Origin of the sequence: Microcoleus vaginatus FACHB-2002 (genome assembly GCF_040004035.1) — a bacterium.
GTDB lineage: Bacteria > Cyanobacteriota > Cyanobacteriia > Cyanobacteriales > Microcoleaceae > Microcoleus > Microcoleus vaginatus_C.
Genome location: NZ_JAMPLN010000010.1, coordinates 1 through 57,671 on the forward strand (window position 1 = coordinate 1; position 57,671 = coordinate 57,671).

The 57,671-nt window shown below is 46.3% G+C and carries 41 protein-coding genes and 4 tRNA genes; 25 read left to right on the top strand and 20 right to left on the bottom strand.

Annotated features, from left to right (window positions below; genetic code table 11):
• The first annotated feature begins 380 nt into the window (after positions 1 to 380).
• Entirely contained in the window at positions 381 to 1,652 is a 1,272-nt protein-coding gene (locus tag NDI35_RS10975) for an RNA-guided endonuclease InsQ/TnpB family protein (protein WP_445312770.1), read from the top strand.
• Positions 1,653 to 1,684: 32 nt separating this feature from the next.
• Here the strand turns inward: NDI35_RS10975 and NDI35_RS10980 are convergent, their stop codons facing one another.
• On the bottom strand, positions 1,685 to 3,847 hold the full coding sequence (locus tag NDI35_RS10980; protein WP_445312771.1) for a CBS domain-containing protein: 2,163 nt from the start codon (positions 3,845 to 3,847) through the stop codon (positions 1,685 to 1,687).
• Between the two features lie 149 nt (positions 3,848 to 3,996).
• Here NDI35_RS10980 and NDI35_RS10985 point away from each other — a divergent pair, with 149 nt between their 5' ends.
• On the top strand, positions 3,997 to 6,555 hold the full coding sequence (locus tag NDI35_RS10985; protein ID WP_445312772.1) for an alkaline phosphatase D family protein: 2,559 nt from the start codon (positions 3,997 to 3,999) through the stop codon (positions 6,553 to 6,555).
• Between the two features lie 295 nt (positions 6,556 to 6,850).
• Positions 6,851 to 7,075 carry a hypothetical protein gene (locus NDI35_RS10990; protein ID WP_445312773.1) on the top strand — a complete coding sequence of 75 codons (225 nt, stop codon included), beginning with the start codon at positions 6,851 to 6,853 and terminating at the stop codon, positions 7,073 to 7,075.
• A gap of 67 nt (positions 7,076 to 7,142) precedes the next feature.
• Here the strand turns inward: NDI35_RS10990 and NDI35_RS10995 are convergent.
• The 4 genes from NDI35_RS10995 to NDI35_RS11010 all read right to left on the bottom strand — a co-directional run bounded on the left by NDI35_RS10995 (position 7,143) and on the right by NDI35_RS11010 (position 9,811).
• Positions 7,143 to 7,214 (bottom strand) — tRNA-Thr (locus NDI35_RS10995).
• 73 nt (positions 7,215 to 7,287) lie between these two features.
• Positions 7,288 to 7,369: transfer RNA gene (locus tag NDI35_RS11000), tRNA-Tyr, on the bottom strand.
• Between the two features lie 196 nt (positions 7,370 to 7,565).
• Positions 7,566 to 9,383, bottom strand: a complete 1,818-nt coding sequence (locus NDI35_RS11005) for an ABC transporter ATP-binding protein (protein WP_445312774.1) — start codon at positions 9,381 to 9,383, stop codon at positions 7,566 to 7,568.
• 287 nt (positions 9,384 to 9,670) lie between these two features.
• The gene (locus NDI35_RS11010) at positions 9,671 to 9,811 is read right to left on the bottom strand and encodes a hypothetical protein (RefSeq protein ID WP_172188980.1); all 141 of its coding nucleotides are present in this window, start codon (positions 9,809 to 9,811) and stop codon (positions 9,671 to 9,673) included.
• 219 nt (positions 9,812 to 10,030) lie between these two features.
• On the opposite strand from NDI35_RS11010, the gene NDI35_RS11015 reads away from it, so the two are divergent.
• The 4 genes from NDI35_RS11015 to NDI35_RS11030 all read left to right on the top strand — a co-directional run bounded on the left by NDI35_RS11015 (position 10,031) and on the right by NDI35_RS11030 (position 13,502).
• A tRNA-Gly gene (locus tag NDI35_RS11015) sits at positions 10,031 to 10,102 on the top strand.
• A 253-nt stretch (positions 10,103 to 10,355) separates the two neighbouring features.
• Positions 10,356 to 10,760: a hypothetical protein gene (locus tag NDI35_RS11020; RefSeq protein WP_039888086.1), complete on the top strand. Its 405-nt coding sequence runs from the start codon at positions 10,356 to 10,358 to the stop codon at positions 10,758 to 10,760.
• A gap of 4 nt (positions 10,761 to 10,764) precedes the next feature.
• Positions 10,765 to 12,030, top strand: a complete 1,266-nt coding sequence (locus tag NDI35_RS11025; RefSeq protein ID WP_445312775.1) for a glutamate-5-semialdehyde dehydrogenase — start codon at positions 10,765 to 10,767, stop codon at positions 12,028 to 12,030.
• Positions 12,031 to 12,362: 332 nt separating this feature from the next.
• The gene (locus NDI35_RS11030) at positions 12,363 to 13,502 is read left to right on the top strand and encodes a fatty acid desaturase family protein (protein ID WP_445312776.1); all 1,140 of its coding nucleotides are present in this window, start codon (positions 12,363 to 12,365) and stop codon (positions 13,500 to 13,502) included.
• Positions 13,503 to 13,629: 127 nt separating this feature from the next.
• Here the strand turns inward: NDI35_RS11030 and NDI35_RS11035 are convergent, their stop codons facing one another.
• Positions 13,630 to 15,333, bottom strand: coding sequence for a lipoxygenase family protein (locus tag NDI35_RS11035; protein WP_445312777.1), 1,704 nt, complete (start codon positions 15,331 to 15,333; stop codon positions 13,630 to 13,632).
• 325 nt (positions 15,334 to 15,658) lie between these two features.
• On the bottom strand, positions 15,659 to 16,792 hold the full coding sequence (locus NDI35_RS11040) for an SAM-dependent methyltransferase (protein ID WP_445312778.1): 1,134 nt from the start codon (positions 16,790 to 16,792) through the stop codon (positions 15,659 to 15,661).
• Between the two features lie 564 nt (positions 16,793 to 17,356).
• Between NDI35_RS11040 and NDI35_RS11045 the strand changes: the two genes are divergently transcribed.
• The 3 genes from NDI35_RS11045 to NDI35_RS11055 all read left to right on the top strand — a co-directional run bounded on the left by NDI35_RS11045 (position 17,357) and on the right by NDI35_RS11055 (position 19,395).
• The gene (locus tag NDI35_RS11045; protein WP_445312779.1) at positions 17,357 to 18,412 is read left to right on the top strand and encodes an adenylate/guanylate cyclase domain-containing protein; all 1,056 of its coding nucleotides are present in this window, start codon (positions 17,357 to 17,359) and stop codon (positions 18,410 to 18,412) included.
• A 36-nt stretch (positions 18,413 to 18,448) separates the two neighbouring features.
• Positions 18,449 to 18,877: an NUDIX domain-containing protein gene (locus tag NDI35_RS11050; protein ID WP_445312780.1), complete on the top strand. Its 429-nt coding sequence runs from the start codon at positions 18,449 to 18,451 to the stop codon at positions 18,875 to 18,877.
• Positions 18,878 to 18,939: 62 nt separating this feature from the next.
• A complete protein-coding gene (locus NDI35_RS11055) occupies positions 18,940 to 19,395 on the top strand; it encodes an HD domain-containing protein (RefSeq protein ID WP_445312781.1) in 456 nt (151 codons plus the stop codon).
• A gap of 61 nt (positions 19,396 to 19,456) precedes the next feature.
• Here the strand turns inward: NDI35_RS11055 and fabG are convergent, their stop codons facing one another.
• Complete coding sequence (gene fabG / locus NDI35_RS11060; protein WP_006634175.1) at positions 19,457 to 20,221, bottom strand: 3-oxoacyl-[acyl-carrier-protein] reductase; 765 nt, start codon at positions 20,219 to 20,221, stop codon at positions 19,457 to 19,459.
• A 73-nt stretch (positions 20,222 to 20,294) separates the two neighbouring features.
• Between fabG and trxA the strand changes: the two genes are divergently transcribed.
• On the top strand, positions 20,295 to 20,612 hold the full coding sequence (trxA, locus tag NDI35_RS11065; protein ID WP_015178505.1) for a thioredoxin: 318 nt from the start codon (positions 20,295 to 20,297) through the stop codon (positions 20,610 to 20,612).
• 85 nt (positions 20,613 to 20,697) lie between these two features.
• A complete protein-coding gene (locus NDI35_RS11070) occupies positions 20,698 to 21,291 on the top strand; it encodes a hypothetical protein (protein WP_445312782.1) in 594 nt (197 codons plus the stop codon).
• A gap of 54 nt (positions 21,292 to 21,345) precedes the next feature.
• On the opposite strand, the gene prmA is transcribed toward NDI35_RS11070, so the two are convergent.
• Both prmA and serA read right to left on the bottom strand, forming a co-directional pair.
• Positions 21,346 to 22,236: a 50S ribosomal protein L11 methyltransferase gene (gene prmA, locus NDI35_RS11075; protein ID WP_445312783.1), complete on the bottom strand. Its 891-nt coding sequence runs from the start codon at positions 22,234 to 22,236 to the stop codon at positions 21,346 to 21,348.
• A 184-nt stretch (positions 22,237 to 22,420) separates the two neighbouring features.
• Positions 22,421 to 24,004, bottom strand: coding sequence for a phosphoglycerate dehydrogenase (serA, locus tag NDI35_RS11080; protein ID WP_445312784.1), 1,584 nt, complete (start codon positions 24,002 to 24,004; stop codon positions 22,421 to 22,423).
• Positions 24,005 to 24,293: 289 nt separating this feature from the next.
• Here serA and NDI35_RS11085 point away from each other — a divergent pair, with 289 nt between their 5' ends.
• The 5 genes from NDI35_RS11085 (at position 24,294) to NDI35_RS11105 (ending at position 30,830) form a co-directional block, all read left to right on the top strand.
• Positions 24,294 to 24,800: a hypothetical protein gene (locus tag NDI35_RS11085; protein ID WP_190738700.1), complete on the top strand. Its 507-nt coding sequence runs from the start codon at positions 24,294 to 24,296 to the stop codon at positions 24,798 to 24,800.
• Between the two features lie 77 nt (positions 24,801 to 24,877).
• A complete protein-coding gene (locus NDI35_RS11090) occupies positions 24,878 to 25,468 on the top strand; it encodes a Uma2 family endonuclease (RefSeq protein WP_445312785.1) in 591 nt (196 codons plus the stop codon).
• Positions 25,469 to 25,681: 213 nt separating this feature from the next.
• Positions 25,682 to 28,972 carry a DEAD/DEAH box helicase gene (locus tag NDI35_RS11095; protein WP_445312786.1) on the top strand — a complete coding sequence of 1,097 codons (3,291 nt, stop codon included), beginning with the start codon at positions 25,682 to 25,684 and terminating at the stop codon, positions 28,970 to 28,972.
• A gap of 15 nt (positions 28,973 to 28,987) precedes the next feature.
• A complete protein-coding gene (locus NDI35_RS11100) occupies positions 28,988 to 29,812 on the top strand; it encodes an SWIM zinc finger family protein (RefSeq protein ID WP_445312787.1) in 825 nt (274 codons plus the stop codon).
• 238 nt (positions 29,813 to 30,050) lie between these two features.
• Positions 30,051 to 30,830, top strand: a complete 780-nt coding sequence (locus NDI35_RS11105; protein ID WP_445312788.1) for a photosystem II electron transport protein, Sll1252 family — start codon at positions 30,051 to 30,053, stop codon at positions 30,828 to 30,830.
• A gap of 104 nt (positions 30,831 to 30,934) precedes the next feature.
• Here NDI35_RS11105 and NDI35_RS11110 read toward each other — a convergent pair whose 3' ends face one another.
• From NDI35_RS11110 to NDI35_RS11140, 7 genes are all read right to left on the bottom strand, one after another.
• Entirely contained in the window at positions 30,935 to 32,410 is a 1,476-nt protein-coding gene (locus NDI35_RS11110) for a lytic transglycosylase domain-containing protein (RefSeq protein ID WP_445312789.1), read from the bottom strand.
• 90 nt (positions 32,411 to 32,500) lie between these two features.
• Positions 32,501 to 35,083 (bottom strand): CHAT domain-containing protein, encoded by a 2,583-nt coding sequence (locus NDI35_RS11115; protein ID WP_445312790.1) that lies wholly within the window; start codon positions 35,081 to 35,083, stop codon positions 32,501 to 32,503.
• 809 nt (positions 35,084 to 35,892) lie between these two features.
• A complete protein-coding gene (gene fba, locus NDI35_RS11120) occupies positions 35,893 to 36,972 on the bottom strand; it encodes a class II fructose-bisphosphate aldolase (protein WP_015177149.1) in 1,080 nt (359 codons plus the stop codon).
• A 193-nt stretch (positions 36,973 to 37,165) separates the two neighbouring features.
• Positions 37,166 to 37,237: transfer RNA gene (locus NDI35_RS11125), tRNA-Lys, on the bottom strand.
• 67 nt (positions 37,238 to 37,304) lie between these two features.
• Positions 37,305 to 38,174 (bottom strand): aldose epimerase family protein, encoded by an 870-nt coding sequence (locus NDI35_RS11130; protein ID WP_445312880.1) that lies wholly within the window; start codon positions 38,172 to 38,174, stop codon positions 37,305 to 37,307.
• A gap of 137 nt (positions 38,175 to 38,311) precedes the next feature.
• On the bottom strand, positions 38,312 to 40,390 hold the full coding sequence (locus NDI35_RS11135; protein WP_445312791.1) for a CapA family protein: 2,079 nt from the start codon (positions 40,388 to 40,390) through the stop codon (positions 38,312 to 38,314).
• Between the two features lie 12 nt (positions 40,391 to 40,402).
• Positions 40,403 to 40,558 (bottom strand): hypothetical protein, encoded by a 156-nt coding sequence (locus NDI35_RS11140; RefSeq protein ID WP_158307982.1) that lies wholly within the window; start codon positions 40,556 to 40,558, stop codon positions 40,403 to 40,405.
• 602 nt (positions 40,559 to 41,160) lie between these two features.
• Between NDI35_RS11140 and NDI35_RS11145 the strand changes: the two genes are divergently transcribed.
• The gene (locus tag NDI35_RS11145) at positions 41,161 to 41,472 is read left to right on the top strand and encodes a DUF6679 family protein (RefSeq protein ID WP_006633466.1); all 312 of its coding nucleotides are present in this window, start codon (positions 41,161 to 41,163) and stop codon (positions 41,470 to 41,472) included.
• 325 nt (positions 41,473 to 41,797) lie between these two features.
• On the opposite strand, the gene NDI35_RS11150 is transcribed toward NDI35_RS11145, so the two are convergent.
• Positions 41,798 to 43,432, bottom strand: coding sequence for an MBL fold metallo-hydrolase (locus NDI35_RS11150; RefSeq protein WP_445312881.1), 1,635 nt, complete (start codon positions 43,430 to 43,432; stop codon positions 41,798 to 41,800).
• 1,766 nt (positions 43,433 to 45,198) lie between these two features.
• Here NDI35_RS11150 and NDI35_RS11155 point away from each other — a divergent pair.
• From NDI35_RS11155 to NDI35_RS11185, 7 genes are all read left to right on the top strand, one after another.
• Complete coding sequence (locus NDI35_RS11155) at positions 45,199 to 45,339, top strand: hypothetical protein (protein ID WP_445312792.1); 141 nt, start codon at positions 45,199 to 45,201, stop codon at positions 45,337 to 45,339.
• A 259-nt stretch (positions 45,340 to 45,598) separates the two neighbouring features.
• The gene (locus tag NDI35_RS11160; RefSeq protein WP_445312793.1) at positions 45,599 to 46,795 is read left to right on the top strand and encodes a glycosyltransferase family 2 protein; all 1,197 of its coding nucleotides are present in this window, start codon (positions 45,599 to 45,601) and stop codon (positions 46,793 to 46,795) included.
• Between the two features lie 275 nt (positions 46,796 to 47,070).
• Positions 47,071 to 48,405 (top strand): glycosyltransferase family 2 protein, encoded by a 1,335-nt coding sequence (locus NDI35_RS11165; RefSeq protein WP_445312794.1) that lies wholly within the window; start codon positions 47,071 to 47,073, stop codon positions 48,403 to 48,405.
• A 132-nt stretch (positions 48,406 to 48,537) separates the two neighbouring features.
• Positions 48,538 to 48,681 carry a hypothetical protein gene (locus NDI35_RS11170; protein ID WP_445312795.1) on the top strand — a complete coding sequence of 48 codons (144 nt, stop codon included), beginning with the start codon at positions 48,538 to 48,540 and terminating at the stop codon, positions 48,679 to 48,681.
• Positions 48,678 to 49,469 (top strand): ABC transporter permease, encoded by a 792-nt coding sequence (locus NDI35_RS11175; protein WP_445312796.1) that lies wholly within the window; start codon positions 48,678 to 48,680, stop codon positions 49,467 to 49,469. Before NDI35_RS11170 ends, NDI35_RS11175 begins: the two co-directional genes overlap by 4 nt.
• Positions 49,470 to 51,539 carry a Wzt carbohydrate-binding domain-containing protein gene (locus tag NDI35_RS11180; RefSeq protein WP_445312797.1) on the top strand — a complete coding sequence of 690 codons (2,070 nt, stop codon included), beginning with the start codon at positions 49,470 to 49,472 and terminating at the stop codon, positions 51,537 to 51,539. It abuts the gene before it with no gap.
• Between the two features lie 154 nt (positions 51,540 to 51,693).
• On the top strand, positions 51,694 to 54,114 hold the full coding sequence (locus tag NDI35_RS11185) for a sulfotransferase (protein ID WP_445312798.1): 2,421 nt from the start codon (positions 51,694 to 51,696) through the stop codon (positions 54,112 to 54,114).
• A gap of 188 nt (positions 54,115 to 54,302) precedes the next feature.
• Here the strand turns inward: NDI35_RS11185 and NDI35_RS11190 are convergent, their stop codons facing one another.
• Both NDI35_RS11190 and dxs read right to left on the bottom strand, forming a co-directional pair.
• On the bottom strand, positions 54,303 to 55,523 hold the full coding sequence (locus NDI35_RS11190; RefSeq protein WP_445312799.1) for an NAD(P)/FAD-dependent oxidoreductase: 1,221 nt from the start codon (positions 55,521 to 55,523) through the stop codon (positions 54,303 to 54,305).
• A gap of 230 nt (positions 55,524 to 55,753) precedes the next feature.
• Positions 55,754 to 57,661: a 1-deoxy-D-xylulose-5-phosphate synthase gene (dxs, locus tag NDI35_RS11195; RefSeq protein ID WP_445312800.1), complete on the bottom strand. Its 1,908-nt coding sequence runs from the start codon at positions 57,659 to 57,661 to the stop codon at positions 55,754 to 55,756.
• Positions 57,662 to 57,671 lie beyond the last annotated feature (10 nt).

The window sequence follows — 57,671 nt, forward strand, 5'->3', positions numbered from 1 at the left end:
GCCATCAGCCGAGCGCCCGTCATCAGTCGAGCGCCCTGGTGCGACCGAGTGTCAAAATATCTCAAATGGGTTCCATATTACCTCGTTCGTTGTAAAAAACCTACACCTGTCAGGAGGGAGAGTGGGGGATTGGGAGAGTGGGAGATTGGGAGAATATTATTTTTTCCCAATGACTACTGATACCAGTTTAAAAAAAGAATGCAAATGTAGGCCCGTGATCCAAACCACGAGCTTCATCAGTCATTTCCAATTCTTCAATCTAAAATCTAAAATCGTATTGTGAAACTTCGTTAACTTTGTAAGCAACAATAAACAATAGTAGTATCATATTATCATAGTAGTCGAGTAAAAACACATGAGTTAAAGGATGAAAACCTTAAATGCAACTAGCAGAAAGGCACATTATTAAATCTACGGAACACCGTTTCGCTAAGATTGACGAATTAGCCTTTAAATCCAAGAATCTCTACAATGCCGCTAACTACGTTATTCGTCAGAGTTTTACTTATGGATGGGGTTACATCAACTACAATGAGATGAACCGTTTGATGAAATCTCATCAAGCGTACAAGGCTTTGCCTGCTAAGGTTAGCCAGCAAATATTGATGATATTGGACAAGAATTGGAAATCATTTTTTGAAGCGATTAAAGCTTACAAATCTGATTCCTCTAAGTTTACTGGTCGCCCGAAACTACCGAAGTACAAAGATAAAGTCAAGGGTCGAAATGTTCTCGTTTATACGATTCAGGCAATTAGTAGTACGCAAGTGAAGAAAGGAATTATTAAGCTTTCGGGAACTAATCTCTCAATCAAAACCAAGATCGAACCCGAGCGTATTTGCCAAGTTAGATTGGTTCCCAAATGTGATTCGTATGTGATTGAGGTGATTTATGATGAACCGGAGTCCACCGTCAGTAACGACAATTCTGTAGCTAGTATTGATTTAGGACTGAATAATTTGGTGGCGCTAACTTCAAATCAACCGGCTTTTGTCCCTCTGTTGATTAACGGGCGTCCGTTGAAATCGATCAACCAGTTCTACAACAAACGCAAAGCACGGTTGCAGTCTCAGTTAAAAGGAAGTCACAAAACTTCACCCCGTATTCAGCGCTTAACTCGCTGTCGCCACCAAAAAGTTGATAATTATTTGCATCATACCAGTCGGCTAATAGTTGATATTTTGACCGTCGGACAAATTGGGACGTTAGTAATCGGCAAGAATGCACAATGGAAAAACGAGATTGATTTAGGAAAGCAAACCAATCAAAACTTTGTCAGCATTCCTCACACTCGATTGATTGAGATGCTGGAATATAAAGCTCGATTGGTTGGAATTAAAGTGATTGTGCAAGAAGAGTCTTATACCTCGAAGTCCAACTTCCTGAATCTAGACCCGATTCCTGTGTACGGGCATACTGGCGCTGATGATGTCGCATTTAGCGGTAAGCGAATCAAGAGAGGTTTGTACAAAACATCGGTCGGTCAATTAATCAACTCTGATGTTAATGGAGCTTACAATATCCTCAGAAAAGCAATCCCAAATGCGTTTAGCGATGGGATAGAGAGCTGCGTAGTTCAGCCGAGGCGGGTCAATCCGCTCAAAGTAAAAGTGAAGGGGGAGGGACTTAACGCCTTCCATGTCATGCAATAAATGACTATACTTTTACCAGCTATGGCTGCTGACTAATGACAACTGACGATCGGAATCTCGATCGCAAATTCAGTGCCCCGTCCCGCTTCCGAAACGCAGTTGAGCCGTCCCCCGTGCTGTTCGACAATTAAATGGTAAGAAATCGACAGTCCCAACCCAGTGCCCTTGCCGACTGGCTTGGTAGTAAAAAACGGGTCAAATAATTGGCGGCGAATCTCCTCCGGTATGCCCCGCCCGTTGTCGGAAATGCGGATCGCCACAAAATCGTCGCCAACAACTTCAGTACGAATTGTAATTGTGGGAACAGTCAATGGAGAATTAGGATTTGACGGGGCTGAATTTTTCACATTTCTCGTCGCCCATTCCCCTTTCTGGATTTCTTCATCCAAAGCATCAATAGCATTGCCGATAATATTCATGAACACCTGATTGATCTGACCGGCACAGCACTCGATGTGGGGCAAATTGCCATATTCTTTAATAATCTGGATAGGTGGATGTGCGCCGTGGGCTTTGAGCCGGTGCTGCAAAATCAACAAAGTGGTTTCGAGTCCCTCGTGAATGTCAACGAGCTTGATGTTAGATTGATCCGATCGCGAAAAATTACGCATCGACACAACTATTTGGCGGATGCGCTCGGTTCCTACTTGCATAGAAGACACTAGCTTAGATAAGTCTTCTACCAAAAAATCGATTTCCATCTCTGCTGCTGCTTCCCGAATTTCCGAGACTGGTTCGGGATAGTGCTGCTGGTAAAGTTCCAAAAGTTGCAGCAATTCTTTGATGTAGTGGCTGGCGTGGGAAAGGTTGCCGTAGATAAAATTAACAGGATTGTTAATTTCGTGAGCGATACCGGCAATCATTTGTCCCAAAGAAGACATTTTTTCGGTTTGCACTAATTGAGTTTGAGTTAGCTGCAACTTTCGCACAGTTTGCTCTAATTGCTGCGCTTGATTTTTCAAGCAAGTTTGCTTTCGCCGCAGCACTTCTTCGACTCGCTGGCGCTTGATAATATCCCGCCTCAACAATTCATTTGATTCTAAAAGTTGAGCGGTGCGTTCTTCAACTTGTTTTTTTAAGTCGTCGTGAGCTTGGCGCAGGGCTTCTTGGGCCCGCTGCCGCTCTAAAATTTCTTGCTGCAAAAGTTCGTTGGCTTTCTGCAATTGGGTGGCTCGATCGTCCACTGCTTGTTGCAATAGTTCGATCGTCCCGTACATTTCAGATTGGTTAAAAACTTGCGGCAAACTTGTCTGAGACACAACGCCCAAAAGTTCTCCCTGGCTGCCAACTACGACCAAACGACGGACGCAGTGCCGCTGCATGGACTGGTGGACACTCCAGAGGGAATCGGCGGGAGATATGCAAAATAAAGGCGCACTCATGACTCTTGCGGCCGGGATTTCCGAGAGGTTTAATTCGAGGGCGTGAAACTGCACGATGTCGCGCTCGGTGACAATGCCGATCGGAATTTGATAATTTTGTGTTGGTGCGATCGCCCGATCGGGATGCTGAGTTTGCTCTTTGACAATGACGACGGAACTAACTCGATGCTTGACCATGAGCTGGGCTAAATCGAGGGCTGAGGCAGTTGTTGGGGCAGAAATGACTTCTTTGGTCATGACATCTGCTGCACAGCGCAAATTGGTTAGCAAGTTAATCGGTTGCAGGGCTTCGTGAATGGCTTCGCGCGTGATGATGCCGATAAGTCGCGAGTCCTCGTCCACTACGGGCAAATGCCGGATCTGGTGCTGGCGCAACGTGAACATAGCTGTGAAAATATCTTGAGACTCGGATTGTTTGAGGGTAATGGGCGATCGAGTCATTACATCAGCAATTGTCAGTCCGACTGTACAAGCTGCGACGGTAGTTAGCTTGACGATATCCCGTTCTGTAAAAATGCCGATCGGTCGATTATCTTCGACGACTAAGACGCAACTGCGCTTGGCTGCGCTAGCAACGGCGTTTTGTTTTTCGCCACAAATCTGACAGGAGACGCGCATCGGGTTCATGAGAGCCAACACTTGGGCGATCGGGGTTTCTGGAGGCACGGTGAGGGGGTGGCGGTCGATCGCCCGATCTAAAGGTGACGAGTAGAGAGGCCTGCTGTTGGGGCGTTCGGCGGGTTCTGATGCTTTAATTGCTGGCGGCTGCGGGGCTGAATCGAGGAAATGCTGTAATTGTTCTTCTTGGAGCATGGTTGATTATTAATTTTACTTAATGAATTGTTACAATTTTGCAGACTTGGGTTGGCAGACTTAGCATTAATTAAGCGGGTGATAGATGCTCGATCGCCTAAAATCTGATTGCTAGAACACTCTTATTTAATTTTTATTTTTTAAATCCTATGTCGTGGACTCCCTTAAGTCATCGAATTCATCACTTGCCGCTTATCCTTGCGGGCCCGATTTTGCGCCGGACTGAAAGCCAGGCCGTGACAGTTTGGCTGGCTCTGAAAGCACCCCGCCAAGTCGAACTCAAGGTTTATTCGACAGAGGGCGGAACCGGCGAAATTGTCGATCGGCCCTTGCTCCAAGGTGCGAACTCTACCGTGCAGCTCGGCAAATACCTGCACGTAGTCGCGGTGACTGCTAAACCAATTAATAGCAATGTCTTGACATCTGGGCAAATTTATGCTTATGACATCAAGTTTGCTGGGAGTAGCGAGTCGCCGTCGGCGGGTGCAGTCGCAGAAAATGAGAAAGAAAATCTCATTTCTTGCCTGTGGCCTGCCGCCCCTGATTTATCGGCTTTGGGGCCGGAGACGATTAGTTATTTCGCTCACCAGTTGCCCACTTTTGCCCTGCCCCCGAAGGATTTAAACTATTTGCGTATCGTTCACGGTTCTTGCCGCAAGCCCCACGGAGACGGCAGAGATGCGCTGCCAATCTTGGATAATTCGATCGAACAGTTTGCAGGAACGGCAAATAGCAGGCCCCACCAACTGTTTTTAACGGGCGACCAAATTTACGGCGACGACGTTGCCGATGCCATGCTGTGGGCCTTGACTGACGCTGGCGATACACTGTTGGGCTGGGAAGAAAGTCTACCCCTGATGGATGATGCCCAAATAAAAAAGAATTTGTGTATCAGTATACCTAAAAATTCGGAAAACGAAAATGCCGTTGGCCAAGAGAGGGAAATTTTTAGAGAGTCGTCACTTCAGAAACCATCTGATGCTGAGTATCAGTCCAAAAAACCAATTGAGTTACAGCCGGGGACTCGCAGCGATATTGCCAGAGATTTTGGCGGCTTTACGGCGATGTTGGTGAATAAACCCAACAATGCTAAAAGTCACTTGTTTAGCTTGGGCGAATATTATGCGATGTATTTGTTAGTTTGGTCGCCGGTACTCTGGTGCACGAGTTTTCCGAAGGGTAAGGATATTTGTTCAAATTCTAAGCAGGCAAAAGTCTGGGATAGAGAAGTTGTTGAACTTAACGGTTTTGCTCGCAATTTGTGGAGGGTGAGGAGGGCGCTAGCCAATATTCCTACTTATATGATTTGCGATGATCATGATGTTAGCGACGATTTTTATTTGAATCGAGAGTGGTGTTACCGGGTGCTGGGAAAGCCGCTGGGTCGGCGGGTGGTGCAGAATGCTTTGCTGGCTTACGCTGTGTTTCAGGCTTGGGGAAATACGCCCGCACAGTTCGATCGCGAAAAACCGGGAGATAAATTATTAAAGGCGGCTGAAAAATGGTCGGCTTCGGCGGGGACTGATGTTTCTGTTTGGGAGGAGGCGGCTTCGTATTTGGGAATTCCAGGACTAGATCCGAAAACTCATTTGCCTAAGTTGAAATTCGATGAAGATGTTTTTATTTTGGATCGAGATGACGAGGGTGTAAATGAGGTTTTGAATTGGCATTTTATTGTGAGAAGTTTTAAGCACGAGGTGATTGTGCTGGATACGCGGAACTGGCGGGGGTATCCGGTGGAAAGCCCGATCGATCCGCCGATGCTTTTGACTCACAAAGGTTTTGAGGAGCAAATTCAGCGGCCTTTGAAGGAGACTGATTTGCTGAATAAAACTGGGGAGTTTCAGATTGAGGCGACGCTGGTGGTTGTGCCGACAAATTTGGTGGGTTTGTGGATTATTGATGCGGTGCAAAAGTGGGATGTGGCACAGGGGAAGGTTTTTAGTAGTGATGCGGGGGATTCTTGGAATTTTCATGAGTTGGCTTTTGTGAAGCTGTTGGTGGAATTTTTTAAACAGCGCGATAGGGTGATTGTGTTGACGGGGGATATTCACTATGCTGCTGCTGTGCGACTGAGTTATTGGTATGATTGTCATTTTGGCGATTCTCGATCGAATATTGAGCCTTTGGGGGGGGCGAATTATAAGTCAAGTTGTCAATATTCTGTGCTGGCGCAGTTGACTGCTAGTGCTTTTATCAATGAGGAGTGGACAACGCATTTAGTTCATACTAAGATTAAGTCGTTGCTTCCTGAGCGATCGCACCAATGTTTGGGATGGAATGAGCCGCTAGAATTAATGAATATTTCGAGGATGACCAGAAAGAAGGCTGTGGCGGCTGGTCTCAAAAATAGACAATCTCCGCCTGATTGGGGCTATCGGATTGACTGGATTAAACGGCAAAGAGCTCGGGTATTTTTGCTGCTAGAAAAGGGAACTGCGTCAGATAGATCGCATAAAAATAAACAATTGTCAGTGCTGCATAGGTTGTGGAATTTTATATCGCTGTTGTGGCGCAATCGCTGGCTGCAAGAGGGTGATGAGATTGTGGGATATAGCAATATTGCGATCGTCAGTTTTCAGTGGCCTGCTGAGGGTGATGGGGAGAAGGCGGTGATGCAAAATGTTTATTGGCGGCCGCTTTGGGAGCCGAATAGTGTGGTTTACAGTCAATATTTTGTGCCGCTGGGATTGGATGAGGATGATTAGATTACCGATTTCTTGAAGAAGTCGGGGATTTGGATATGGGTACAATATTGTGATGAGTTTGTGGCAGTGTCTGCCGGGGGTGAAACCCCAGTCTCATAGCTAAAGTCGGTTGGAACTGAGATGTTTCACCCTTCTCAAAAACAGGCAAGATGCCTGTTCCACAAAGAATAAGTTTTCTTGTGGGGTGGGCATCCTGCCCGCCCAAAAAAGGATTATTGAGAATGGTGTAACCTATCAGTTCCAACTGAGATGTTGCACCATCCTCAACTAGCCATACTGCCAGCGACTAACAGTGATGTCAAAACCGTGCTTAGGAGCTAAACTATGGGTACGATCGATATTAATTAACAGCCCCAACACTACCAGAGATAGCAACGAAGTTTCTCCGGCAGCCGCAGAATTTACAGAGCCGGCCGACCTGCTCAATCAGTTAAAAGCCAGACGCAAAAAGTCGAGGGCGGACTTGGCAGATATGGAAGTCGTTTTGGACGTATTAGAAAACCATCAGCACGAAAGTTGAGGGGAAAACTAACCTTCTTGCTGTGCGAGGAGCGTGAAACCCTTGGTGGATCTACTATAAATTAGGAAGCCCGTGACGAGATTTGAACTCGTGACTTCCTCCTTACCAAGGAGGTACTCTACCACTGAGTTACACGGGCATAAAAAATTAAGAACCTCCAATTAAAAAATTAATTTTTAATTCTTAAATTTTAACTTCTTATTAAATTGAGGTGGGCCGAGCTAGATTTGAACTAGCGTAGGCGTAGCCAGCGGATTTACAGTCCGCCCCCATTAACCACTCGGGCATCGACCCATTTCCATCACAGTTATACATCCTAGCACCAGAATCTTTATTTGCAACATTATATTTAAAACTCTAATCATTAAGTTTATAACACATAAGTGAGTTAGGGGCATAGGGAAAAATGAACACTTTTTAAGGTGTGCATTGCTAAGTCTAGGCTGGGTGCCCGCCCGGAGCACCCTAAGTCTAGACATAGCCCAAATCCCTAATTCACTAATTCCCCGGTTTCTTGCAGGGAGTGCAGGCGGCGGTAAATGCCTTGTTGACTCAAAAGTTCTTCGTGGCTGCCAACTTCGACGATTCTACCGCCGTCGAGTACGACGATCGTATCGGCTTCGCGAATTGTACTGAGTCTGTGGGCAATAATGATGGTGGTGCGCGTACCGAGGATATTCTGCATGGCTAGCTGGATCGATCGCTCCGACTCATAGTCCAAACTAGAAGTAGCCTCATCAAAAATTAACACATCCGGCTCCACCAACAGCGCCCTCGCAATCCCCAACCGCTGCCGCTGACCGCCGGACAACCGCATTCCTCTCTCCCCGACTACGGTATAGTAACCTTGGGGCAACATCCGGACAAAATCGTCTACCTTGGCAATGCGACAAGCATCCTCAACTTGCTCGAAAGTGGCGCTTCTGTTTCCGTAAGTCAAATTTTCCAGCAAAGTACCGTTAAAAACGTCTACTTCTTGGTGGACAATGGCTAAACGCTGGCGGTAGCGAGTCACGTCTAAGCTGCGAATGTCTTCGCCGTCGATCAGAATGCGGCCGGAGTTTGGTTCAAAGTAGCGAAACAGAAGTTTAACTAAAGTCGATTTCCCGGAACCCGATCGCCCGACTAATGCTACTGTTTGTCGGGGATGAATCAATAAATTCACATCCTGCAAAACGGGTTTTTGACTGTCGTACCCGAATGTCAAACCGCTGAACTCAACTTTGCCGGTAAATTTATAAGGCGACGCCGATCGAGCATTTTCTGCTAAATTAACCGCATCAACACCGTCTGGCGTTTGCATAAACTCGTGGAACCGGATCATTGAAGAATAGCGACGCGCCAATAATTCGGCGATAATGCTAATCGGACGCAGTTGGGAATATGCCATGCTTGCCAGGGTGTAGACGGTAACAAAATATCCGAGGGAAATTTTGCCTGCAACCGTGGCTGCTAGGCTAAAACCAAGAACTGAAAACAAACACAACTGGACGATCGTCTGCTGGTATGTCCCCAAGGTGACGTATCCTTTGTGAATGCGGTGGATCACGACTTTTAATTCGCGATCGAGTCTGGTTGTTTGCCTTTTGAGTTCATCGCTTTCTGTCGCAAAAGCTTTGACTGTTTTGATGTTGGTGATAATTTCCGAGTTGCGGCTTTCTGTATCTTCGATGTATTCATCCAGAATTTCTTCCCGCGCAGTCACCCCTTGCAGGCCTTTGAGGGTGAAACTGAGGATAAATAGGAATGAAACCAAAATTAATAAGCCAATCCGCCACTCAATTAAGCAGATAACGGCAAAAATGCCGATTAAGCGGACGACTTCGGGGATGAATTCGCCGGCAATTTCTGGGTAAGTCCAAGTATGGTTGGCGATGCCTTTGGCGATGCGACTGGCAATCCGTCCGGCGTTGTTTTCGTCGTAGAATTCTAGGGGTAAGGTGAGGATTTTGCCGATCGCACTTCTCATTTGATCGCGCCTTGCCCTCAATGGTATCGCCCAGTGGAACCAATTTCCCACCCAAGGCTGTACCGGTGCTTTGGCGACTGTTACCAGAAAAATTATGCCCAGCAAGACGCATAGCGATAATATTTTGTTGGGTGAGTGCTGGGTAACAGAGGCGATCGCTGCTATCAGTTTTTGGGTTATTGTATCTGTAGCTTGACCCGACAATACGTTTAATATTTGACCGATCGCGTAGGGAACAAGCAAATCGGCTAGTGCCAAAACGCTCGATGCAGCTATGCTGTAAAGTGATATTTTCCAGTAGCGACTGTAGTATTTGAAGATGTCCTGAAAGCTTGCCATAAATTTTTGTTGAGATACAACCCTTGCAAACACTTGCATTTAAAACTGCGCTCGGCGCGCCGTGTTTACAAGTGTACTACAAAAGTAGTTTATCGGGGAGTCATCTCGGCTCATGCTAGCGACTCGCCCGATCGGGTGATTTATGGCAATCATTCGATCGTCAGCAATCGATCCGCATTCCTGGGCAATCAATTCCAGACTAAGGGCAAAAAAATGCAAAAGACAGAATTTTTCTTAAATTCTGCCTTCTGAGCAATGCCTTATAAGTTTTACGTTTGAGTAGTCTGTTAGCTGAAGGTGTAGGCTGATTGCAGCGCCCACCAGATCAAGAAGCCGATTCCGCCGGCAATGACAATCGCCGAAATGGCGATCGCTATAGGACTGTCAGCTCCCTTGAACTTCATGATTCCGCGATTTAAATCTGACATGACAGTGTTCTCCCACAATTCCAGCTTGATTGTAGCTTTGTAGTCAGCCGATGGCGGTCAATTTTCACGGCAATTACTGATTTGGTTAATGATCTGGCTGCTGAAATTGCAGGTGGGGAGTGGGTTTGGGGGGGGGTTACTGGGTTTGTGAAAAAAACTTACTAAAAAGACTTGACAAATTTTGAGAAGTGAGACAATATTGTTAATACCGCAGGAAATGCGGGTGTAGCTCAGTGGTAGAGCGTCACCTTGCCAAGGTGAATGTCGCGCGTTCGAATCGCGTCACCCGCTTTAGAAGATAAAAAAAATTAAGAAAACCGGAAAGTAGATCAAGAAAGTTTTCGGTATCCTCCTAATGAAGGATGGTTGAAAATACCTAAGTTAGTGGTAAGATTGAATGCAGAACTTGCAAGTCAAAATTGCCGATCGGGCGAGATCTCGGAACAGGCAGTTGAAAGCCTCGCTATGGCGGAATTGACAAGTTTGATTAAGTGGATATGTTAACGATTATTTTTGCAAAAACGCTTTTTTTATCCGATCGCTAGTGCCATCTCAAAAAGCTCCAAAGATTGACTTAAACGATGAGTACCCCTGTCCTTGCCGACGCCGGGGTCGTCTAGTTCCCATAACGTTGACAGAAGCCTTTGGCTGCAACCGCTGTCAACAAATATTTGTATTGGACGAAAGTGGATACGTGATTGAGCAACTATCAACGAACTATCCTTACAAGCAGGCTTGGCGGTGGACAGGGAACCAGTGGAACAGAGCGCATCCGGGTTTGAAGGCCCATTACTTGCCACTGGCTTTGGGTATGATATTGGTGCCGCTAGTGATTTGGTTGCCCTTGGCGCTGCACTCGCCGGGCCCGAATATTATTCTGTGGGCAATGGTCGCCGTGCTGCTAGCAATGCTGCCGGCGCTGATGGTATGGCTGGCTTATAGGCGTTAGCTAGATGATAATAGAGGATTTTACCCATTCATCAGATGCCGCAAATGTCGCGCGTCGCGCTTATCAAGCTTCTTTGGAGTTGGCTGCGACAAAGAGTGCCGATCGCGCTGCTGCTTTGCAGGCGATGGCGGGCTCGCTGAAACGCCGGCAAAATGACATTTTAGAAGCAAATACTCTGGATCTAGAAGCGAGTCGGGACATGGCGATTCCCGAGTTGATTGTGGAGTGGCTGAAGCTGACGCCGGAACGGATCAAGACAACTGTGCAAATTCTGGAACGGTTGGGGGAAATGCCAGATCCGATCGGCAGGGTGATCAATGCTTCTTATCAGGTCGATCGCTGTCAGGTTTACTGTCAGTCGCTACCGCTGGGGGCGATCGCTCTAATTTACGAGGCGTTTCCCGAGTTGGGGGCGATCGCCGCGGGTTTGTCTCTCAAAAGCGCTAACAGTTTGATTCTTAAAGGCGGCAGCGAAAGCTGGCAAACTAATACAGTAATTGGAGAAGCTTTGGTTTCGGCGATCGATGAGGTCGGTTTGCCATCGGGATGTTTGCAGGTACTGCCGCCGGATCGGGGCGCTTCAATCAGAGAATTGGTGACTCAAGACCAATATCTCAATTTAATTATTCCCTACGGCAGGCCAAGTTTGGTGCAGCAGGTTGTAAGGTTGTGTACAGCACCAGTTTTGAGGTCGGCAATGGGAAATTGTTACCTTTATTGGTCACCGACTGGCAGTTTGGAGATGGCAAGGTGGATGATTTTGGACAGCCATCAAAGCGTTCCCGATCCTGTTAACGCGATCGAGAAAGTGCTCATCGATCGCAACCAAAAGCCTTCTTCCTTAGTCAGGCTTTGGAACAGTTTAAAAGAAAAAGGCTTTCAAATTAGCGCTGATGCTGATCTGGTCGCAGATTTCCCCGACTTGAAGCTGGCGGAACCATACGAGTGGACTCAACCGTATTTAAACAAAACCATAGCGTTTAAAGTTGTCGATAGTTTAGAGATTGCGATCGGCTGGATCAACCGCTACAGCAGCGGCCACGCTGACTGCATTGCCACTGAATCTTACTTAGAAAGCCGCCAATTTGCTCTGGATGTTAACAGCGCCTCAACTTTTATTAATGCCTCACCTCGGTTTTGGCGCTATCAAAATCGGGGAGATGCGATATTTTTGGGAATGTCCAACCAAAAAGGTTATCGTCGGGGATTGATCGGGTTAGATACGCTGACGACAATCAAAGAAATTGTTCAGGGAAACGGACTTTTTTAATCTGATAGGTTATTTAAGATTGGTTATTGGGATTCAACCAAACTGAAAAGTGGGAAAGTATTATCGATGCGTAAGCCTTTATAAGGCTTTAATAGTTGTTTTCAAATTTTTTTTGAGGAAATACAATAATATCTTTGTACAACAATTAGGCAGCTTTGATCGCAAGCAATTTAGTCACAAGTTCCCGGAACGACACCGTGGACCCAGATAAAAATTCCCCGTGCCGACAATAATCCCGCGATTCATTTGTTTTAGGTCAATCTAAAATCGGTAGTGGCTCTAATTAAATTTAGAAAGTTATTAACTCAAATGAAAATACTCTTAGCGATAACATGAAATCCAAAAAATTACTCAATACTCTAGACAAGACGGCAACGCCGACTTTAGGCGAAGAAACGCTACTTCACCACTCGGTATATGTAAAAAAATTGCGTCCGCTGCTGCCATCAGATGCCTTTGAACCAGAGCCTAGCAAGTTAGCAATACTATTCATCAACGCTGCTATTTTATTGCTGGGATGGGGAATTGCTGCTAATCTCGATCGCTGGCCTGTCTATCTTTTAGGGCTTTACTTACCTTTAGCCGTCATCATGGGCAATAGTATCATAGTTTTGCTATTTAGCTCCCACGATTTGATGCACGGTAGCGTTCAGAAAAAGTCGCGCCTCACTTATCCGATCGCCTTTTTGGGACTAAGTATGCTGTTTATGCCGCCTACTCAGTGGAAAAATCTGCACAATCTCGTACATCACAATAACACGAACTCTGTGGCAGACCCCGATCGCAACTATCTGTACCAGCAACCAGATACTTGGGGAAAATGGATTCAAAATCTGTTTGTACCCTCGGTGGAAGTCAATCCGGTGTGGTTAATGGTAGGGATGGCCGGTTCGTGGTTAGTGCATAATTTCCGCAATCTCACCTCGGTACTGTTATTTAACGATAAATCTGTCGATTACGTACCGGCTGCCTTTACAGTTAGTCCTAAAGATAGATTGACAATCGCATTTGAATGTCTGGGAATTTTAGGAATTCATGCGAGCATTTTGTTCTACCTAAATTTTCATCCGCTCAAAATAGCTCTTGCGTACTTTTTGCCGATCGCAATTGGTCATGCAGGCGCAATGTTTTACATCTATACCAATCATATGGGTTGCCGGATGACCGCCATTAATGATCCGCTGATCAACAGTGCTTCTGTGCGGGTTCCTAAAATATTTGACCTGCTGCACTTAAATTTCTCTCACCACACAGAGCATCATATTTTCCCCAGCATCAACTCAAACTATTATCCCATGGTGCAAGAGTTGTTGCAAATTCACTATCCCGATCGCCTGAATTTAATCGATGCTGGGCAAGCTTGGCGGTTGCTAATCCAAACACCGCGGCATTATAAAGATGAAGTCACCTTCACTGATTCCTCTGGAACAATGTCTGTAAATTGCTCGATTGCTGAAGACTACAAAAGCTGAGAATGAGGATAGGATATTACATCTTGCACCATGCTTAAAAAACAGGCTTTCCGGCCTGTTCCACAAACAATGAATTTTATTTTGGGGAGTAGGGGTTGGGCGTCTCGCCCACCCCAAAAATACACTCCTACATACTGATGCTATTGAGTACCAACGAAGGCTTGAGAGCAAAATAAGGGATTACTCGTTTTTGATTGTTGGCATCAATCCTTTGTTCTGCCATATTCAAATTTTGCTGGAACTGTCTGGCTAAAAGTTGGATCGGGGTTCCCGCAAAAACTTCGTCGAAGCTCATCCGGTAGAGTTCTCGGAAAGATTTATCGTAATAACCCAAACGGTCATATCGATAAGCTGTCAAAATAAACAGAATTTGCAGTTGATTGGCCGCTCGTTTGTACGGAGGAAGCAACCGTAAAATGTCCTTTTCCGTAATCAATTCTAGATAACCAGAAGCGGTCATCCTAGGAATGTCCCGGTAGGCGGCCAAAGGCATATTAGCTGCAAAACTCATGTATTCATACTGAGGAAAATTGACTGCTGAATGCTGCGGGCCACAGGTAAAAATTACAGTTGTGACAATTGCAATTAATTGTTCAACTGTGTCGATGTGGTCTGGCATTCCTTTGACTTTACCGCCGTTATCAGACGCTAATTCTTGAGCCCAGGTTTGCAGTTCCACATCTTGTACGATCGCCTGATTCGTCGGGTAAAAGAATTTAAGATAGCCCGATACAAAGGTTTCAATCGCATCCCAAAGCAACAATCCATCATCTCGGTAAGGATAGTGAGGTAGTTGATTGGGGTCATCCATTCCCCGATTTTTCAGTTCAGCGGGTAAGGCAAATTGATCGAGACTCCATGTACTGCACGCCTCTCTAGTCAGTTCCATTGACTCAGCCAAGGTACCACCTAGCAATTCCTCAACAGGCCCGCCGGGATTGATCAATCGAGAACGAGCCAGATCGTTGTTGGTCAACATAAAGCGAAAGTGCGGTTTCAGCAGCAGGCTAAGCGGGTGATTTTTAGCCAACTGTCGGGCGGTGACGATCGCAATTGGTTCCATCACCAGATGAGTTCGACCTAAATGCGTGTTCATTTCATGGTGATTGGCATCTGCTACTTGTACGCAGAGTTTCGCAAACAGCCAATCGACAGGAGGATCGAATGGGGTGTAGATATGGCTATCTGGGTTGGGATCTAGTTGAATGGCAATAGGTGTCATTTCACCGCGATCTCGGACTCCCGTCCATCGCCAAGCGAAAAAAGCCCGTGGTTTCGGCAAGTATTTTCTGCCTTTTTCATAGGTTCCGCCTCCAACGAGAGCAGGCGCGCGATAGTGTTCGTCAGTACCTGTGTAATCGGCAATGTAAATGTTTTTTTGCTGCAACTCTTGCTGCAGATCGAATAATGGGTGCAAACTGGAAAGACCCCTCAGTGTTTCTGCCCGAGGATCGCTCGCATCTAAGAGGCGAAGCACCATCGGATTTGCTCCAGACAGGCGCTGTTCTGCAAAAGAGCGATCCGTTTGGTAGATTTTGGCAACTCCAGGTAGCGGCAGCCGAGTAAAAAAGTCTTCATAGTCTTGGAGTTCGTCGAGACGATCGAGAAAAGTTCTCGAATCGGCTGCCAGCATATTTGCGGGAAGTTCCGATGTTGCTAATATCCGTTCTGCAAGATACTTGCTCGAAAAGTTCTCGACTGCGGGCACATTTTTCAATAATGCCAAAGGTGATAAACTCTCATAGTCAAACTGATAAGCTTGTTGCTGACGATTCAAGGAATCTTTTCGCTGTTCTTGGTTCGGGTCGTCTTGAGGAAGAGAAGGTTTCATATTGTCTACCATTGTATAAATCAACTCTCTTTTTGTAGTAAAATATCGGACATCATCACTACTGATCGAGGAGGGAATTTAAAAAGTATTATGCGTCTAGGCTCACGCTTGATATAGGTCTTATTCACCGAGCAATAATCTTATTCCGGATTTTTTTAAACTCAGAAAAATTCCTCAAAAGAAGGCAACACTTCTCGATCGCCCTAAATCTAGGTTGAAAGGTTTCATTCTCCCGATAAGTAGCTCGCACTCAAGAACCCCGACTTCTTTGAGATGTCGGGGTTCGGGGTGTTCGGTTTTTTGGGCGAGATCTACTGGTTAGCGGTTAGGCACGAACCATTAAATATTGGCCGTTGCCGTTATATTCGCCGTCGCAACTCGCGAAATTAGCCACAAACCAAATTAAGTAAAACCGCCAGATGCGGCGAAATTTGGCATAGTCGATGCCGTAGTCTAAATCTTTGACTATTGCCTGAGAATCGTCAAAGTTTTTCAGCCAGTTAGCAAAGGTTGTGGAGTAATTGTATCCGTTGAGATACCAGTTTTTTATGGTTTTGAGGTCTTTATTGTGGCTGGGAACTGCATCGTATTTCCAGTAACGACCGTGGGGAAAAATGTATTTGTGGGTGAAAACGCTGGATATATTGTTGGGAGTGCGAACTGTGATGATGTGAATGAAAACTTTGCCCTTATCCTTCAGGAAAGATGCCAGCTTTTGGAAAGCCTTCGTTAAATTTCCCACATGACAAAAAACTCCGATGGAGAGAATTTTATCAAATTTGGTCTCGAATTGGGCGTCGTTCAAATCTCCTTCATATAGGGTAAATCGACCGGAACTAAGGTAGCTTTCGGGGTCTTGCATCTTCTGACGCATATACTCGCATTGCTGGTGGCTCAAGTTAATCCCGGTAAAGGTGACATTGGGGAATTTGGAAAGAATGTAATTGGGAACACAACCCCAACCGCAGCCAAAGTCTAAAATGTTGTCGCCATCCTGAATTTCTAGCTTCTCAATCACATCATCAATCATCTGCATTTGCGCTTGTTCAAGGTTGGCGGCTCCTTTTTCCCACAACCCCATGCTGTATTTAGGATAAATGAGTTTTCCGTCGCCTAACATGGGATTCAGCATAGCTTGAGGTAAGTCGTACTGAATCTTCATTAAATCCCGCGGCCCTTCGGCTGTATGGTCTGTTTCTGTTAGTACCCATTCGTAGGGTGCAAGCAGGGACGGGAAATGCTTAAAAAAGACGGGCATACAGGTATCAAAAAGCGATCGCAATACTGAATCTGGGACTTCTAATCCGTTGATATAAGACTCTGCTACTGCCATTTGCACCGTGTTAACTGCACTGACTGCGAGGCGAGTTGCTCCGTAGGCGATCGGACTTTTGGTATGGATATCTCCCACTATGGGAATGTGTTTTTCGATGCTGTGTAGGGCTGTTGATGAAGTCATGGCTATACTGGTTTTAAAGATGCTGCTATTCTATCTCACGAAAATTGCCTGGTTGTTAGAGAGCAAAAAAGCTGAAACTATTGCCAAGTAAGGTTTGCACAGTGCAACTCCCCAAAATTCTAAAAATATATGGCGGTTGAGGGGGATTTGATAACGGATTTATAGGGGTTTGGGCGATCTTAATTTTATTAAGAATTATGTCAGTCTATTTTAGATTTTAGATTTTAGATTTTAGATTAACTCCACAGCTTGAATGGGGGTATTATCACGGTGCGATGACGATTTTAGTAATCATTTATACCATTTGAAATTTTAGATAGATTAAAGAATTGGGAATGACTGATGAGCTAAGAGTTGGGATCTTGCCTAGAGTTGCATTCTTTTTTTAAACTGTTGTCAGTTGGGCGCTTGAGCTGACGCAACGAGAAGCAAATGCCGATCGCGACTTATAGTTAAGGAATCAGGGGATGCAGAAAAAATGCCCAGAAACCGGGTTTGCATACAGCTTCGGTGCAATAAGAGATGTCCGCGAGATTCCTCGCTAATTAGCTAGACGCGCCACATATGCCACAGATTCACTATCTGCCGGACGATCGCACGCTCGAGATAGACGACGACGATATAATTCTCGAAGCTTCCCTGCGTGCCGACATTCCCCACACCCACATCTGCGGCGGTAGCGCCCGATGTTCGACTTGCCGCGTATTGATTGTCGAAGGTTTGGAATTTTGCTCTCCGCGCACTTCGCCGGAAGAGGAACTTGCCAAAAAATTGCGTTTAGAACCGGAAATTAGGCTGGCTTGTCAGACGCAGGTTGCAGGCGGCAAGGTGATTTTGCGCCGACTGGCGATCGATTCTGAAGACTTGGAATCATTTAACGACGAAATGGCGGGCAAGTCAATTTCTGCTCCTGTGGGTCAAGAGAAAAAAATAGCAATTTTGTTTGCGGATATTCGAGGATTTACGCCTTTTGCAGAATCGCTGTTGCCCTACGATGTAATTTATGTTTTAAATCGCTATTTCCAAAAAATGGGTTATGCGATCAACCGCAATGGCGGGATGATTAATAATTACATGGGAGATGGTTTTATGGCGCTGTTTGGGTTGGAAAATCCCGACAAAGCGGCGGAACAAGCAGTGAGGGCTGGGGTGGAGATGCTGGAGGAACTAGAGAAACTCAATCCCTATTTTGAGACTTTATACCGTCACCGATTGCGGATTGGGATTGGCATTCACTGCGGGTGGGTAGTTGTGGGGAATTTGGGGGCATCGAAGAGTCAGACAGTTACGGCGATCGGGGATGCGGTGAATTTGGCCAGCCGGATCGAGGCTGCTAATAAGCAAGTAGGAACAAGTTTACTGATTTCCGAGGAGACTTATCAGGAAGTTAAGGAATTGGCGATCGTCGATCGGCGCGTATCCGTGCCAATTCCGGGGAAAAGTGGCGAATATCCGCTGTATGAAGTAGTGGGGATGCCGCCGCTGCCCGTGGAAATCGAAGAAGTTTCTGAGGTAAGGGAAGATTCTATTTGGCAAAGTTTTGTCAATAAATTGTTGGCTCTGTATGCTGCAGCGTACAATTGGATTAGGAAAATTTGGATTCAAATTAGAAAACTCTAGAGCAACTTTTTTGAGTTGTGTTATTCCCTCGATAAGATGAATATTCCTCAGTCCATAGTTCGCATTTTTCTCATGCTCCCCAACGGTCAGATTGGGGCCCAACTGCGAGATAATATTCCAGGTATTGCCAGTCAAGGAATGCTTTCTACTTTTGGTGGTGGCGTGGACGTTGGAGAAAGTCCACAGCAGGCAGCCCTGCGAGAAATGGAGGAAGAAACTTGCCTCAAAACCAATTATTACAAAATGGAGTTTATCACAACTTTTACTCACCAAAAGACTCAAAATGAGAGAAAAATTTTACAAAAAAACCACCTTTTTTTGGCGAGAGTTAGCGATGGTGATAAAATAGAAATCAAAGAAGGTGTGGGTTTGGTAGTTTTGAGAAAAGATGTAGATTTCGAGAAAGTCAACGCAGGGGAAGGTACTCAAATGGCTTGGAAATTGTTGCAAGAATATTTAAAATAAAAACTCCCACACTACGTTTTCCCCGCGAGGGGACTGAAACTTCAATACAGAACTTCTTTACGATGTTGTCAAATACGAATTCAGATTACGAATCATTACTACAACGGGCGATCGCGATCGCAGCAAAAGCTCATGAGGGGCAGGTTGATAAGGCAGGCAATTCCTATCTCGATCATCCGCTATTTGTGATGGAAAATGTAAATTCTCTAGAGCAGAAAATCGTAGCGGTTCTACACGATGCTGTCGAAGATTCTGAACTTACACTTGAGCAACTTAGAACCGAAGGTTTTCCTGAAGTTCTAGTCTCGGCGATCGAGGCGATTACCAAAATAGAAGGAGAAGCGTATGCAGCTTATTTAGAGCGTGTGATTGCCAACCCGATCGCATTGCGAGTCAAGATCGCTGATGTTACTCATAACCTTGATATTCGTCGCATCGCTAATCCCACAGAGGCAGATTTTCAACGCATTGCAAAATACAAAAAAGTCCTCAGTCAGTTGCGTGCCGCCTTAAAATAATGATTAACCGCAAATATCCGCGTTCATCCGCGTACATCTGCGGTTAAAAAAATCCCCAAATCTAAGCCATCACCATCCCCCCATCCACATTAAAAACCTGCCCCGTTATATAAGCTGCGGCCGCATCCGCCGCCAAAAACTTCACCATCCCCGCAACTTCCTCAACTTCCCCGTATCTCCCCAGCGGAATATACTTCAAAATCTCATCAGACTTGACATCCTTAGTCATATCTGTAGTGATAAAACCCGGTGCAACTGCATTCACAGTAATCCCGCGACTGGCCAACTCCTTCGCCACAGTTTTAGTAAATCCAATTACCCCAGCTTTCGCCGCACTGTAATTAGCTTGTCCGGGATTGCCCATTTGCCCAGCAACCGAAGCAATATTAATAATGCGGCCGCTTCGCTGTTTCAGCATGATTTTACTGGCAGCTTTCGCACACAAAAACACGCCAGTTAGATTTAAATCAATTACCGCTTGCCAATCTTCCAACTTCATCCGCAGCAGCAAAGTATCGCGAGTAATGCCGGCATTGTTCACCAAAATGTCAATCCGTCCCCATTTTTCCATGACATTACTGGTGAGTAAATCTACTTGGTCAGTTTTCGAAACATCTGCTGCAAGTGCCACAGCTTCTCCTCCAGCAGCGACTATTTCTGCTACCACCTCATCAGCAGCAGCACTCGAACTCGCATAGTTGACGGCGACTTTAGCGCCTTCTGCTGCTAGGGTTAAAGCAACGGCGCGGCCAATTCCCCGCGACGCACCGGTCACGACAGCAACTTGACCCCGCAATCTCTGAAAAGTCTCTGGTAATAATTCCATAATTGTATCCTCGCAATCTACCAGAGAATTTTGCACTAAAATCGAGCCAGAACCAAAAAAATTATTTTGTCTTATGGCAGTTCAAAAACAGTTCAGCAGTTTTGAGGAGTTACTATCGGGCTCTGACTTGCCGGTGTTGGTAGATTTTTACGCTACTTGGTGCGGGCCTTGTCAGATGATGGCACCGATTTTGGAGCAAGTCAGCGGTCAGATGAAAGACAAGCTCATGGTTGTCAAAATTGACACGGATAAGTACGAACAGTTGGCGTCGCAGCATCACATTTATGCTTTGCCGACTTTGGTGTTGTTCAAAAATGGCGCTGAGGTCGATCGCATTGAGGGAGTGATGCAAGCGGCGCAGTTGATCGATCGAGTTCAACCTTACTTGTAGCACGAGCCAATTATCACACGTAGGGTGTGTCAGCCCACATCTGATTAATTATGAATAAGATAATCCTAGTTGACGCACCCTACTTATGAAGACTCCCAGCCACGCTATTATCAACCTCGCAATTCTCGGCAAACCGCAACTGCCGCAAGCTAATCTAATTATTGCGATCGGCGGAATTTTGCCGGATATTCCGATATTTTTATTTTACTTTTGGGCGAAATACATTGCTCGCTTGCCCGCAGCTACAATTTGGTCAGAAGCATATTATGAGCCTTTTGTGCAAAATATTGTGGCTCTGTTTCATTCAATTCCCCTGGCGGTTATTGGTTGGCTAATTGCTTATTACTTTGGCTGGCAAAGCGTGCAAATTCTGTTTATCAGCATGATACTACACTCTCTGGGAGATTTGCCTGTCCACAATGACGACGCTCATCGACACTTTTTTCCGTTCAGCAATTACCGTTTTATCAGTCCGTTTTCTTATTGGGATAGGAAGCACTACGGGTCAATTGTTTCTTTTCTAGAAATGTTGTTAGTGCTGCTGTCAACTTACCGCGTTTTTGGTTTTGTTAATTCTTATGCTGGAAAAACGTTGTTGATTTTGGTGAATGGTTTTTACTGGGCTGGCGCGGTTTATTTTCGGGTGCGAGATTTATTTAAATTCACTTCCCAAAGATGAAACATGAACTCAAAATTACCAAGTAGCAATTAGGAATTAGCAATTACCATATTATTAACTACGCCGAATATTAAAACAACACCAATCTTGGCGCTTCCATAGAGTAGCCACAATCCAGCCGTGCTGTTCGAGAGTGTCAGCAATGGGCTTAGCTTGTTCGAGCAAAATGCCGCTGAGCACGGCCCAAGTAGTGGGTTTGCTAATTGCCGTGAACTGCGGGATTAAATCAATGATTACTTCTGCTAAAATGTTGCAGATCAAACCGTCGATCGGATCATCGACCATTTCTTTCAGGCGATCGATACTGCCGAGCTCTGCAACTAACTGCTGAGAATTAACGCGGTTGAGTAGTCTGTTGCTAATGGTCGATCGCACTGCCAAAGGATCAGTATCCAAAGCATAAACTTTTGTAGCGCCCAACAACACTGCGCCGATCGACAAAATACCCGATCCGCAGCCGATATCGGCAACTACGCACTTGCTGTCATCAAAACCGAGACGCATTTCCAGCGATTCCAGACAAAGTTGAGTAGTGGCGTGAGCACCGGTACCGAAGGCCACACCCGGATCTAAACGCAAAATAATGCGATCGGTATCAGTCGGTAAGGGCAGCCAGGCCGGATTAATTAAAAAGCGATCGCCCACTTCTTGAGGCTGCCAGTGCTCCTTCCAAGTGCTGCCCCAGTCTTCGTCTTCAATCAAATCCCACTGCATAGCAGGTAGGGGCAAACCTGCACACAGGGCATCTTGGCGCAGCCACAGAGACAGAGCGGCCAAATCCAGCAATCCTGCCTGTTCTTCGGCCAAATAAGCCGACATCAGGCAGGAATTGCTTTTGAGCTCCGTAGCAGTTCCCCGACAGTTAAACCGTTCCAGACGCCAAAAGATGATATCTTCCAGCGCCGGATCGCAAAGAATTCTAATTTCCCACCAGCTATGTGCCATAACGATTTTAGATTTTAGATTTTAGATTTTAGATTGACCCAGGGGAACTGGAGACTGGGAACTGGGGAGTGAGGAATGAGGATTGGCTAATAGAAAAATTCCCGCTTTCTTGCCAATTACCAACGATCGATTACCCATTACCAATTATCAGCCCTTGCATCCAAAATCTAAACTCCAAAATCCGTCAAAGATTTACCGTGTAAGCATCCCGAATTCCCGGAACTTTTAGGATCTCCGCCAGTATCCCCTCTGGTAGAGGGTCATCGAGGCTCAAAACCATCACCGCATCGCCTCGCACGATTTTACGGCCTACTTGCATACTGGCAATATTGACATTAAAACTGCCCAATTGGGAACCAATTTTGCCAATAATCCCCGGCATATCGCGGTGTAGGGTAAACAGCATATGGTGAGTGGGGGAAACGTTGACTGGGAAATCGTCAACGCTGGTAATCCGAATTTCGCTTTCGCCGAGCACTGCACCTGTCACGGTGTGTTCGCCCAGGGTTCCCTTGGCCGAGAGGTGCAGGGAGCCGGTGTAGTCGCGAATGGAGGCGTCTCTGGTTTCGACGACGCGAATTCCGCGTTCTTTGGCTTCAATGCTGGCGTTGACGTAGTTAACGCGCTCTCGCAGGGCTTGGGAGAGCAGGCCTTTGAGGGCGGCGACGACTACGGGCTGGCTTTGGTTGCTGGCCAATTCGCCTTGGAGTTGAACGTTGAGGTAATCGACTCGGCCTCCGGCTAGCTGGCTGACGAGGTTGCCGAGGGTTTCGGCGAGTTGTAGGTAGGGTTTGAGTTTTTCGATCGAGTCTGGGAAAATGCCGGGTATGTTGACAGCCGATCGCGCGGGCAGCCCCAACAGCACGTCGCGAATTTGTTCAGCAACATCGATCGCCACATTCACCTGAGCTTCCGCTGTGGAAGCTCCCAAATGGGGCGTCAGCACGATGTTTTGGCCGACACTCCGCAGCGGGGAATCAGCTTCCAGCGGTTCGTGTTCGTAAACGTCCAAAGCTGCGCCGGCGATCTTGCCTTCTTTGATGGCTTCTGCGAGGGCTGCTTCGTCGATGATGCCGCCTCTGGCGCAGTTTATGATGCGGGCCGTGGGCTTCATTTTCGAGAGCACTTCCGCGTTAATTAAGTGCAGGGTTTCCGGCGTTTTGGGGATGTGCAGGGTGATGTAGTCGGATTCGCGCATCAGCAGTTCGAGTTCTACCAAGCGGCAGCCCAACTGGTCGGCTCTTTCGGTCGAAATGAAGGGATCGTAGGCCAGCAGTTTCATGCCCATTGCTTTGGCTGCGGCGGCGAGGTGGGAGCCGATTTTGCCCAAACCAACGATGCCGAGGGTTTTTTTGTAAACTTCTACGCCGATAAAGCGGTTGCGTTCCCATTTACCCGCTTTGACGGATGCGTTGGCTTCCGGGATGTGGCGGGACATCGAGAGCATCATGGCGAGCGCGTGTTCGGCGGCGGCGATCGTGTTGCCTTCGGGGGAATTGACGACTACAATTCCTTTGCGGGTAGCGGCGGGTACATCGACATTATCTACGCCGACGCCGGCTCTGCCGATGATTTTGAGTGAATTCCCGGCTTCTATGATTTCTTTGGTAACTTGGGTGCCAGAACGGATCATTAAAGCGTCGTAATCTGGAATAATTTTTACCAGTTGTTCGGCTGAGAGTCCTGTGTTTACGTCAACTTGCGCGACTTGGGAGAGGATGTCAATTCCGGCTTGGTCGATCGGATCGGATACTAGAACTTTAGGCATAGCAAGCAATTGAGTGGAATTAGTAAAAATAGGCAAGCGCGTTGGCGAGCACAAAGTTGAGGCTTAAACCAGGGACAGTATCTAACAGCTCAGCTTAAACTTGCGTTTGTGCAGTTTGAATTGTATCTGCATTCGGTCTTGACCGACCGTTTTTGCTTGAAATATTTTAGGTTTCGGGGCGATCGCACTCTCAGATGCTCTGGAAATCCCCGAACTGCTTAGCTAGTATGTCTTTTCCGACTATAATTATTTCTAGGTGTCCGAGCCTAACCATCAGGAATTATTGTCAATGAATTATCTTATCGCCGTACTGCCCGATCGAATTCAAGCCGAAGCTGCCTACAGTGCTCTCGAAAAAGAAGGCTTGCCCATGAAGCAAGTCAGCATTTTGGGTCGTGGCTACAAAACTGCTGATGAATTTGGCTTGATCGACCCCAACCAGCAAGCGAATAAACAAGCTAAACTCATGGCTGTTTGGCTGGTGCCGTTTGGCTTTATTGCTGGCGTTACTTTCAGTTTGATGACTCAGTTGAAGACTTTTGCGTGGGCGGGCGAAATTGGCGATCACGCGATCGGCGGAGTGCTAGGTGCGATCGCCGGCGGGATGGGCAGCTTTGTTGTTGGCGGCGCGGGCGGCATGGCTTTTGGCAGCGGCGATGCTTTGCCCTACCGCAACCGTTTGAATGCGGGTAAATATTTGATTGCGGTTAAGGGTACTGATGATTTGACTGGGAAAGCTGCGAAGATTTTGCAGCAGTTTGAACCAGAAAATATCCAAGGTTATACAGAGACTTAGTTATTTGTTGACTGTCAACTGTTGACGGTTAACTGTTAACTGTTGACATTCTAATCGTGTAATATTTGGAGGCAGTTATGGAATTACCAACTATCCCCCTACATTCTCCCCTAGAATTAACACTCGAATTAACTGATGAGCAGTTTTTTCAGTTGTGTATAGACAACCGGGATTTAAGATTTGAGCGGACTGCTAGTGGAGGATTAATTATTATGCCACCTACGGGTAGCGAGACTGGTAATTTCAACATTGACTTATCGTATCAACTTCAATCTTGGAGCAGACAAAATAAGCATTTGGGAATTGCTTTTGATTCTTCAACTGGATTTAAACTGCCCGACGGTACAGATATTTCTCCCGATGCTGCTTGGGTGCGCCGCGACAGGTGGGATGCTTTAACTGCTGAAGAAAAAAAGAAATTTGCGCCGATTTGTCCCGATTTTGTGGTGGAATTGCGATCGACCACTGACTCCCTAGAAAAATTGCGGGCTAAAATGAAAGTGTATGTGAAAAATGGAGCGAGGTTGGGATGGTTGCTCGATCGCAAAAATAGAAAAGTAGAAATCTCCCGTCAAGGTTCAGATGTGGAAATTTTAGACTCGCCTGCAACTCTGTCAGGCGAAGATGTACTACCCGGTTTTGTTTTGGATTTAACTGATATTTTCTAAATTTGTAAGAAGACTTGGCGGTTGAAACCGCATCTATCAAGTCAAAACCCCCAGAGGCTGGTTAAAGAGGACAACTGGGGTAAAATTACGTTATTCTGTTTAGTCGGCATCCAGCAGACATGGTTTGTATAAACCTGCTTTCAACCGCCTTCTTATCTTTTCCCACTCATTCATGATATGATAGGCTGCCAAAGGTTGCGTTTGGTATGACCTATGAAAATCCTCCACGGGACTTGGATTCCTCAAACAGAAGAGAGTTTTGTTCAAGGTGGAACTTTTTGTCTTTGGGTTGAAACCACTAAAAAGAAAAAACAGCCTGCTAAGGTTCATCCCCGACAATTGGAGACGGCACAGTTAAGAGAGTTTCTAACAAAAGAAGCCGGGATTCAACTGCCACCAGTCAGCAATACAAGTGCGATGGGGCTAGAATACGCGATCGTCCCTCGGTATTTTTTACTCCCCACTGCCGATAACCAGCCGTTACCATCTTTAGAGTTAGCGCGATATTTAGAGACAGAATTACCCGAAACATTTGAGTTGGAGTATTGGGAAGTTGATTGTGTGTCCATCGCCACCCACACTTTGACTAAAGTATTGAACGATCTGCATTTTTTTGCCCTCTACGATTTAGCAGAAGTTCAGTTTGGTTCAGACTTGTTATTTTGGTATCACTACACCCAAAGTTTTAAGCAAATTGTTCTGAAAGATCATTATATTCCGGCGTTGCGCTATCGAGAAACTGCTCCGATCGCGATCGCACCCATCGAAACATCCGAACCCGCTGAGAAAGCCACGCGCGGGCGTAAGAAAGCGGGCGAGACAAAAACCAAAACAACTGCAAAAACTCCAAAAACACCTGCCAAAATTGCACCCAGCTTTGAGATTTATCCGGGATGGGAAATTGTTTCAACACAGTACGACACTGATTTACAACGCTATGTTGAATGGATGCCTTTAGTTTGTGTGTCCGGTTTTCGGAAGATCCAGCTACAAGATACACCAAAGTTCTACGATCGCGAACGGTTGCTGCGGCATTTTTCCGAGTGTGCGATCGCGGAAATTGTCACTCAAACCCCCATCCCAGCATCGTTTGAAAATAAGATTGCGGATTCTTTACTCCACATCTGCCTCAACCAAACACGAAAAATCGCGCGAGTAAGCCTTGAGCAATACCGGCAATGGCAAACCTGGCGCGATCGTATTACGCGCAATCAATCTGCTGACTCATTCTCCCTCTGCTTTCAACTACAATCCCCCGAAAACCCCGAACAGCCTTGGGTTTTAGAGTTTCAGGTGGCTGCGAAAAAAGACCCATCTCTGCGGATGCCGTTGCAGGATTATTGGCGATCGCGATCGACTCAACAAAAACAGTTGAAAACACAATTCGGAGACAACTTTGAGCAACATTTGCTTACAAATCTCGGCTACGCTGCCCGCATTTATCCCCAACTTTGGCAAGGGCTAGAAACCGACAAACCCGTTAACATTTCCCTCGGCTTAGATGATGCCTTCACCTTTCTGAGTGAGTCCGCTTGGGTATTAGAAGATGCCGGATATAAAGTGATTGTCCCCGCTTGGTGGACGCCGAAGGGACGGCAGCGGGCGAAGATTCGCCTGCAAGTCAAAGGGAAGGGCACCAAGAGCGCTGCAATCAAGGGCAAAGGGTTGTTTTCGGCGGATTCCTTGGTGGAATATCAATATGAATTGGCGATCGGGGGTGAACGGGTTAGCGAACAAGAATGGCAGGCGTTAGTAAATAGCAAAACACCGCTGGTGCAGTTCCGAGGACAATGGATGGAACTGGACAAAGACAAGATGCAGGAGATGTTGGAGTTTTGGAAAAAACATCGCCAAGAAAACCCCGATTTAAGCCTGATTGACTTTATGAAGTTGACGGCAGAAGGAGAAGCGAGCGAACAGTTGGAGGTTGAGCGCGATCGGGCTTTATCGGATATGTTGGAGAAGCTGCACGATAAGAGCCGGCTAGAGTTAATTGCAGATCCAGCAAAGTTTCAGGGCAAGTTACGCGATTATCAAAAGCGCGGTGTTTCTTGGTTGAGTTATTTAGAAAGCTTGGGATTAAATGGCTGTCTTGCCGACGATATGGGTTTGGGTAAATCGGCGCAGGTAATTGCTAGACTCCTGCAAGAGCGGGAAGTTTTATCTACTACAAAAGAGACAGAAAAAAAGACAGAAAAAGCGATCGCACCTTCGGTTCTACCCACGCTGCTAATTGCGCCCACTTCCGTAGTTGGTAACTGGCAAAAGGAAATGGAAAAGTTTGCTCCAGAATTGCGATCGCTGATTCACCACGGCCCTCAACGTTTGCAAGATGCCAAAGCATTTAAAGCCGCCGTCCAAGATTGCGATATGTTGATTACTTCCTTTACCTTGGTGCGAAAAGATGAGAAGCTGTTGAGCAGCGTAGCGTGGCATCGCGTGGTAATTGATGAAGCGCAGAATATTAAAAATCCCAAAGCGGCGCAAACCAAGGCGATTTTAAAGTTACCTGCTACCCATCGACTAGCATTGACTGGAACACCCGTGGAAAATCGATTGTTGGATTTATGGTCAATTTTTAATTTCCTCAATCCCGGATATTTGGGAAAAGAGGCACAGTTTCGGAAAATGTTTGAATTACCAATTCAAAAAAATGGGAGTCGCACGCAATCGGCAGCGCTCAAAAAATTAGTGGAACCCTTTATTCTCCGGCGCCTGAAAACCGATAAGTCGATTATTCAGGATCTCCCCGACAAAGTTGAGCAAAAGCTCTACTGCAATCTCACCCGCGAGCAAGCTTCGCTTTATGAAGCGATCGTGAAAGAGGTAGAACAAGAAATTGACGCGGCGGAAGGAATGAAGCGCAAGGGGATGATTTTGGCGACACTGCTGAAGCTGAAGCAAATTTGTAACCATCCGCGCCAGTTTTTGCAAGATGAAAGTGAGTTTACACCAGAGCGATCGCACAAACTGGAACGGCTGATCGAGATGATTGAGGAAGTCAAAGCAGAAGGCGAAAGTTTATTGGTATTTACGCAGTTTACAGAACTGGGAAGCGCGTTGGAAAAATATATTAAACAAACGCTACATTACAACACTTACTACATCCACGGGGGAACCAGTCGCGAAAAACGGGAACGGATGATTTCAGAGTTTCAAGATCCAGAGTCTGAACCTTCGGTATTTATTCTGTCACTGAAGGCGGGCGGCGTGGGAATTACGCTGACAAAAGCCAATCACGTGTTCCATTTCGATCGCTGGTGGAATCCGGCGGTGGAAGATCAGGCGACGGATCGGGCGTTTCGGATCGGACAGGAAAAAAATGTGTTTGTGCATAAGTTTGTGGCAATTGGCACTTTGGAAGAAAAGATTGACCAAATGATTGAGGACAAAAAGAAATTGGCAGGGTCAATTATTGGTGCGGATGAGTCGTGGTTGACTGAGTTGGATAATGAGGCATTTAAAAAGTTAATTAGGCTCAATAAAAATGCAGTTTTAGATTAGGAGAAACCAAAAAATATGTCACAATTTACTCGGACTTGGTGGGGCAATAAATTTATCGAGGGGCTGGAAAGATTTACTGATTCTGGGCGAATCGGGCGGGGACGTGCCTATGCACGAAACGGCAAGGTAAAAAGCTTTGGCATGAATGATGGGTTAGTGATGGCACAGGTGAGAGGCTCGGTTAATCCTTATTTTGGGGTTTATAAGGAGCCTCTGTACACAACTCAAATTGAGTTTGAGCCAATTAGTCAGGAAAAGTGGCAAATGGCGATCGCCCAAATGGCATCCAAAGCCAGCTTCATTTCCCGGCTGCTGCTCAACGAAATGCCCGACAATATTGAAAAGGCTTTTGCACCCCTCGGATTGCACCTTTTACCCAGCAGCCGCGAGGACTTTAAGACTACTTGCTCTTGCCCAGACTATAGCAATCCCTGCAAACATATTGCCGGAGTTTATTATTTGGTGGCGGCCGAATTGGACAAAGATCCATTTTTACTGTTTGAATTACGGGGGCTTTCTAAGGAAGTGCTGCACCGCGAATTGGCAAAAACGCCTTTGGGAATGGCGCTTTCTGCCGAGTTAACAGCGGATGCAGCGGCCCCTGTGGCGGTGGATTCCTATTACACGCAGGCGATCGCCAGTGAGGCGCAAACGGTCAGCCTGAAAGAGTTTTGGCATGGTGCGAAGCGATTACCGCAGACGATTGAGGTGGCAGCGCCAAGTGGGGTAAGTGCGATCGTGGTGAAGAAACAGGGAGATTTTCCACAGTTTTGGCACAAGGATGGTTCGTTTATTGAGGCGATGGAAGAACTGTATTTGCGGGTGAAGAAGAATAAGTAGTTGGGTGGACAATTTTGCTGCCATACTCGATCGAACTCTTGCACAAACTTTAACTCGAAGACTTCATAGATTTGGTACAATAATCGTGCTCATCATATCAACTTTACCAGCAACTAAAATCATAAGATCGTTATTTGATGATTTTAGACTATAATTAAATTAGTGCGACTGTTAAAAAAGTAGACTTTTTAGTTACAGCAAGCTTTGGCAATTTCAAATTAGAATCTAGCATTAACTGATGTTACAAAGAGAAGAACTGTTAAAAGGCATCGAAAACCGCGAATGTGTGGCGCGGGTACTCGACCAAGCAGAACAAGCAATTAAAACTTGGGAAGTTACTCAGACTGATTTTCTGTCGCCACCAGAATTGGCGGACACTCTGACGGTATTTAAGCGCTTAACAGACGTGGAATTAGTGGCTTGGGGCGGCTACCCGCAAGCTGAAAGACAAAGAATTGCGATCGCGCGATCGGATATCCCGATCGACTCTGCTAGCGTTAACGTTGCTGCGGTAGAAATCGCTGGCAATTTCTTGTTCGATACAGCTTCTCACCGCGACTTTTTAGGGGCGATGTTGGGTACGGGAATTGTCCGGGAGAAAACTGGCGATGTGATTGTTTTGGGAGAACGCGGCGCGCAAGCCATTGTCATGCCGGAGATGGTAGAGTATTTGGAGATGAGTTTGCAGCAAGTGCGATCGGTTCCTGTGCAAACGCGGCGCATTGAGTTGAGCGAACTCAAAATTAGAGAACCCAAAAAGAAAGAAATGACAACCGTTGAAGCATCCATGAGATTGGATGCTGTCGCCTCCGCTGGATTCGCAATGTCTCGCAGCAAAATGGCCGATTTAATTGATAGTGGCGACGTGCGAGTTAACTGGAAAGACGTTACTCAAGCTAGTTATAATGTCAAGTCGGGAGATTTAATTGCTGTTACGGGCAAGGGAAGATTGGAAATTGGGGAAGTTGCTGTTACTAAGAAGGAACGCTATCGAGTCCAGTTAACTCGATATTTGTAATTTATAGCCCAGAAACCGGGGTTTTTCCGAGAATATTGTTACACAGCCCAAAAACCCCGAAAAACCCGGTTTCTTTGGTTTTATGCGTAAGTCCTAAATCCAAATTATCGGGGAAAAGTTTTCCTTACCCACACGGCGATAGCCAGCATTAACAAGCCAAATAGTAAGCCAAACAGCAGACTCCAGATAATTGTGGCAGCAAAGGGATGCAGCGGTAGAGAAAAATCGGGTTGCCATTTAATCGGTGTATCCTTGATTAGAGGATAGGCGGCGGAAAAGATTTGTCCGCCGCCGATCGCAGTTCCGACAAAAAAGATGATATTCTCAAGCTGGCGAGATCGCTTTTTCTCCTCTTCTTCCTTTTGCTTGTATAATTCCATCTGTTCCCTGTCTAATTCCACCTGTTCGATTTCCACCATCCCCCGCACAGTGGATATCGACTGCTGAAACAAATTTTGACTAGCAAGCAGGTAGTTTAAATCTATTTCAATTTGCCGCTGATACTTATTCTCCGCTAAATCTAGAAACCTCTGCCAAAAATCCAGATTGTCGCCTGGGATGCACAAACCTCTAATTCTTGTCAACTCCTTACCATAATTTTCAGCATTAGTATCAATAGTATTTCTGTCTTCTTGCAAATATCGCACCTGCAGAGCAAAAGCCAACATTTTAGTGTGAACTTCAGCCAGCAACTCCTTTAACTTCTGCAACTTAACTTGTCGATTTTGTTCGCTTTCTATTGCACGCAATTTGGGAAGCTTCTTTTCTAACTCGCCGACTATTTGCTGTGCTTGGCGATAATTTTTCCGAGCTTCGCCATACACAAATATAATTTTAGCGCGAGAGCACAGCAGATTCATCAAGTAAAAGTTAAACGTCGAGGTTGCGAATTCCAAAGTTCGGGGATTTTCTTGCAACCATACTAGAAAGTGACACCGCTGACGCGCATCATCTTCGCGGCTGTCATACTCAAAAATCGGACTCCCGAATAACTTTCCTTCGGCGCGAAAGTCTACTGATGCTGGCTGTTTATCCTGTACAAAAGCTTTAACAGATTCGTCAGCTAGTTTCCGGTAAGTATCATAAAATGCTGGTTCCGCATATAACAATAACGTTTGTCCCAGAGACGGTTTAATTGCATTTTGCAACAAGCAACCTTCGGGATTTAATCGAGTTAAGTCCGCTACTTTTATTGTTAAATTTTTATAGCAAAATGTCAAGTCTGCGGTGTAAGTATCCTGAAGTCGCAGAGCATTGATAGAACCATGAACTTTCTGGTTATCTGGCTGAGTAATTGGCTGGAAATTCAGAGGTTTTCCATCGGGAATCAGCAATTTTACCTGAGTCAGGTTTTCCCGTTCGCCGTCTGGATAATAGACGCCGTTTTTGTAGCAAATTAGCTTGTCTCTGAGGGATTTGAGTTCGTTGATGTTAAATTCTTTGCCGACATTATCTGCTAGATTGTCCCACAAAATTTGGGCATTTTTTGCTACTTGCTTATAGCCTTCGTCCCTATCATCCCGCAGGTGGAAAGGATAGAGGCTAATGCTGGGATTTTTAATTTGCCATTCTTGGCTCATAATCAATTTTGTGAGATGTTTTCGAGTATTTCTATCAGATATTTGGGGCGGGCAAGATGCCCAGCCCACAAGATTTTTATGGTTTCTATCTTAGGAAGGTGTTTGTGGATTATTTGTTGGCGGTGCAGGCGGCGCAGACGACGGAGGCAAACCCAGTCGAATCTGATTTTCCTTCAGCGTTTCGTAAAACTCCCTGACGATTTCCTCCGGTGCATCGCTATCACCGCCGCCCGCACCCATTTGATAAATTTCGTTCTCTAAATTCTCTTCAATTTGAGGCCGAGTTTCGCACCAATTCTTGATTGTTTGAGCGATAATATTGATATTATCGCTCGAACCCACATCAATAGCTGATAATTGTTTGACAAATTGCGGCTCGGATATTTTCAATAACTTAGTGAAAGCTGCCACAATTTCTTCTGGTGTGGCCTCATCGGGAAGCGACATTACTAATCTCCTTAAATCAATCTTTTCAGTTGACAGCGGTAAAGTTTCGGTTTCGCCAATTAAGGTAAATGCAGCCCAAGCTTTGGGATTCCAAAATTGAGCTTTTGTGGTTAGCATAGCACACCGCAAGGCGGCTGCTCGATTCTCGCCCCGTGCTAAATTTTGGTAGAATTCAGTCGTTAGTAATTTGGCTGAAATCGCTCCCATATTCCACAGGGAAACGATGATGCTGGGGACTCCGGCGAGGATGAAGCAGCGCGACAATCCGATGACTCCATCTCCGGTGATTTTACCGCCTCCGGTGCTGCACGCGCTTAATACTACGAGTTCGGAATCGAGTTTTAATTGCTGGATTTCTGCGGCGTTAAGCGCGCCGTCGTCCGTGTCTCCTGATGGTGCTAAAATTATCGCGCCGGGAATGCCGGAACCTTGGAAATCGTCGAGGAGTCCGTGGGCGGATAAATGAACGATGCGGGTGTTTAGCATCCTGTCTAAAATGGCGATTTTTGTGGCTTTTTCTCCGCTAATTGCTTGGGTTCCTAAAGTTGCGGCGATGGCTTCGGCGGCTTCTTTTGCCTTGGACAGTTGTTTGAGTTCGTAGGGCTTTTCTTTGAATTTTGCGGCGATGATTGGATCGCCGACAATTAGGGCGGCTTGTCTCAATCCTCGCACTCGGTTTTGACGTTGGCGGGTGATTTCTAATACTTGGATGGATGGGCTGGTGAGGATGGTATGATTTTCGATGAGGTAGCGGTTGTTGCTATCTTGCAAGGCGGCGAAGGGAACTAAAAATAAGTCGTAGTGGGGGACGAAGATGATGGGGGAATTGGCATCGGTGGGGAGTAAGTCTAAGATGGGTTCGATCAGGATTTGATGGAGGAGTTGCAATAGGGGAAAGCGGCCTGTTTCGTCTCGATTGTACTCGGATTCTAGCTGAATTTTGTTGCCTTCGTCGTCGGTTTCATTGGTGCCGATGGAGACGCGGGTTTTGAGGATGATTTGTTTGAGGGTTTGGTTTTGTTGGTTGAGGGGTTCGCGGTTGGCGGCGCGATGGGTGATGTTGCCGTTTGGTTGGATTACCCAGATGTAAATGTCATGAAAGATAATCGAATATTCAACTATTGTAGAGTTTCTATCGCGGGCGATTTGTTGGATTTGGGAAATTGATAACCCCTCCAACTCCCCCTTGCTAAGGGGGGGCTTTGAGAGGTTTGCTTCTTCCTCAAATCTTGATAACCCCCCCAGCTCCCCCTTGCTAAGGGGGGGCTTAAGAGGGAGGCATTGAGATAACTCTTGTTCCTTTCCTTGATAAGGGGGGGACTGAGGGGGGGTTGTTAATAAGGTTTGCCGCAATAACTCGACGAAGGCACGGGTGCGCGACATTTCTGATATTTCTAAGGCTTCATCAAATCTAGTTTGGGTGACTAAAACTTTTTGCAGCAGGCGATAGGCAGATATTTGGGTTTCAAAGATTGAGACTTTGTGGTCATTACTTACTAATTCAGAACGAATAGTTTCATGAATTGCGATCGAGGCACGAAGTGCTTTTTCCGCTTCAGCAAGTTGGTGAGTTTGTAGGAAAGTATTTCCCAAATTGTTCAGAGAGAATGACTCTCCCACGCGATATTCGATTTCCCGTGAAATGTCTAAAGACTGTTGGTGAAATTCGATCGCCCTGTGGTATTGCTCTAGGGATTGGTGAGCATTGCCCAAATTGCCGAGGGAATGAGCTTCTCCCACGCGATCTCCGATTTCCCGTGAAATGTCTAAAGACTGTTCGAGAAATTCGATCGCTCTGTGGGATTGCCCTAGAAAACGGTAAGCAATGCCCAAATTGCCGAAGTAATTAGCTTCTCCCGCGCGATCTCCGATTTCCCGATAAATAGTTAATGCCTGTTCCCAAGACTGCAAAGCTTCTCGAAAGTGACTGATTGCATACTGCTGAATTCCTTGTTCTAACAGTCTGTCTGCTTCTGCTTTTCGGGTGACGGCCACTGAGGTGTTGTCCTTCATCCCAAGCAGTATCCTGGCATAATTCATCAACCAATTAGCATTATTTAGTTCGCCTTTTTCTCTAAGACCATCTGCCTCTTCTAGCATAGCCGCCACTAAGCCATCATCCAGCAATTCCGGGTGAGTTTTCAATACCTCCGCTTCTTCGCCGCTGGAACAGGTTAGCAGTTGATTTATCAGGTTGAGATAGGCTTGTTCGCGTTCTGACTTCATTGCGATTTGGGATTTGGGATTGTGCGATCCATTAATTTATTATCGGTGAAACTCATCGGTTCGGGGCTGGCGATGCCAAGTTTTTTGTAGGGGTTCTCGCATTTGGGCGACAATATTTGCCACACCACGGGGATTTATCGTTTATTAGTCGGCTCGATGGTTTGTCCGTGGTTGCTATGGTTTGTCGAGTGGGCCGTTTGTTTGTCCGCGATTCCGCGAGTCCGCCAGGGGTTGAAACCCCTGTCTCATAGCTAAAGTCGGTTGAAACCGACTGAAGAATGGTGACAAATAATCGATTATCGTGACCAATATTTGAGTGTTTATTTAGTTTGCTTTTCAGTCCTCTTGAGAGGACTTTTGCTATGAGACGGGGGTTTCAACCCCCGGCGGACTTGTGGGATAGCGTGGGAGATTTTGATGGCAGGAATTTTGGTGGCGCGAATGTGCGATTGACTTGTTGCACACATTCCGCACTTCTTAAGATAGTCAAAAATATGTTGACGAGAAAACGTTATCCTATAAATTTAATCGCCAACATATTCTCGATCATTAATGACTATTGAGAACAAATAAACACTCCTTAATAAAACTCATATTTGTACATATCAGCGCAATGCTTGTAGACAAAGAATTACAGCCATTTCTTACCAAAAAATCCCCAATTAATGTTATGAAATGCGGAATGTGGGTTCAATCGCCCAGTAACTAAATACATAAATTCGCACAAACAAAAACCGGGCAACTTCAAAGCTACCCGGCAATCCAAACTTTAGACTTCAGACAAATCTAAAATCTAAAACCTAAAATTCTTAAACAGCTACAGTCTTCTTAGCAGAAGAGCTCAATTCGCCCTTAGCATACTTAGCTGCAAAATCATCCAAAGATACTTGCTTAATCTTTGTACCGTTACCAGCACAACCAAAAGAGTTATAGCGATCGCTACAAACCTTCTGCATATACTTGATCGACGGCTTCAAGAAGTGGCGGGGGTCAAACTCATCGGGCTTCGCAAACAAAGCTTCGCGTACCGCAGCGGTAATCGCCAAACGGTTGTCAGTATCGATATTGATCTTGCGAACGCCACACTTGATACCCTTTTGGATTTCTTCCACAGGTACGCCGTAGGTTTCGCGGATTTTACCGCCGTTGCTGTTGATAATTTCCAGCAATTCTTGGGGCACAGAAGAAGAACCGTGCATCACCAAGTGAGTATTCGGCAAGCGGCGGTGAATTTCTTCAATGCGGCTGATTGCCAAAATTTCGCCAGTCGGCTTGCGAGTGAACTTGTAAGCGCCGTGAGAAGTGCCGATCGCAACTGCTAGAGCATCAACGCCGGTTTGCTCGACGAAATCAACAGCTTGTTCAGGATCTGTCAGCAACTGATCGTGAGAAAGCGCACCTTCAAAGCCGTGGCCGTCTTCTGCTTCGCCCATTCCTGTTTCCAGAGAACCCAAGCAACCCAGTTCGCCTTCAACGCTAACGCCGATCGAATGAGCCACTTTCACCACTTCGCGAGTAACTTCAACGTTGTACTCGTAGCTAGCGGGAGTCTTAGCATCCGCTTCCAGAGAACCGTCCATCATCACGCTGGTGAAACCTTGGCGCATGGCAGAATAGCAAGTGCCGGGGGCATTGCCGTGGTCTTGGTGCATGGAAATGGGAATGTGAGGATAGGTTTCAACTGCTGCCAAAATCAAGTGGCGCAGGAAATTTTCGCCAGCGTAGGAGCGAGCGCCGCGAGAAGCTTGCAGAATCACAGGGCTGTTGGTTTCGTCAGCAGCGCGCATGATCGCTTGGATTTGCTCCATGTTGTTGACGTTGTAAGCCGGTAGGCCGTAACCATTTTCAGCCGCGTGGTCGAGCAGCAATCGCATAGGTACAAGCGCCATAGATATTCCTCCTAATTATTTGTGATTTTTGGGCAGTGAATTTTGGACAAGCTCAATTCTTACGATAATATTAAGACAATTTGCCACCGATCGCGCACTATCTTTCCAGATTTACTTAAAAGTTCAAAAAACAAAATTTTGAGTTCCGAGCATTCCACTCAAAACTCAAAATTTTTAACTCACAAATTTTTTATGGGTCGCCCGGGATTTGAACCCGAGACCGGTCGGTTAAAAGCCGAATGCTCTACCGCTGAGCTAGCGACCCGCGAAAACATTGTTACCGGACACAATTTCTAATAGTAGCACCCCTCATTTGAAATAGCAAGTGTTTTTTAAATAAAATTTGCAGTCATGCGAACCAGCATCTCGCAAGTCGCTCCCGGCTGCAAATAAATCAAGTGTTCGCCAGTGTTGAGGGCATTTCGAGGAGCAGTCCAAGGTTCCAAACAGTAAAAATCCTTGCCCTTCACCATCCAGAAAACCAACTTCCCATAGCTGGAGTTGTAACTGAGGGTCAGCCGCAAGCCGCTCGCCGCGTCAGTGACAGTAGCAGCAAGACCAGTGAGCTCGTCAAAGGAAACATCAATTTCATCCAACGTCGGGTCAAAAACCCCAGTGAAGTAACCCTTTTCATGGGTGTTCTGATCTCTGTACTGCATCCCCGGAATCTCAAAGCGCAGCTTAGATTTGTCCGTCGCCAAAAAGTAGGGATGCAAACCACTAGAAAACGGCATGGGTTCGGCAGACAGATTGGTGTATCGCTGAAAAATTTCCAAAGAATTGCCTTTAATCTGATAAGTGAAGGCTAGTTGGAAATCAAAGGGATAAACAGCCAGCGTCTTGTCGCAACTATTGAGAATTAGCGTAAGAGCGGCGCAACCCTCCGTAACTTGTTCGCCTATTGTCCAAGGCAAGTCTCGAGCAAAGCCGTGCTGTTTGAGCTGACGCTCCACTCCCTTGTGCGTGTAAGTATTGTCGGGGAGATTGCTGCAGATGGGAAACAGGATGGGAATCCCGCCACGTACAGTTAGAGCGGGATTGGCGAACCGTTCCGCGTCCAAATAGAAGATTTCTTTGCCTTCAACCAGCCAGCTAGTGGCAATACCGCCCCGTTCCGGCACAACTTCTAGAGTAGAGTTAGCGGTTTCGTCGGAGAGGATATAGGTTTTGTACTGCTTTTGCTTGAGCGCGATCGCAAACACATTTGTCATCGGTAGTAGGTCATTGATCATTGGTTGTCAGTAAATCGGTCGTTAATAATTGGTCGCTGGTATGTTGATGTTCACCCATTACCGCCCCTATCCTCCCCCTGCCTCCTCGTTGTTTCGGCCCCCATCGGCTAACCAATGCTCCCAGCTATAGGAGGTAGGGCGATCCGGTGCTTGGAGCGTTTGCTGCTGTTAGCTGGAACGATCGCGGAGGCCGGCTGCTGTTTGAGTGCAACTTCAAAAGATACAGCCCGAGTGGGGGGAAGATAGCTTTGGGGACTCGGCACTGCTCCTTGACTGGGAGATGGGGGCGAAATAAACGGTTCTTTGATGAATGGCTCTTTTGTAAACGGCTCTGATTCCCGGCTGGGATTTTGAGGTTGAGTGGGGTAGATGCGGGGCGGCAAATTTTGATTCGCAGGTGGGTTTGACTCAATTGCAGGCCCTGTCCCGTTCGGGAAAAATGAGGAGTTGTCCGGCTGTTGGGGCGCAGCCGGCAAAGCCGGCAAAATCAAAGTAGGTTTGGGTTGTCCGGGCCCTTGCTGAGCGCTTTCACCGGAGGTTCCCCCGGAACCTCGCCCGGGCTGGTATGTACCGCTCTTTGCTGCTCCTGGCAATGGAGAATTTGCAGTTTTTGATGCCGCTCCTGGCTGGACTAGGGCATCGAGAACTACAGAAGATTGCATCGGTCGATCGAAAATACTAGAAATTTGCTCGACACGTTTGAGGATGCGATCTGCTGCGGCTCCCTTCACCACCTTCGGCTGAAACTTTTTCACCTCCACAGGCAGAAACTCTACCTTCATATTCCTGTCTTTGAGCGATACTTTCAGGACTGCGGTATCGTAATCCCTGCGAGCATTCCCGCCGAATATAAAATTACCCAGCGAGTAAACTATCGGACGGCCCTTGTAAATTTCTGCACCTTGCAATACTTGGGGATGGTGTCCCACTACCAAATCAGCTCCTTGGTCGATCGTGAACCGAGCCAAATCAATCTGCCAGTCCCCCGGATAATCTGCCAATTCGACTCCCCAGTGGTAATTAACAATAATCCAGTCTACCTGACCCCTAAGAGCGCGAATATCCTCGGCCACGCGATTGTTACGGCGGGGGTTAGTGCCCGCTTTCCCTTGGTCAGCGACGTTAAGCTCGGCATCGTAATAACCGAGGTAGGCAATCCGCTGACCCTTAACTTCAATAATATCTGGACGCCTCGCTTCTTTAATATCTCTGCCGGCTCCCAGGTGTTGAATCCCACTATTATCTAGAGTATTCATCGTCTCCACCAGTCCCGGTTCCTCGTAATCCATAGCCCGGCTATTTGCCAGATTGACAATATCCACTCCTCCGGCTGTTAATACTTTCACCGATTCTGGATCGGCTTTAAAATTTAATTGTTTTTTGCCAGACCCCAATGTAGAGCGAGTCAGGGAGTTTTCTAGGTTAACCATCGCCACATCTGCTTGCCGGTACTCGTCCATATTGGCGAAAGCCCATTGGTGATCGTTGGCAGCAGATGCTCCCAGCGCATCCGATAGATTCACATTTCCTCCGAACATCAGCGTTACTGTTGGGTCGTAAGGATTAGCAACTTGCTTTTGCTGTACTACTGGTACCACTTCTAAGGCCGCTTGCACCGTATCCGCACGTTTTGGAGGCGGCCCCGACATTACCGCAGTTTGCTGGTACCCGGATACTGGGGATGCTGACCGCAGGGTCAGAGCTTCGTGGTAGCTGACCCAACACCCTAAAATAAATGAGGCCAGTGCCGATCCCACTAGCAGCAGAGAACGATACGTTTTAAATTTAACCCAATCGACGGCCGGTAGGGAACGGTAACGCCGCCGCTGGCGGTTTGCCGGAGTGACAATTCGCACTGACTGTTTCCAGAGAATGTCTGCATCCCCAGCCAAGCGCGCGTGAATTCGCACTCCTTCTACTGCTGGCGAGTTGAGTCTCCAGAGTTGGTGGCAAATAAATTTGACTAAGCCTTCCCGGAGAGTGCTCCCGAGTAATGTAGTATCTGGCGCAAATTCGCGCTGGAATTCTACAAGGATTTGGACGCAGCCGGCCTGAGCCTGTTCGACGCGGGCATAAATCCCTTCGGGGCGCAGCAAGCTGTCAATCCAGTAATTCAGGGCTTGAAAGTTGCCCGATCGCGCTAGCTCCAAGATAGACGGCTGCGACCAATTTTCTGCGTACACCATCAATTAGCCTCCTTAATACGCACGAGCGATGACTCCAATTTGTTTTGAACGGAACCGCAATTCTTTTAGCTTAACCGCCACAGGTTCCGCTGCCCGTTTTGAAGCTAGTTGTTGGCCGCCACCATTTTCTACATTTAGGGGCTGCCTGCTGTCAGTGATTTTTATCACACTCCGGTCAATCGATTTGAGATTTGAGATTTGAGATTTGAGATTGAGTTCACAGAGGGTACTCCGGGTCACAACAAAAGTCGAAACAAAAGGTTTCTGGGGGAGTTGAGGTAGAAAAGAGCGAGATTTATGAGGTAGAGTCTGTTTTTATTGTCGCTGTTTGAGTGTCGCTTTAAAGCTTTCGCTTGGAGATTTGAGATTTGAGATTGAGCCTAGACGGCGTTAGTGGGCGATCGAACAAACGTCGAAACAAAAGGTTTCTGGGGAAGTAGAGGCAAAAGAGAGCGAGATTTTTGAGGCAGAGTCTGTTGTTATTGTCGCTGTTAATCGGGTGCTGTCGTCAAGTCCTAATGCTTCGATCTATGCTGGCAAATGCCTCTCACGAGGGATGCCACTGGCTGCACAACCTGTAATTGGATAAATGGCGTACTAGATAGATTTGGTGGTAAAATCAAATTTGGTAACTCCCATCGGTACAAAAGTTGCGGAAAACGTGAAACTGGCCAGTCCATACGGCTGTGCCTTCCGATGTAAAACCCAAAGTACGTTACGGTAAACAGACCATATTTTAAGCAAGTTACACTGCGCAGGAGAACTGACAAATGCTACAGCGCAAAATCTATCAACTCTGTTGTGATGGTCGTGAGGTTTCTATTTTTCTTCGAGATCAGCAACGTTGGATAGAGCGCGCTCGTATCCTAGATATTGAAGGGGATCTAGTCACGCTGCGCTACGAAACCGACGAAGAAGACGAAATCAGCTCTTGGGAAGAAATGGTGCGTCTCGAAAGTATTGGAGCTGTGTCCCAGAAGTTGGCTTCGGTGTCCCGAACTAACTGCGAACCCCTAGTTTCTGACGATTGTCCCGAAGCCGAACAAATTCGCAATCACTACCCGGACTCGAATTTGGAATAGTTTTGAGCTCGCGCTTGAGGCACAAGGAAAACTTGGGGGAAAAGAAAACTACTTTTCTCCCTTTTTTGTGGAGAAATTATTATGCAAAAAACCCGGTTGAGGCAGAAAATATTCTGGGTTGTGACCACATAAGCTATTTTGCCTTTAAATTTAAGCTTGATGGCGGGATATCCTGCCCACGCGACAAGAGCGTAAGTACACAGTAGTTTAAAAATTCAATGCACGACACCCTAGCCCTGCTGAAACAGGGTTTTTTGTCTGGTTGCGTCTAGGACTGTTTTTTTGTTTTCTGGGCCTGCCGGCTGGTTTGTAGGTGTCCGAGAGCTTATTCGCCGTCTGTTTCGCCATCTAGGAAAAGTTCCGACTCCGGTATCGCTTTAAATACGGGACAGTAACCGTCGGGGGTAACTTTAAAGCCAAACAAAGCACTGGACTGGTTCCAACAGCGCTGGCTGCGGTAGTGCTGACAATTGCCACAGCATTCGAGGTTTGCCTGAACGGCGCTGCCTTGAAAAAGCAGTTCCCGCTGGGAGATGCCGCGCAGTACCAGTTCTTCGCCTTGCCAGCGCGCTTCTACCAAACCGGTATCGGCAAAATTGGCCCACCGAGGATCGGCTGTAATCGGACTCGGCAAGCTAATTGCTACCTCTGTCCCCAATTCGCTGAGTTCTCCCTCATAGTTGGTTTCTGGGATAGCGGGCTGCAAAAACATTTCCCCGATCGGCAATTCGACCAGTGTTCCGGCCGCCGGAGTGTGCAACTGGTAGCGGTTTCGCAGCTCGTCCAAGTTAGCCAGGTCAGCCAAATATGCAGGGGAACCGTGGAGTAAAATTACGTGCTGGGGACGCAAATTGTGGATGAGTTGGGTAGTCCCCGGCCCGTCGCAGTGTTCGGCTAGCAGATAAGTTTCGACACTTGTGACTCCTGATTCGGGCCTGTTGCCCAGCCAGTCGCTGACGGGATATCCTGGTTTTTGAGGGGCGAGCAAAATCCAAGGATTTGTGCCATCGGCAACATACAAAGGCAAATCAGCTAACTTGTCTGTAATTACAATACAGGGCGTGGCTCCCAATCCGGGGCGTTGTTCGGCAGACAGCCGGCGGACGCGGGGTTTCACCCTTTCGTCCCAAAACAAAGGTTGGTGCAGAGCAAAATTTTGGACGGCGGTGGGAAATTGGGGTAACAGTTCCAGATAAGCGTCGCACCCGTCGGCGACAGTGCCGTCCACCCAAATATCCAAGTCGCGGCCAGTAAAGTAGTGGTGACTGCGGAGCAGCATCAGCATTTCTTGGCCCAAACCAAGGGCCGGCGCTGGCAGCAGTACCGAGTACCCGTCGGCGATGGCGCGGTGGATGCGATCGGCTAACTGATTTTCTAGTTGTCGGCGGTGAGGGTGGCGCGCCGTGCCGTAACTGCCTTCCAAAATTAACACATCCGGCTTCATGCCCCTGAGTTCTCCCAGGGGCAAACCTTCCACCAAACGAGAATTGGACAGGAAAAAGTCGCCGGTGTAAACCACGGTGTAGGTGCGGTGCGGCGCGGCATAAGTCAGCAGCACAGTCGCCGCTCCGGGCAAATGGCCCGATGGGAACAACTGCACGCTCAGTCCTGGGCGCACTTCGAGCGGCGACAGCCAGGGCAGTCCCTGACAGAACCGGGACTCTGGCTGCTGATCCAGTTCTGGCCAGTTGAGCGGTAGCAGGCGCGCGGTCACTTCGCTGGCGTAAATTGGCAAGTGGGGGAAAGATTGATGGATTGCTAGCAAACCTCTGGCATGATCGGAGTGGGCGTGGGTACACACCACAAAATCGGCTGGCAGCGATCGATTTAGTGTCGCTGACAGCGGTGCAATATCCTCTATACCGCAGTCGAGTAAAATGCGGTGCGGCCCCATTCGGACTAGCAGACAGACCCCTTCTTGTGCGTGGCCTGCGCCGTAAGGTAAACAATCGAGATCCATCACTGCGGTTAGCTCCCTGCTTTGCACGCAACTTGCAGTATCGCCACATTTAAACATTGGTTGCGACTGCATTCATTCGATCGAGTTCAGTCTCGGACGCAGAAACCGGATTTGATGGACGAAAACACTTTGTTGCCGCCCTCGTTCCCGGTACAAAAACCCGGTTTATCTAAAGTTGTGGTGCGTAAGCCCTGGAGTTAAATGTTTGCTCGAAGGCTCCGGCTCTCGTGCAAGGAAAGTAATTGCACTTAAGATTTGATGCAGCCCCAAGAAAGCGATTTTCCGAAGGCATTGGCGGGACGGGCATTCTGCCTTCGACAAAGTTCAGGCTACTGGTTCTTGCATCAAAAGTTACATTTTATTGCACCATGTAAGAGCAGCGAGCTCGATCTCATATTCTGAGTTTTAAATCTTTTTCCACAATTTGCGCCTGCTAAAAGCTAGTCTTTTTTATGAGAAGATTTTAATTCAGATGCCCAAACATCTTGATAAAACTTTACAAATCTTCATTTTTAGGGGTGTGAGGGCCGTGTATAGTCCAATCTGAAAAACGGAGAACCAGCATCGGGCTAGCTAACTGCTTTTGTCCGAGCAGACAGAGACTTTATGAGTTGGCTCGGTTTCTTTGTAAAAGTTTGATACATTCTTCTAAGCAAACCTTGTGGCTATGGAGGAGAGAGTTTAAATGGCTTTTTGACCCCGCCCACAAACGGATACAAGTTTCCGACAGGAATAGCCCGCAGCCCAAAGTTTTAGACTCTTGTTCAAGCTCCCAGATTCATCTGTGGAGTAAATCTCAAATCGCCCGACTCAGCGCGACTCGACGCTCGTACTCGCCGAAGGTCTGAGCGCGGCTCGATGGCTCACCCAACGTATCGCCGAAGCCTCAAAACTCAAATCTAAAATCGACTGACTGCCCCATAATAGGTTCGTTTACTCCGCTGATTGACTAGGGGACAAAAAGATGAGTTCTTTTGTTTTACCCCCAACATAGCCACCTCAATCCCCCGACAATGGATGATATTCATCCTTCATCCTGTAAAAATACCACTAACTTGCCAGAAGTAATCTCAGTTTGATGAGTCTCCAACCAGTCTGTTATCTCGTGTTTTTTTTATCATTGCTGGGTCTTCTTTGGGTTGGGTTTTTGAGTTTTTTTAGCTAATCCGTGCCTATTTAAAAAGTGTGTAATAGCTGTGTTTGGAGTCCAATAACACTTCGTAGCTCTCTAATATGTATCGTTTGATTTCTGCGAGATCCGTGTTTGTTGACTGCATTCAGCAAATGAATTCCGCGCTTTGCACAGCAGATTATAGATCAGTGACTGGCTCTCGTCGCTATGCCAATTTTAACCTAGAGATACCAGTTTATAGAGTTTAGTTTGTTGAGCAGTTAACTGTACTAAACTTTTAGAAAATCCTGAATATTCAGGTTATTATAGGGTTTTAAAACCTTTTAATAAAAAAATGGGATCAATTTACGTGGTTATTGATTGGACTAGATCAACTCATTGAGAGTGGCGAACTAAGTGCTATCAATAAACCTATTGTGAGAAATTGGTAGTTCAAAAAGTGGCTTGTATAAAATCAATTTTTAGCTAAACCAGACCATCCCAGATATTTTTTTGCGCTATTATACCTAGTATTTGACTTGAGGCTCAAAAAATAGTATTTCATGGGTTGCCTCTATTATATTCTCACAACTAACTTGGGATTGTTAGAGAATTACTACTTGCGAAAGTTTGAAGTGGGAGAGTGTATAATTGTTTGGTATGTTGTAGAGAAGAGTACCCGATCGCAATTCAAGCTGAAATGAGGATCGATCGCACAAACCAGGTTTTGTCAAAAAATGTGGTTTTTACAGGTGGCATTAAGGGCGATGCTTGGGAGAGTGCCGAGAGTCCATAACACCTGCCATTGACACCAGCCTCAACGAGCTAAGGTGTTCGACGACAAATATTCTGTTGGAAAAAAAATTGACATCAGCGGGTAATAGAAAGTAAAAATAAATAAAAGCAATAATAAAAATCAGGCTTTATGTTGGATTCGCGATCGAGGCTAGGCAAGTATGGGATTGAGAAGTTGCTATCCCATAAAACAATTTTCGCTAAAATACATCCGGTAATATACGGAGTTTATATGATTTATTCGCAATCTAAAATATAAAATGGCAACAGCTATTCTTGACCTGGAAATCTCCAAACTCCCGCCAGAAATTACGGTTGAGGAGCGTTACAGCAAAGCCTTGATTTTAATTCGACTGCACAGCAAACCGATCGGTCAAGCTCTTTTGACCGTAGTCGGAGGCCGCATTGGCGGTGACGAATTACGGGAAGGACTGATGAATGCTGCTGGTGACAAATTGTGGAAAAACTGGCTCTACGACACTCTAGAATGGGATGAGCGGGGGTCGGTGGAGGCATTGCCGATCGCCACAGTAGCGGTTTGCACGCGCGATCGCCCTGAAGATTTGCGGCGCACTCTTGAAGCGTTTATGCAGCTCCCAGACGACGGTCAGGAATACTTAGTAATTGACAATTGTCCGGCTACGGACGCTACCAAGGAACTGGTCAAAAATTACCCAAAAGTCCGCTATGTGCGCGAAGACTTACCAGGTTCCAGCGCTGCCCGTAACCGAGCTTTATGCGAAGCTAAACATGAATTCGTAGCCTTTACAGATGACGATGCTGCTCCCGATCCGAACTGGCTGCGATCGCTCTTGTGGAATTTTAGTGATCCGCGAGTGATGTGCGTCACGGGCCTGGTGATGCCCTTGGAACTGGAAACCGAGGCGCAAGAATGGTTCGAGCGCTACAGCCCCCACGGGCGGGGGTTTGATCGCCAAATTTTTGACGGGGCGCACTGCAACCCGCTGGTTGTCGCTCCTGTGGGGGTTTCGGCGAGTATGGCTTTGCGGAAAAGTTCGATCGACTCTATCGGCTTGTTTGACGAGGCTTTGGGGGCGGGAACGCCTACTGTCGGCGGCGAAGACTGCGAACTGTTTGCCCGCATTTTGCGCGCGGGCTACCGCATCGTCTACGATCCGAGAGCCTTGAGCTGGCACCGCCATCGGGGCACTTGGGAAGAATTGCAAAAAACGCTCCAAGGCTACGGAATCGGAGTCTATGCTTTCTGGACGCGGATTTTGGTGAAAAATCGCGAATTAGGGGTGGTGCGATTAGCTTTGGGATGGCTGTATTCCAAGCAAATTCCTGAATTATTTGCTTCTTTGCGAAAGCAACCGGGCTCTATTCCTAGTGATTTACTTTTGGCTCAACTGCGGGGCTGCATTAGCGGGCCGATGGCTTATTTTGCTTCTCGCAAGCGGTTGCAGGAAGTTAAAGGGGAAGTCAATCAATTTTAGATTTTAGATTTTAGATTTTAGATTTACTCCACAGATGAATCTGGGAAATGAAACTAAGGTCTCAGCTTTTGGGATTAATAATTAGTCAGGAGGAACAGGGAAATTCGGCAACGGATGGTGTAATGGATTGAAGGGATTTAACAGATGGATATTGATGGGACAGCGAAGAAGTAAGAGTGTTGGAAATTTTCATCACCACTTATAAATCCCCACATACCAAATACCAAATATTAATTCCCAAATAACAATTACCAATTACCAATTATCAATCTAATATGAACAGGGAACATCTAACTGTTAGCGTAATTATTCCCAGCCACAATCGAAGTTCTTCGCTGCGGCGCGCCCTTGATGCTTTGCACTCGCAGACTTATCCGCTCGAGGTGATCGAAGTTATTGTGGTGGCAGATAGCTGCATAGACGATACTTTGGCAATGCTACAAGAATACAAAGCTCCGTTTAAACTGCACGCGATCGAGGTAAATTGCCGGAGCGCTTCAATGGCCCGCAATACGGGCGCTGCTTCGGCTACCGGGCAATTGCTGCTGTTTCTCGACGACGATATCGAAGCCCTGCCACCTTTGGTGGAAAGCCACGCGCGCGCTCACCGAGAGCGTCCCGGCTGCGCTGTCATGGGCCCTTACCCGCCTAAGTTGCAAGGAGCGACTAGGTTGTTTGATGTGCAAGCGCGATCGTGGTGGGAAGACAAGTTTTATCAGATGAGCCAGCCGGATCACCGATTTACTTATAAAGATTTGCTCAGTGGCAACCTTTCTGTGGATGCAGAACTGTTTGCTCGTCTTGATGGCTTCGATTCGGCTTTCGGGAACTGCGGCGGGGAAGATTACGAGTTTGGGGTGCGTTTGCTGAAAGCTGATGTACCTTTTGCTGTAGCGGGGGATGCAGTGGGCTATCATTACGAACACGAAACCAACAATCTCGATCGCTATTTCCGCCGATCCCGTCAGGAAGGGCGATCTGATGTTTTGATCGGCCACCGACACCCGGAACTTAGACAGACACTGCAGCTAGCAGGCTACGAAACTGCTTACTCGGTGGTAGATAAAATTCTCGTGGCGATCACGTTTTTCTGGCCGGCTGCTGTGGATTGCCTGGCCGTGGGACTGAGGAAATCTCTTGATTTACTCGAAAGCTTGCGGATGCGGGGAACTTGGCGGTGGTTGTGGGAAAAATTGCGCGGTTATTGGTATTTGAGGGGTGTCATCGATGAGTTGAAAAGTCGATCGGCAATTTCTAGTTTTTTACAAGGAGGCGCGGCGAGCGGCGATTTGGGCGGATATGAAATTGACATCGATTTGCAGCAAGGTTTGTTCGAGGCAGAACGCCTGCTAGACGCGGAACGGCCGGCTGGGGTTTACCTGTATTACGGTGAACGGAAAGTAGGCCACATTTTTCCGCAAGCGGGCGCAGAACCACTGCGGGGCGCTCACTTGCGATCGATTCTGGCGCTTGACTTTGCCGAACCCCTGGCTCAGGCGATCGGGGTTAACGGTATGCCCAAAAGTGCCGGTCTTTCTGACCCTAGCTTAGTTGACAACACCCTACTTCAACATCTAGAGTTATGTACAGTATTGGACAAAAAAAACTGAAAAATCATTTCTACTAACTGACATAATTAGATTAGAGGAAAAAACCAAAAGAGAGGTGTAATTAAGCCTGGAATTTATTTTAAATAAATAGTAATTTAGAGTTAAAAGGAAGAGAAATTGACAATGGTAATTATGGCAATAAAAGTGATTGAAGCTGATTTTTTAGAACCAATTGCTGACAAGCTGACTCTGGTGCAGACCCAGAATTTGGTTAAGATTCAGCCCTGGGAGGCATCCGAGCGAGAAGCTCAGATAGTTGCCGGAGGTGTGCGGTGAGAAATGCGGGAACGCTGGTTTATCGGCGCAAAATTGCTCATTGGTTCGATTTGCTGCGGGTGTTGGTAGATCGCGATATGAAATTACTTTACAAGCGATCGACCTTGGGGATTGCTTGGACTTTAATCAGTCCGCTGTTACAGTTGGCTGTATTTTCCTTTTTGTTTCGCTCTGTCGTACCCCTTAATATTCCAAAATTTTCTTCCTTTGCTTTCAGCGGCTTGTTAATCTGGAATTGGTCTCAAACGGTATTATTTAAATCAACGGCATTAATTACCAATCATAAGCCACTAATCAGGCAGCCAAATTTCCCCCCGGCAATTTTGCCGGTAGTCACGACGACGACGGGGCTCATTCACTTTTTCTTAGCATTGCCGGTGTTACTTATCTTTCTGGCAATTGATGGCGCTCCTCTGAATGCAGTGCTCTTGTTGTTGCCGCTGCTGATGATTATTCAGTTTTTCCTGACAGTTAGTTTTGCTTATCCCCTTGCCGCTTTGAATGTCACTTTCCGCGACACTCAGCACACTTTGGGAGTAGTTTTGCAGATGCTGTTTTACCTGACTCCGATTTTCTACGACATCAGCAGCGTCCCGGAAAAATTTAAGATTTTTTATTACTTAAATCCAATGGTGCCCCTGATTGAAGCTTACCGCGCCATACTTCTTAAAGGTATGCAGCCGGATTGGTCTGCTCTGTTAATTTTGAGCTTGGCTGTGGCGGCTCTTTTACCCATCGGACTGGGAATTTTTAGACGGCAAAGCGCTCATTTTGTGGAGGAAGTGTAAATGCGTGAAGCAATTATTGTCAAAGGTTTGGGTAAGCGTTTTAACCGCTACTCTACCGCGAAACCTCATACGATTATGGAAGCCGCTTTGTCCGGTTGGTGGAAGCTGAAGCCGGAGGCGAGTTTTTGGGCGCTGCGGAATATAAATTTTACTGTTTCTCCGGGCGAAATGCTGGGAATTCTTGGCAAGAATGGCGCGGGAAAATCAACGCTGCTGCAACTTGTCGGCGGTATTTGCCGGGCTGAGGAAGGATCTATTAAAGTTAACGGCAGAATTGGCGGCTTGTTGGATTTGGGTGCGAGTTTTCACACGGATCTAACGGGCAGAGAAAACGTGTTTGTGGGTGCGGTGGTGGCCGGTTTGACTCGCCGGGAAGTGGCGCGCAGGTTTGACGATATTGTGGAATTTGCAGAGTTAAAACAGTTTATTGACAGCCCGACGCGGACTTACAGTACGGGGATGAAAATGCGGCTGGCTTTTTCGGTGGCGGTGCATACCGATCCCGAAGTGCTTTTAGTTGATGAACATTTGTCGGTTGGTGATGTGGCTTTTCAAACTAAATGTTTGAATAAGATAACTGAGTTTAAGAATCAAGGATGTGCGATTGTTTTGATTTCTCACACCGCGTCGCAAATTCAGAAAATGTGCGATCGGGCTTTGTGGCTAAAATCAGGTGAAATTGTGGCTTATGGGGAACCGGAAGTGGTAGTCGGTCAGTATTTGTCAGAAATGCGATCGTCCACAGAAAATCGCAGTACCCTCCCTGCTGCGGAAGCTACAAGTAGCCAGTCACCACTGCTAGGTAATCAGAATCGGTTCGGTTCTTTGGAAGTAGAAATTACCGATGTCAAAGTGTTTCCGCATTCGGAAATAGATAGCGGTGATGCTATTAGCATTGAAATTAATTATTCGGTGTTCCAGGAAATTTCTGCGGCTATTTTTGCCGTGACAATCAGCAGGGATGATGGTCAAAGTTGTTTTGAGACTAATACTAATCAAATGGGCAGACTGCTGCCGCTGGTGAAAGGGAAAGGCAAAATCCGGCTGCAAATAGACAGACTGGATTTAGGAAACGGTCAGTATTACGTGAATGTTGGGGTTTACGAGGAAACTTTGGCTTACGCCTACGATTATCATTGGCAGGTTTATCCGCTGTACGTGCGATCGACTGTAAACCAAAAAACGATTCTTTGTCCGCCGTACCGCTGGGACTTTGAGGGCAAAATGCCACTTCTGGATTTACCGGAACCAGCCACTACAACTTACGATTTGAATAAAAATAATCCCGGCTACGTCAATGTTTCAAATCAGTTGGGACTTAAGCAAAAACCTGATTTTTTAATTATTGGCGCTCAAAACTGTGGCACGGAATCTCTTTACGGGTATCTCGCAAATCACTTGCAAATAAAAGAAGCTTCCCGCGAAATTCACTTTTTTGATTTGAATTATGAGCGTGGTGTTGATTGGTACAACAAACAGTTGGCTCGCAGTGTAACTGGTGAAAAGGTGTTGCTGTGGGAGATGACTACTTATTATATTTATCATCCTTTGGTGGCCGAGCGGGTTTACAAGTGTTTCCCGGATGTTAAGCTGATTGTGATGCTGCGAAACCCGGTAAAACGAGCATGGATGCACTATCATTTAGAAGTGGCGAGTGGTTGCGAAAAGTTGGATTTTGAAAAGGCGATCGCTTCTGAACCAGATAGGCTCAAAGGTGAGATTGAAAAAATGAAAGCCGATGAAAATTATTACAGTTTTAATCACCAGCATTATTCCTATCTGTCGCGGGGAATTTATGTAGAACAAATCAAAAATTGGCTTGATTATTTTCCGAGGGAACAGTTGCTAATTCTCAAAAGCGAAGATTTTTCCGATAATCCCAGCCAAGTCTTCTCGGAAGTATTGAATTTCTTAGCTCTTAGTGAGAGTGCAATTAAAGAATATGAAATCAATTATGTAGATCAATACAGCAAAATGCCGCCTGAAATCGAACAAGAATTGACTAATTATTTCACACCTTACAATCAGGAACTTTCTGATTTGTTAAAAGAAAAATTTACGTGGACTTAAGCAAATATTTGAGGTTCGCTAAAAAATAGAGGTTGACAAAGGATTTATAATCATACATCAATTAAATCTCTTTCTTCTCTTCCTCTGTGGGCTTAGCGCTCTCTGTGTTTCCCTCAAAAAAATCTCATTCACAAACCATTTATGAGGTATAAAAATGAAACGGATATTTTTAGTAGGCTCTCCGAGGAGCGGCACAACCATGCTTCAAAGTTTATTAGCCGCTCATCCTGAAGTTATTTCTTTTCCTGAATCTAAGTTTTTTCACTATTTGCTGTACAAAAAATTTGTGCGAAAGTTTCCTAGTAGGATGGAAGCTTTTTTTAAGGATGAGATTAATCGCCCTGAACTTTTGCAAGGTTTTGATAATAGTCAAACTCTAGGCACTAAAGTTAGGTGGTTTGTCGAAATTTTGGATGGTTTGGCGGCGGAACAAAACAAAAGTATTTGGTTGGAAAAAACGCCGGAACACATATATTTTATTGAGGATATACAGCGGTTGTTGCCGGATGCTAAATTTATACATATTTTGCGAAACAGTATGGATACCATAGCTTCTCTGCATGAGGCTACTAGAAATTCTCATGATTTATGGGGGCCGGGTTGGGATTTAAACCACTGTATCACTCGCTGGAAAGAGGCGATGTTAATTAGTCACAAATATGCTAAAAATTATAATCATATATTAGTGAGATATGAGGATATTGTAGATAATAAAGTTAAAAAGTTAGAAGAAGTTTGTAATTTTATGGGCGTTGAATATGATAAAATAATGCTGGAATTTTATAAAGAAAAAGCCGTAAATTTAAGTTTAAATCTGCCTTGGCATCAAGGGATTGATAGAGAGGTTAAAAGTAATAATGTTCACAAATATCATAAGATTTTTAAGAGCCATGAAATCCGCTATATTTTAGATAAGATTAAGGGCGTCAAGGGTGAAATTTCTGGGAAAGTTACGTTGGAAGTGAGCGAACCAATTTCCGATATCTGCGATCTGCCGCAAATATACGATCGCCTGTCCTGTACGATCAAACTAGAAGGAATTAAACTCGGTATTATTGAATTGCCGATTTGCGATGGCATGGTTGCGGCTGCGGTTTTGGCGGATGCGATCGCAGCCCAGTTTGCTTGGCCAATTCTCGATCGCTTCTTTCAACGCAATCGCTGCGAAAAAGGCAATAAATTGTGGGAAACTTTGCTGGAACCATTGCACCCTAAACATGACTGGACGCTATTTCTGCAAGAATTATGGGGGCGTCCGCATTGGCATTTGGAGGATTTCTACAATCCTGAAATAGCTGAGGAAGTCTCAACAATTACCCTCGAAAAAGATTTGATGGTCTTAGAAATTAGCGAGGAATTTGCTAATATAAAAGTTGAGCTTCCTGAAATAGACGTGCTGGTGAAAGTAGGTGGCGTGGCTGTCGGTATTGTCACTGTTGCGGTGGAAAATAATTTTGTTTCGGCTCAAAAATTGCGATCGACAATTACTCGAAATATGGGTTTTGAGTTGTGCGTCGCCGCCGTGCGAGAAGCTTTGCTGGGACAACCACTCAACGGCAAGCAAGGGCTACGATCGCGCTTAGCCTCTTGTGCTCAACAAAGGTCTAATTTGCCCGACTGGTGGAATGCACCGGATGCTGGGGGCATTTACCCACCAAATGCGGTGATATTCGGCAGGCGATCGGGTGCGATCGGGACGAGTGTCAGCCGTCGCGCCTCACTCCCGGCGGCGGCGCTGCAGGAAATCGCGTCAGCGGCGGCAATCGCGGGGGAACCGACAATGCAAATTCCCCAAGAAAACGAGTTTCCAAAGCAAGTATTTTACGCACCGGAAATCATTGGCTCAAAATCTTCTTATCGGGAAGTTTCTCACTCGGTGAAACCTCAAGTTTTGGACAATCATAGCGTTACACAAAAACTCCCGATTCTCTCGTACCGCCGCATTTCTCCTGACGGTTTAGACGCAGTTAATCCCCAGATTTTTGAACAACAGTTACACAAGCTCAAAAATCAGGGTTATTACAGTGTAAGTTTGGAAAATTGGCGAAGCGCAAAACTGGCTAAAACTCCTTTACCCGGTAAAGCTGTATTGATGACATTTGACGGCGGCTATCTCGACTTTTTCCAATATGCTTGGCCTATGCTAAAACGTTTTGATTTTACAGCAACTGTTTTTCTCGTAGCAGAGTCAATAGGAAAGACAAATAGTTGGGAAAAAGCCGAATTTGAAGAAGTGCAGTTAATGGGATGGCCGGAAATTTTGCAACTGCGGGATGCAGGGATTGAATTCGGTTCTATGTCTGCTACTCATCAACCTTTGACTGCATTGTCGCCGACAGAAATTGTGCGGGAGGCAGCAAAATCCCGTGCTATCTTGGAACAAGGATTAGAGAAATCTGTTAAATGTTTTGCCTATCCTTACGGGGATGTCGATCCCATTGTAGCGCACTTAATTGGAGCGAGTGGATATACTTTTGGTGTATCATATAAATTAAATTTTAGCAGTTTTGACGATTCTTTATTGTCGCTGCCGCGCCTTCAAGTCACCGCAGAAAATGCCTTAAAATTACTTTAGGATCGCGAATTAAATAACTTACAATTTTAATTGTTATTGTGGGATGGGCGTCCCGCCCGTCTTTTTTGGACGGGCGGGACGCCCATCCCACAAACTTGTGGAAGTTATTTAATTCTCATTCCTTAGTAAGGTGCGTCAATCAGCGAGATTTTTCCCTCATCAATTAACAATCTCTCAACGGACGCACCTTACAAGTGAAATTTATTAATCAATTCCTTGATTTTTCTCTGCAAATAACCGCCTAGCCCGCGGGAAATTTTATCAAATTTATAATAAAATAAAATCTCCATAACATCTTCAGTTTTCATATACTTTAAATAAGAAATTATTTTATCGGTCAGTTCATCATTAACATCATCGATATATTTTCTCACAGCTAACCTTTCCGAAATATTCCATTTCTGCTCAAACTTGCGGTGCATTTCCGTCTCATAATCCCGAAAATCGGAAATTTTCCCCTCCAAATAGCTTTGAATATATTTCCCGGCGATTTGGGCACCATCCATCCCGTGTCTAATCCCTTCGCCACCCAAAAAATTTACTGTCGAAACACTATCGCCGATCGCAATTATATTATCCTTGCAATAAATATCCTTCAAACCACGACTGTACTTCAGCATGGAACCGTGTTTGTCAAGAATTTTATAATTTTTAGACTTCAGATATTCATCAATCAGTAAATCAATATATTTTTTCAGCGGTGACAAATGCCTCAGCGTTTTCTGCTCTAAAAAAATTCGTGCAGCACCAACTTTCAGCCTGTTTGGTTCCATTGGAAATATCCAAGAATAACCTTTAGGCATCCATTTATCGCCCACAAATAAGATTAAATCGCCGCTGTATTTATTGTAAATTTCTGGCTCTACTTCAATTAAATATTCGATTCCGGTTCCCGACAAAAAATCGGGCTTATCATTCTCTTTTTCGTACATAATCGCCCTAGCAAAGCCAGTAGCATCAACCAATACTTTAGTGCTAGCTTTGATAATTTGACCGTCAGATAACTGTTTAAATTCGACTGTGGTTTCGCCCTTGCTTTGTGAATATCCGGTGTAGCGATAACCAAGCCGAACTTCACCGCCAAATCGCTCAACTTCGCTGGCCAAAAAAGCTCTAAATTTAGCAAAGTTGAGAACAACTCCCAAGCTTTCTGGAGACTCCCAAGTTTGACTGACTTTGCTAGTTTCAATAGTAAGTTTGTGCCAAAAACTGCCGATAACGGATTCTGGTAAATCGAATTTAGAGAGGGTTTCTAGAGGGGTAGCAGCGCTAGAAAAGTCATTTTTATTAAAAGTGTCGTTTTGCTCTGCCAGCAAGACTTTGTGGCCGGATTTGGCTAGGATTCTCGCGCAGTGTCCGCCTGCGGGGCCGGCTCCTACTATTACTATGTCAAAACTTTTTAAATTCATCTTGCTTTTAACTCGCTTCCAATGTCAAAATACCCGCAGACATATCGCAATGGTAGTTATGACGCTACTACTATTCAAATTGCTTCAAACGGTCAAATTTTAGGTAGAGTTCTGAATGTGACACCATCGGACTTGCGGGGTCGTTTTATTACACTGTCATAGATCGGGTATTTCTTAGGATTAGTCTCGAATGGTAAGGTGCGCTAGGCGCACCCTACTATTTTACCTATTTACACGCTAACAGGAGACTGTTTGCGGCTGAATGTTGCTAAGATGCGATCGCACATTTGCGACGGAGTTAATCCTAAACTTGCAAATGATTGCTCTGGCGTTGCATGATCTACTAATGTATCCGGTACGCCCAGCCGCATCACTGGCACCAGGATATTATTGTCGAGCAAAGATTCAGCTACTGCTGAACCAAAGCCTCCCATCAAACATCCTTCTTCCATTGTGACAACTTTGCCGATTCGCTGTGCTAAAGGCAAGATTAATTCGGTGTCCAAAGGCTTCACAAAACGCGCATTGATCACAGTTGCTTCAATACCGTGCTCGCTCAGAATCTGGGCGGTTTGCATTGCCGGATAAACCATTGAACCGTAACCCAAGATCAGCAAATCGTCGCCGTTGCGGAGAATTTCGGCTTTGCCGATCGGCAATTCTTCCCAACCTTCCTCCATCAAAGGCACGCCGTAACCGTTGCCGCGCGGGTAACGCATCGTGATCGGGCCGCTCGTGTGATTGATTCCCGTGACTACCATCCGCTGCAATTCTGCCTCATCTTTTGGTGCCATAACTACCATATTTGGCAGGCACCGCAAGAAGGCAATGTCGTACATTCCTTGGTGAGTTGGGCCGTCAGCACCGACAATGCCGGCGCGATCCAAACAGAAGAAAACTGGCAAATTTTGGATGCAAACATCGTGAATTATTTGGTCGTATCCCCGCTGCACAAATGTCGAGTAAATTGCCACAACCGGGCGCATTCCTTCGCAGGCTAAACCAGCGGATAAAGTCACGGCGTGCTGTTCGGCAATCCCGACATCAATGTACTGTTTAGGCAGTTTTTCATGAAGTTTATCCAGACCTGTTCCGGTTGCCATGGCAGCGGTAATGCCGACAATTTTGGGATTATCTTCTGCTAGCTTGACTAGGGCGTGGGCAAAGACTTTCGAGTAAGCGGGAGGCTTGGGTTTGGTGGAGGGAATGCCTTTGCCGGTGGCTAAGTTAAAGGGATTTTGGGCGTGATATCCTACTTGGTCTTTTTCGGCGATCGCATATCCTTTGCCTTTCACCGTCACCACGTGAACCAACACCGGCCCTTGAATGGTATGAGCTTGTTTGAAAGTGGCAATTAACTCTTCCAAATTGTGTCCATCTACCGGGCCCATGTAAGTAAAGCCTAATTCTTCAATTACTGCTCCTACTTTCGAGACTGCCAAGCGTTTCATCCCTTCTTTGAGGCGTTCCATTTCTGGAGTAAAAGTTTCGCCGACGAAGGGAATGTGTTTGAATTGTTCCTCTAAGTTATCTTTGAGAAACTGCACCGGTGGCGACAATCGCATCTTGTTCAAATACCGCGTAATTGCGCCGACGTTGGGCGAGATTGACATCTCGTTGTCGTTGAGCACAACTAACAAATTGGTTTTCGGCATATGGCCCGCGTGGTTGATCGCTTCGAGTGCCATGCCGCCAGTCAATGCGCCGTCGCCGATGACTGCTACAGTTTTAAAGTTTTCCCCCTTGAGGTCGCGGGCCATTGCCATTCCTAACGCTGCGGAAATGCTTGTGGAAGCGTGGCCTGCGCCGAAGTGGTCGAATTTGCTCTCGCAGCGCTTGAGATAGCCTGCAACGCCGTCTTTTTGGCGTAGGGTGTGGAATTGGTTGTAGCGGCCGGTGATTAATTTGTGAGGATAAGCTTGGTGGCCGACATCCCAGGTAACTTTGTCGCGATCGAGGTCGAGTGTTTGGTAGAGTGCTAAGGTCAGTTCGACTACACCCAATCCTGGGCCGAGGTGGCCGCCGCTAGCGGCTACAGTTTCTAAATGCTTTTCTCGAATTTGTCGGGCAATTTGTTCGAGTTGATGAATCGAGAGGCCGTGTAATTGGTTTGGGTGAGTCAGTTCGCTGAGATGCATATTTTAAAAT

What these genes read in the sequence shown, in the direction of transcription:
- NDI35_RS11035 (WP_445312777.1), bottom strand. Translation starts at nt 15,333, where the DNA reads ATGAAACCTTCTCTTCCTCAAGACGACCCGAACCAAGAACAGCGAAAA.
- NDI35_RS11010 (WP_172188980.1), bottom strand. Translation starts at nt 9,811, where the DNA reads ATGTCAGATTTAAATCGCGGAATCATGAAGTTCAAGGGAGCTGACAGT.
- trxA (WP_015178505.1), top strand. Translation starts at nt 20,295, where the DNA reads ATGGCAGTTCAAAAACAGTTCAGCAGTTTTGAGGAGTTACTATCGGGC.
- serA (WP_445312784.1), bottom strand. Translation starts at nt 24,004, where the DNA reads ATGCCTAAAGTTCTAGTATCCGATCCGATCGACCAAGCCGGAATTGAC.
- NDI35_RS11190 (WP_445312799.1), bottom strand. Translation starts at nt 55,523, where the DNA reads ATGAATTTAAAAAGTTTTGACATAGTAATAGTAGGAGCCGGCCCCGCA.
- NDI35_RS11150 (WP_445312881.1), bottom strand. Translation starts at nt 43,432, where the DNA reads ATGGATCTCGATTGTTTACCTTACGGCGCAGGCCACGCACAAGAAGGG.
- NDI35_RS10980 (WP_445312771.1), bottom strand. Translation starts at nt 3,847, where the DNA reads ATGCTCCAAGAAGAACAATTACAGCATTTCCTCGATTCAGCCCCGCAG.
- NDI35_RS11170 (WP_445312795.1), top strand. Translation starts at nt 48,538, where the DNA reads ATGGCAATAAAAGTGATTGAAGCTGATTTTTTAGAACCAATTGCTGAC.
- NDI35_RS11135 (WP_445312791.1), bottom strand. Translation starts at nt 40,390, where the DNA reads ATGGTGTACGCAGAAAATTGGTCGCAGCCGTCTATCTTGGAGCTAGCG.
- NDI35_RS11050 (WP_445312780.1), top strand. Translation starts at nt 18,449, where the DNA reads ATGAATATTCCTCAGTCCATAGTTCGCATTTTTCTCATGCTCCCCAAC.
- NDI35_RS11025 (WP_445312775.1), top strand. Translation starts at nt 10,765, where the DNA reads ATGATAATAGAGGATTTTACCCATTCATCAGATGCCGCAAATGTCGCG.
- NDI35_RS11070 (WP_445312782.1), top strand. Translation starts at nt 20,698, where the DNA reads ATGAAGACTCCCAGCCACGCTATTATCAACCTCGCAATTCTCGGCAAA.
- NDI35_RS11085 (WP_190738700.1), top strand. Translation starts at nt 24,294, where the DNA reads ATGAATTATCTTATCGCCGTACTGCCCGATCGAATTCAAGCCGAAGCT.
- NDI35_RS11045 (WP_445312779.1), top strand. Translation starts at nt 17,357, where the DNA reads ATGCCACAGATTCACTATCTGCCGGACGATCGCACGCTCGAGATAGAC.
- NDI35_RS11100 (WP_445312787.1), top strand. Translation starts at nt 28,988, where the DNA reads ATGTCACAATTTACTCGGACTTGGTGGGGCAATAAATTTATCGAGGGG.
- NDI35_RS11160 (WP_445312793.1), top strand. Translation starts at nt 45,599, where the DNA reads ATGGCAACAGCTATTCTTGACCTGGAAATCTCCAAACTCCCGCCAGAA.
- NDI35_RS11180 (WP_445312797.1), top strand. Translation starts at nt 49,470, where the DNA reads ATGCGTGAAGCAATTATTGTCAAAGGTTTGGGTAAGCGTTTTAACCGC.
- NDI35_RS11105 (WP_445312788.1), top strand. Translation starts at nt 30,051, where the DNA reads ATGTTACAAAGAGAAGAACTGTTAAAAGGCATCGAAAACCGCGAATGT.
- NDI35_RS11115 (WP_445312790.1), bottom strand. Translation starts at nt 35,083, where the DNA reads ATGAAGTCAGAACGCGAACAAGCCTATCTCAACCTGATAAATCAACTG.
- NDI35_RS11055 (WP_445312781.1), top strand. Translation starts at nt 18,940, where the DNA reads ATGTTGTCAAATACGAATTCAGATTACGAATCATTACTACAACGGGCG.
- dxs (WP_445312800.1), bottom strand. Translation starts at nt 57,661, where the DNA reads ATGCATCTCAGCGAACTGACTCACCCAAACCAATTACACGGCCTCTCG.
- NDI35_RS11005 (WP_445312774.1), bottom strand. Translation starts at nt 9,383, where the DNA reads ATGGCAAGCTTTCAGGACATCTTCAAATACTACAGTCGCTACTGGAAA.
- NDI35_RS11185 (WP_445312798.1), top strand. Translation starts at nt 51,694, where the DNA reads ATGAAACGGATATTTTTAGTAGGCTCTCCGAGGAGCGGCACAACCATG.
- fabG (WP_006634175.1), bottom strand. Translation starts at nt 20,221, where the DNA reads ATGGAATTATTACCAGAGACTTTTCAGAGATTGCGGGGTCAAGTTGCT.
- NDI35_RS11110 (WP_445312789.1), bottom strand. Translation starts at nt 32,410, where the DNA reads ATGAGCCAAGAATGGCAAATTAAAAATCCCAGCATTAGCCTCTATCCT.
- NDI35_RS10975 (WP_445312770.1), top strand. Translation starts at nt 381, where the DNA reads ATGCAACTAGCAGAAAGGCACATTATTAAATCTACGGAACACCGTTTC.
- prmA (WP_445312783.1), bottom strand. Translation starts at nt 22,236, where the DNA reads ATGGCACATAGCTGGTGGGAAATTAGAATTCTTTGCGATCCGGCGCTG.
- NDI35_RS11090 (WP_445312785.1), top strand. Translation starts at nt 24,878, where the DNA reads ATGGAATTACCAACTATCCCCCTACATTCTCCCCTAGAATTAACACTC.
- NDI35_RS10985 (WP_445312772.1), top strand. Translation starts at nt 3,997, where the DNA reads ATGTCGTGGACTCCCTTAAGTCATCGAATTCATCACTTGCCGCTTATC.
- NDI35_RS11145 (WP_006633466.1), top strand. Translation starts at nt 41,161, where the DNA reads ATGCTACAGCGCAAAATCTATCAACTCTGTTGTGATGGTCGTGAGGTT.
- NDI35_RS11040 (WP_445312778.1), bottom strand. Translation starts at nt 16,792, where the DNA reads ATGACTTCATCAACAGCCCTACACAGCATCGAAAAACACATTCCCATA.
- fba (WP_015177149.1), bottom strand. Translation starts at nt 36,972, where the DNA reads ATGGCGCTTGTACCTATGCGATTGCTGCTCGACCACGCGGCTGAAAAT.
- NDI35_RS11095 (WP_445312786.1), top strand. Translation starts at nt 25,682, where the DNA reads ATGAAAATCCTCCACGGGACTTGGATTCCTCAAACAGAAGAGAGTTTT.
- NDI35_RS10990 (WP_445312773.1), top strand. Translation starts at nt 6,851, where the DNA reads ATGTCAAAACCGTGCTTAGGAGCTAAACTATGGGTACGATCGATATTA.
- NDI35_RS11030 (WP_445312776.1), top strand. Translation starts at nt 12,363, where the DNA reads ATGAAATCCAAAAAATTACTCAATACTCTAGACAAGACGGCAACGCCG.
- NDI35_RS11165 (WP_445312794.1), top strand. Translation starts at nt 47,071, where the DNA reads ATGAACAGGGAACATCTAACTGTTAGCGTAATTATTCCCAGCCACAAT.